Here is a 57,671-nt window from a genome sequence, read left to right as displayed (position 1 = left end):
TGAAGCACTTTCAAAAATTGCAGATGCGAATCCAGATATCGTATTTGTCGATATTATGATGCCACGTCTTGATGGCTATCAAACTTGTGCCCTGATTAAAAACTCTCAAAATTATCAAAATATTCCTGTGATTATGCTTTCAAGTAAAGACGGTTTATTTGATCAGGCGAAGGGTCGTGTTGTGGGTTCGGATGAATACTTAACGAAGCCATTCAGTAAAGATGAATTGCTGAATGCAATCCGTAATCACGTTACAGCTTAATTAGATTTTTTATTTTTTGGGGAAAAAGCATGGCACGTATCCTAATCGTTGATGATTCACCAACAGAAACATTCCGTTTTAAAGAAATTTTAGGTAAACACGGATTTGAAGTGATTGAAGCTTCAAATGGGGCAGATGGGGTGACGATGGCTCAAGCTGAGTTACCTGATTTGGTCTTGATGGATGTGGTAATGCCGGGTGTGAATGGATTCCAAGCAACACGTCAAATTGCACGTGGTGCGACCACCAAACATATTCCGATTGTCATTGTAAGTACCAAAGATCAGGCAACTGACCGTGTTTGGGGTAAACGCCAAGGTGCTTCTGATTATCTAACTAAACCTGTAGACGAAAAACAATTAATTGATGTGATTAAGCAACACCTCAATGCAGGATAAAGCTCTATGGCAGCAAATGGATTTATCGAATTACTTCGAATCGCAAAACGAGGAAACAAAAACTACGTTTCCACTGAAAATGAAGTAAACCGATGGTCAGGCATTGCTTTTGAGATGATGGGGCAATATTACGTTGCTCCTTTAGGTGAAGTAGCTGAAGTGATCTACCCACCAAAATATACGCCAGTTCCCAACACCCAACCTTGGGTGATGGGATTAGCCAATATTCGGGGACGCTTACTTTCTTTGTCTGACCTAGCACAATATATAACCGGTCATCGAAGTAGTTTTTCACCCACTCAAAAAGTTTTATGTATTAGTCATAATGACCATTATGTCGGTTTGGTAGTCGATCAAGTTTTGGGTATTCAACACTTTAATAAGAAAAGTTATTTTTCTAAACATAATGAGTTGGATCGAAATTTACAGGAATATTGTCAGGGGTATTTCCACCAGCATAACCAGCAGTGGAATGTATTTCTCTTCAGTCGTTTACTGCAAAATCCCAAATACATGAACGCATCTATAAAATTTATAAATTAATTGTCGCGCACGAACGAAAGAAGGCGTAATCGGGGAGAAGCTGAATGGGCTTTAAACTTAAAAAGAAAAATACGGGTGAAAGCACCAGTGGTCGTAAAGGCGGTAATGCTTTTCTGGCAAAACTGCAATCACAGACAGATCAATTATCTCGAGTTTTTGGTGATAGTGAAAAATCCAAACCATTTATTTATGGTGCGATTGGTTCATTAGTACTGGCAACGATCATTTTATTATACCTATTCTATAGCGTTCCTCGCGGTAACCAATTAACGCAAAGTTTGGGTGAACTCCGTCTTCTTTCGCAAACAATTTCGCGTCAAGCAACTGAGGCAACTGCTTCAGGTACTGAAGATGCAATGAAAAAATTAATTGCTTCTCAAGATTCGTTCAAAGAAAACTTAGAAACTGTAAAAGATATTCATGCAAATACCGATGCGCTGAAATCTGTAGATACGCAGTGGGCTGAAGTTTCAAAAAGTATTGACTTGATTACTTCGCAGCAAAAAATCATTAACAAGTTATATGACACGAACATCGCGATTGGTGAAACCATTCCGGGGATTCAGGCGGAATATAACTTGATGGTCGACCAAATGGCACGTCAAGACATGCCTTCGAACCAGGTGGTGATTGCGAAAAACCAAGTATTCATTGCAGAACGTATTTTACGTTCGATCAGTTCGGTGCTTTCAGGTTCTGACAGTTCACGTGAGTCTGCAGATGACTTCAGTGCCGATACTGAAACCTTTGGTTTGTACTTAAATGCCCAATTGGATGGTAGTACAGAGCTTGGTGTACAACGTATTGAAAGCCCTGAATTACGTGAGTCACTTGAAGGTATTAAAGCTGAATATGATGACGTATTGAAATCAGCGGCTGCGACGATTTTGAAAAACTCAACGCAAATTGTGAACGTACGTAAAGCATCTTCACAAATTTTTGCTGAGTCAGACAAATTATTGGGTAACCTAAATCAATTGTCTTCTAGCACAGGTTTAAAAACTATTTTACCTGCGGTACTGTTGATTCTTGCATTAACTGCCTTCTTGATCTGTGTATTCAAACTTCTTTCTTTACGTGGTCAATCGGATAAATTCCGTGTAACCCGTCTTCAAGAAGAATATGACCGTAACCAGAACGCGATTTTACGTTTACTCGATGAAATTGCCGATCTTGCAGACGGTGACTTACGTTCGTATGCGACGGTATCTGAAGACTTTACGGGTGCGATTGCCGACTCGATTAACTTCGCAATCGACCAATTACGTGATCTTGTATCGCGTATTACAGAAACTTCTCAAGAAGTTGCGCAATATACCGCGAATACGCAGGGTATTACCAACCAGCTTGCAGAAGCATCTGAACATCAGGCGCAAGAGATTGCTGGTGCATCTGCTGCGATTAACGAAATGGCAATGTCGATTGACCAAGTATCGTCGAACGCTGAAGAATCAGCTGTCGTAGCTGAACGTTCTGTACAAATTGCTGCAAACGGTGCAGATGTCGTAAACCGTTCAATTGAAGGTATGGACACGATTCGTGAACAGATTCAGGAAACTTCAAAACGTATTAAACGTTTGGGTGAGTCTTCTCAAGAGATTGGTAACATTGTCGCACTGATTAACGATATTGCCGACCAAACGAACATCTTGGCATTAAACGCAGCAATTCAGGCGTCGATGGCGGGTGAAGCAGGTCGTGGTTTCGCCGTGGTAGCGGATGAGGTACAGCGTCTTGCGGAACGTTCAGCATCTGCAACCAAACAGATTGAAGGCTTGGTAAAAACCATTCAAACGGATACCAACGAAGCCGTAATTTCGATGGAACAAACGACTTCGGAAGTAGTACGTGGTGCGAACTTATCTAAAGATGCCGGCGTAGCACTGGATGAAATTCAGTCTGTATCGGGTAACTTGGCGAAACTGATTGCAAACATTTCGGATGCTGCAAAACTTCAGTCTGCTTCTGCAGGTCATATTGCGACAACGATGAACGTTGTACAAGAAATTACCTCGCAAACCACCAGTGCAACATTTGATACTGCGCGTTCGGTATCTGAATTGGCGAACATGGCTGAATCATTACGTGAATCTGTATCTGACTTTAAACTCCCAGAGTAAGTCAGGCGCAAACCTGCAGTACCTTAGCTACGGCTAGGGTACTGCACCGATTACAGATAACACATCGATAAGATGAACTTAACGTCACAGTTAAGTCTTAGGTGATGGTTACAATTAAGTTTGAGCAACCTTCTTGGTGGCAAAACATAAGAAGCCTTAGCTATGAAAGAAATATTAAAAAATTTAGTTGAAACAACTACGCTTCCTGAAGATAGTTATCTTGATCAAGATGCAGAAATTTTAGAGATTTTTGTTGAAGAAATAGAAGAAATCTTTGAAGAACTGGCGGGTTTATTTACAACTTGGTTGGAAAATCCACAAGATAAAGACACTTTAACGACGATTCGTCGTCATTTCCATACACTGAAAGGTTCAGGTCGTATGGTTGGGGCAAAATCGGCGGGTGAAACTGCATGGGCAGTTGAAGATACGCTGAACCGTGTCATTGCGGGTTCAGTACAGTTAACGCCGACCGTTCAAAAGTTTGCACAAACAGTTTTAAATGTTTATCAATATAAGCTCTATCCACGGTTTAAAAATGTTGCCGAATTGGATGTTGACTTACGTCCATTGGTTTTAATGGGGCAACAATTACAACAAAATATTAGCCTTGAGCCTGCACTCGAAGAATTATTAAAACTGGCAGATCAATTAAAATCTGAAGATGGTGTCACTGGTTTAGAACTGACTGATGTTGAAGCTACAGCGTCTGTAGAAGTGCTTGAAAGCACAATTGATGCGGTTGTTGAATCAGAACCTGCTCCTGAACAAGTGGATGCAGATGCATCACTGGTCGAAGAGACAGTGAGCATTTTTATTGAAGAAGCTGAAGAACATCTACAAACGATTGATCAGTTCCTCCAATCTGATGACAGTAAATCACAAGATTATAATGGCTTGATTCGCGCGCTACACACCTTGCGTGGTAGTTCGTCGATGGCGCAAATCGAAGAGATTTTTGAAGCCAGTTCAAAAGTTGAAAACTTATTCAAAACCTTATTACAAGACGAAATCGTATCGAGCTCGAAAGAAACTGCTTTATTGATTCAATATGCTGAATTTGTTCGTGATTATTTGCACGTGCTGCGTTCAGGGGATAAGGCAAATCTTACATCTATTTATGAAACCTTCAAAGCTGCTTGGGATGATTATGGTTTTGCTAGCCAAGATCAATTGGCGCCTGAAGATAATCCGCAAGGTTTGGTTTCTAAACTAATCGAATTAAATATTGATCAGTTATTAGATGCTGAATTTGAGTTTGATAAACGTGCCCTTGCTGAATTCCCAGACTATATTCAACAGCTTAGTCAACAAGCTTTAGAGTTGATTGAACATACGGATAATCGTGCGTCTGTTGGAATCCATGATTTCACAACTCAACTGCGTGCAGCATATCAGTCTTTAGTTGAAAAGCCTGAATTACTCCATGCTGATTATGGCTATGAGTTATTTGCGCAAGCACATCAGGAGTTTATTCACTTATTTGACACTTTAGCTGCGGGTCAGCGTGTGGTGTTAAGTGAAGATGTTCAACGTTTCTTAAATGAGCTGACTGCATTTGTTCAACAAGACATTGAAGCAGTTGCAGCGACGACAACACCAGAAGCCCATGTAGTTGCTGAACCTGTTGCCACTGTAGAAGATAAAGCCGCTGTTCCAAATACAACAGCAGTAGACTTTGCACAATTAAGTCAGCGTATTCAACTTGATCATCAACAGATGCAAGCGGTGGATGCGAATAATGACTTTGATGAAGATCTTTTAGGGATCTTTATTGAAGAGGCAGAAGAATTATTGGTGGGGATTGATCAAGACCTCAGTACTTGGACACGTGATCAGACCAATACTTCAGCTTTGAATAATTTAATGCGTTATTTGCATACCCTAAAAGGTGGTGCAAATATGATTGCCGCATCTCATGTGGGTTTAATTTCGCATGAATTAGAATCGATTTATGAGCGCATTATTCGTCAGCAAATTTCGATTACGCCTGCGTTAATTCAAATTATTCGTTTAGTGCAGGATGATATTTCAGATCGTATTCAAACCATTCGTGACCAAGGGATCGACTACCCAGCGAATAATGTGATCGATATTCTCAAGAATATTCAGTCAATTGTGGCAGGAGAGCGTTCAGAAGCTGTTGCATTGGCTTCGGCCCCTATTTCTGCTGAAACTGAACAAACAGCAGTAGAACCAGATGTATCGGTGTCAGAGCCGATGGATGTTGCTGAAGACACTGCAGAAGCAGTGGTTGAAGCTCAAACGACTGCTCACACTGAGTCTGCTGTTGAACATCTTGAACATGCGGTTGCTGAACATGTTGAGCATCCAGATGACGATCTACGTTCTGTCATGGAAGAAACCTTCCTTGAAGAGTCTGAGGAAATTCTTGAACAAGCCGTTCAATTATTAAATCAATGGACTGAACAACGTAGTGACCGTAACGTATTGCTTCAATTACAACGTGCTGCCCACAGTATTAAGGGTGGTGCGCGTATGGTTGAAAATGAACCTGTTGCCGCAATTGCGTATCAACTTGAGACGACGTTTGAGCATTTCGCGGTTCATCATTTCAACTCAAATGCATATGACGGCTTACTCAAAACGACGTTGGCATGGTTAAAAGAAGCGATCTTCAACCACGACTATAGTAATTTTGATAGCATCAAATTGAGCCTAGAATCCATTCAGTATGTGGATGTTACGGTTCAATTGCCAAACCGTGTTGCAGAATTAGAACAAGGTATTGTCAGTAAAGGCTTTGAATTTATTCAAGGTGATGGTGTTGAACCTCCATCTATGTTGGGTGAATGGTCTGAAGCTAATTCTTCTGATAACAGTAATGAGATGATTCGTATCTCGGCTGATCTCGTCGAGAAGATGATTGACTTATCAGGCGAAAACTCGATTAACCGTTCACGTATTGAGATGGACTTAGGTCAGCTAGGCAATACCTTGAATGAAATGGAGTTAGCAATTAAGCGACTTGCTGACCAGTTACGTCGAATGGATGGTGAGCTTGAGTCACAAATTATTGCCAAACATGGTTCTGAAAATTCACGCTATGCGGATTTCGACCCATTGGAGATGGACCAATATTCATCGATTAACCAATTGTCAAAATCTCTAGCCGAATCTGCGTCGGATTTGGTTGACTTCAAGAGTACTTTGGCAGAAAAAATCCGTGATGCGGAAGGTTTGTTATTACAACAATCACGTATTCAGTCAGAAATTCAAGAAAGTCTGATGCGTACCCGTTTGGTGCCATTTGATCGTTTGTTACCACGTTTACAACGTATTGTGCGTCAAACCTCTTCGACCTTGAACCGTCCTGCAGAATTGATTGTTCAAAATACAGAAGGTGAATTGGACCGTACGATCTTAGAGCGTTTGGTGACACCATTTGAACATATGCTGCGTAATGCGGTCGACCATGGTTTAGAAGATCCTGCTGACCGTTTGGCTTTGAAAAAGCCAGAAGTGGGTAGCATTGTCTTGAATATTAGTCGTCAGGGTACCGATGTGCTGGTGTCTTTCAGTGATGATGGTAAAGGGATTGATGAAGCCAAGATTAAAGACAAAGCCTTAAAACTTGGTTTAATCAAAGCAGATCAGTTCCTCGATAAACAAGAAATCTTGCAATTGATCTTCCATCCAGGTTTCTCAACGGCACAAGCGGTAACGCAAATTTCGGGTCGTGGTGTTGGTCTGGATGTGGTGCAAAGTGAAATTAAAGCCTTGGGTGGTCATGTTTCCGTTGAGTCTGAGTTAGGTAAAGGGACGACCTTTACCATTCGTGTACCAACGACGGTAGCCGTCAGCGATGCCTTGATGGTGAAAGCCGGCGATCAACAATACGCAATTTCGTTAGCGCAAATTGAACGTATTGTCCGTATTGCACCGACGGCACTCGAAACTTACTTCAATAGTAAGGATGACGTGTTTAAAATTGACAACACCAATTACAAACTACGTTATCTATCAGAGTTTGTGGGTAATCAGCCAATTCCACGTTTAAATAATGTCGGTCATTCATTGCCTGTATTGCTAATAAAAGGCAACAGTGGTCAAACCATTGCTTTATTGGTCGATCAGTTGGTGGGTTCACGTTCTCAAATCGTGGTGAAACCAATTGGTCAACAATTTACCAGTGTGGCCGCGATTGCAGGTGCCACGATTCTAGGTGATGGTCATGTATGTTTGATTTTGGATGGGCAAAATATTGCACGTCAAATTCAAACTACGCAGCGTGTTAAACATTCAGCTGAACAGCGTGATTTGGGCCGTCAATCCAATGCACGTCGTTTAGTGATGATTGTCGATGACTCGGTGACAGTACGTAAGGTGACTTCACGCTTACTTGAACGTCAAGGTTATGACATCGTGACCGCGAAAGATGGTGTAGATGCAATTGAGCAGCTTGAAAATGTCCGTCCAGACTTGATGCTACTCGATATTGAAATGCCACGTATGGATGGTTTCGAAGTGACAAACTTAGTCCGTCACCACGACATTCACCGTGACTTGCCAATCATTATGATTACATCGCGTACAGGTGAAAAACATCGTGAGCGTGCATTTAGCTTAGGTGTGACTCACTATATGGGTAAACCATTCCAAGAAGCTGAATTGCTTGCCAATATTGAAGCTTTAATTGCAGAAAAGCAGGGGTAATCTATGAGCCAAAATACTGTTTCTCAGGTTGTCAGCGATAAAGTTGATCAGCAGGAACTGCAACATCTCATTACGGTTTCTACCGGTTTTATCGATGCTTATATCATTGATTGTCATGGTAAAGAGCCAATGTTGTTACCACAAAATATTGTTCTTTCAGCGCTCGATAGTGCAACCAATGTTCCTTTTGTTGAATGGCATGAATTGAAATTGCCTGTTTTCTCAGTCAATGATCCTGCAAAAAATCAGGGTGTGGCTTTGGTCATTGAAGGGGATGATGTTGGACAGCGTTTTGCACTGATGTGTAATGAGATGCCGAAAACCATTCGTTTGCGTATTTCTGAAGTGGTTGATGAAGAAAAAGCCGTGAAAGACGCCAATATTTTCCAATATGTACGCATGGCCGATCAGGTATTTCATATTCCAAATTTAGCCAATATTCAAAACAGCATTGGGCTTCAAGCGGCTTAATATTTGCAAAAACGAGATATAAAAAAAGGAACTCAATGGAGTTCCTTTTTTTGACTATGTGGGGAATATTTAAGCCAACAGGTTTTCTAAAATCTTTTCGTAAATTTCAGAAAGTGGCTCCAATTCTTCCACATTGACGTGTTCGTTGATTTGGTGAATCGTGGCATTTAAAACACCCAGTTCAAGCACCTGCGCACCTGTAGGCGCAATGAATCGACCATCAGAAGTACCACCACTGGTCGAAAGTTCAGTTTCTGTCCCAGTAACATCTCGAATGGCATCACGTGCGGCATTCACTAACTCACCGACTGGGGTTAGGAATGGAAGACCAGATAACGTCCAAGAGATGTCATATTCAACACCATGACGATCTAAAATTTCCAAGGTACGTGCTTTGAGTTCATCTGCCGTTACTTCTGTTGAATAACGGAAATTAAACAGTAAATTCATCGTGCCCGGAACAACGTTGGTTGCGCCTGTACCGGCATTGATATTGGAAATTTGAAAAGATGTTGCGGGGAAGTATTCGTTGCCATTATCCCACACGGTATCGCAAAGTTCAGCCAGTGCCTTTGATGCTGTATGGATTGGATTGACCGCTAGATGTGGGTAAGCAACGTGCCCTTGTTTACCCTTAACCGTTAAATTGGCATTTAGCGAACCACGACGACCATTTTTAACAATATCGCCAAGTGTGTTGGTGCTAGATGGTTCACCCACCAAACACCAAGTCATTTTTTCATTACGCGCTTCTAAAGTTTCAACAACTTTGACAGTCCCGTTGATCGAAGGACCCTCTTCGTCAGAGGTAATAAGAAATGCAATCGAACCTTTATGATTTGGATGCTTCGAAACAAAACGTTCTGAAGCAACAACCATAGCTGCCAACGCGGTTTTCATATCTGCGCTGCCACGACCATACAGTTTACCGTCGCGAATTTCAGGAAGAAATGGGTCAGAACCCCATGCATCCAAGTTACCCGTAGGTACTACATCCGTATGACCTGCAAAGCAAAATACTGGTGCTTCAGTCCCTTTACGTGCCCAAAGATTATCTACATCATCAAAACGCATATTTTCAATGTTAAAGCCAATTTTGGCTAAACGATCCGCCATAATGTTCTGGCAGGTATGGTCAATCGGTGTCACCGACGGTTGGCGAAGTAGTTCTAGGCTGAGATCAAGAGTTGCTGTTGAGGTCATGCTAAATACAGAAGTCAAAAATGTCGCAATATAATAGGCGAATCAACAAGCGAAGGGAAATTTAGACGTAAAAAACCCTATTAAAAAAATAGGGCTCTTTTATAAAATCTTGGGAAATAAATTAATTGCGGCGAATTTCTTCTGAAGTTTTCTCTGCAGTATTGGTTACCGCATCTCCAGCTTTAGATACGTCTTGACCCATACCCTTTACTGTATTACAACCTGTCAGTATAAAAGCGACCATAAGTGATGCAGCTAGAATTTTTTTCATTGACTGTATTCTCCATTATGAAAGAATAATTTTTAGAGGAATAAATTATTCTGATGTGAGATTTAGATTAAAAAATGGCCGTATTAAACAGTAGGTGGTTTTTATGGTGATTAAGTAAATTAATGTAATTTCTACTAAACTACAAATTTCGTCTTCCGTTATTTTAAGTGATTTGCGGTAAAACCAAGCGTGGTTGTCTATACATATAATAGCTTTCATCACTGCTTTTTTTATACAGGCCATCTGTCCACCAATGAGCGGTTTCACTTGTGGGTTGCTGCTGCACGCAGATCCATTCATGTCGTTGTAAGCGATAATAGCCTTGACTTGTGGATGGAATAGCGTGTCCCCATTGACCTATTCTGCGCGCAGGATTGACCCAGTTTGGCAATGTGTTGGTACGCTGAATAGGTAAATATAATTGACCTTTTAAAACACAATAGCGCTGTTGAATTTGCTGCCCAAGTGCTTCATCAAATTGGAATTGTTTTTGGGTGAAATGATTGAGCTTTCGAGCCAAAGTATCACTACGATTTAAGCCATACCAATAGGGTAATTGAAAATCACGCTCTGCTAGATAGTATTTTAAAGCCACTTCCCAATGTTCAACTTCATCACTTTCGGTATTTTTTAAAACAAAATCGAGTTCACCTACTGTACGAGGGCCATCAATTTTTTGAATGCTATGTCCGAGTAACTGGTATGGATGGTATGGGTGATCGAGAAGCCAAAACCATATAAACATTTCGAAACGTAAACCAAGGCGAGTACTTTTTAATTTTTGTAAAAATTCTACTAATTCACTTGGGTGTTGTTCGAGTTGTTTTAAACGGGGAAGGTAGGCTTCAAAATATTTATGCCAAAGCTCGTTTGGATGAAAATGAAAGGGATAGCGGATTTCGAGTTCATTGGGAATTTGCTGCAGAATATTTGGGCTAGCAATACAGAAAGCCAATTGGCGAACTAAGGGCTGTTTAAATTGCAACCATGGCTCAAAATAAGACGACGTTGTCGGGGTTACAGCCATATTGAAACCTTTCGAATAATGCAGAATAACAACGGATAATTGTTAAAAACATCTTATACTACCTGAATTGAAAGTTCAGGGTAGCGGTATGAAGACGTTGTTTTGGCGAAGCTTAGTGGTTGTCTTTGTCATTTTAGGCTTTATAGGGGCTTTATTGCCGGGAATGCCCACGACAGTCTTCTTAATATTAGCTGCATGGGCGGCTTCAAAAGGTTGGCCTCAAATGGATGCTTGGTTGTTGAATCATCCTAAATATGGGTCAACCTTACGCGCTTGGCGCGAAAATGGCACAGTCCCACGCAAAGCAAAATGGTTTGCATCGATCATGATGTTTGTGAGTGGTCTGATTATGCTTTTTACATCAGCACCGATTGCCGTCAAGATTTTCACTGACTTAACCATGTTGATCGTTGGTATTTGGTTATGGACACGACCAGAGCCAAATCAGATGCGGACTATTGAAACATCGCCGCAGACACAACCACAAGATAAAGATAAGCAGAAAGAGCAAGAGCATGTCTGAATATACCCAAGATCAAGCAGATATCCTGATTAACTTGAAAGATCAAACTTTAACTTTGCCGAAGCTAAATAAGTTTTACCTCATTTCATCGGGTAAAAATGGCATTGGTGAGCAGGAAAATAGTGGCAAGACGCCACGAGGCTGGCATCAAGTGGCTGAAAAGTTTGGTGGAAAACAACCTCAAAATGCAGTTTTTAAAGCACGTCAGTGGACCGGAGAGGTTTACGACGAGCAACTTGCTGCATCACACCCTGATCGGGATTGGATATTATCTCGAATATTATGGCTTAGTGGTTTAGAACCCGGCTTTAATGCAGGTGAGGGCTGTGATACTTATAAACGTTATATTTATATTCATGGCACACCAGATCGCGAGCCTATGGGTATACCGATGTCACATGGTTGTATTCGCATGCGAAACAGCGATGTTGTAGAACTTTATCAATTGATTCCATTAAATGCGCTGGTTTACATCACTGAACATTGAACACGTCGTTAAAAGCACAAGCCATGAAAAACGAAGTTCATGGCATCAAAACAAAGATTTGAAAAATTAAAGTGAGTTTGAAAGGCGTTTTTTTGTCAGGACTTTTGTCAGGACTAATGCTCGCAAACTAACAGAAAATCGTGTTTGAATGTATTTTGTACACTAGGGTGTTTTAGAATGCAGTGTGTGGTGAATTAATCGTCGGTTCGCTGAATGATTAGCTATGAGTCCACGCGAAAAACTGTTTTTTATGTGAATGATGCAGAATATAAGTCATATTTTTAGTAATAAATTTACAGGTTTATAGCTAAAAAATGTTCAAAAATACTGATTTTTCCGCAATATAACTTATTTTTTAATCACTCAAACAGAAAAAGTGGAAAAGAGTTAGAAAAGCGTTTGACAGACCGTGAGGATTCTCTATAATGCACCTCATCAAACGATGAACATGTTTTGAAAAGGGCGCTTAGCTCAGTTGGTAGAGCGTCTGCCTTACAAGCAGAATGTCGGCGGTTCGATCCCGTCAGCGCCCACCAAACCTTTTCAGCGTTAAGATATTTAGAGTGCAGCGGTAGTTCAGTTGGTTAGAATACCGGTCTGTCACGCCGGGGGTCGCGGGTTCGAGTCCCGTCCGCTGCGCCACTTTAAATCTTAATTCGTTTGAACCACAATAGCGACATTGTGTAAGTGCAGCGGTAGTTCAGTTGGTTAGAATACCGGCCTGTCACGCCGGGGGTCGCGGGTTCGAGTCCCGTCCGCTGCGCCATTTATACGATAGACCTTTTGAGGGCGCTTAGCTCAGTTGGTAGAGCGTCTGCCTTACAAGCAGAATGTCGGCGGTTCGATCCCGTCAGCGCCCACCATATTTTTTTGCGATGCAGCGGTAGTTCAGTTGGTTAGAATACCGGCCTGTCACGCCGGGGGTCGCGGGTTCGAGTCCCGTCCGCTGCGCCATTTCAAAGAATATAATTGTTGTACCCTTTAAGGGCGCTTAGCTCAGTTGGTAGAGCGTCTGCCTTACAAGCAGAATGTCGGCGGTTCGATCCCGTCAGCGCCCACCATATCTTTTAAGATATAGGTTGTGTTTCGAAAGAAACTACGTGATGCAGCGGTAGTTCAGTTGGTTAGAATACCGGCCTGTCACGCCGGGGGTCGCGGGTTCGAGTCCCGTCCGCTGCGCCATTTATCTTAAAAATCTCTGTTCAAGAGAATGCCTTTAGAAAAATCTTGGATTTTTCTCTTGCGCTCAGACAAGGCTTCGCTTTGTTACTCTTCGCTCAGGGCGCTTAGCTCAGTTGGTAGAGCGTCTGCCTTACAAGCAGAATGTCGGCGGTTCGATCCCGTCAGCGCCCACCATATTCTTCTATAGAAACTTCTTTATCCAAAAGCTTGCCTAAATTTTCTGATTTACATAAAATCCGCTCTATAATAATTTTAATATTGTATGTGATCTATGAGAAATCCATATCAGCGCAAGGCAGCGTCTAAAACTCAAACTACAAATTACAATCCTCAAGAAACCTATAAACAATTTATTGAAAATATGGTCGCTCAAGGTGGCGTGATTGCGTTATATCAAGATGGTTGGGCACTTTGTGCGACACCTACAGGTCAGCGTTCCTTCGCCATTTGGCAAAATCGTGGTTTGGCACGTTTATTAATTAAAGACAATTGGTCCAATTATGAAATTCAGGAAATTTCATTAAAAGACTTTATCGAAAAAGTCATTCCGTTTTTACGCAGCGAGAGCACTACGGTATCTTTAGATTTAACCCCAGAAGGGCAAAATATTTTGGTTGCGCCAGAAAAGATGCTATTAGATATTAAAAATTATTTATATCAAGTCTATCAACAGCGCCCAGAAATTTTTGAAAACCTTAAAATTCCTTTGCCACGTAGTATTCGTTTAAATTAATGGTTTATTTACAGCATAAAAAAGCCCTTGTTTACTGATCAAACAAGGGCTTTTTTTAATATTCGTTAAGTACAAAACCGCTCAAAAAAGCAAAATATTCACGTAGCCAAGAGTTGTAGCGGATGTACAGCGGTGTAGGCGCTGCAATGGTATACACCTGTGTATAGCCTAACTTTCGTGCAATTGCTTTTGCACGTGGAAGGTGAAAGTCACTACTGGCAATTGCAATGGGGGCATCAAGAGAAATCTGATGTCGTTTTAAAATTATTTTACTGTTGATCAGATTGAGTTCTGTGCTGGTACTTCTGCTTTCTTCATATATGCGTGCGGCTGAAATGTCATAGTGTTGAAGTAAATAGCGCTTCATGACAGAAGATTCGGTCATTTTTTCATTAAAGCCTAAACCACCCGTCATGATCATAATAGTATTGGGCTGTTTCAAGGCATACGGTGCTGCGGCATCGAGACGCGCCTTTAAGGTCGGAGAGGGTTGACCATTTTCAATACCGCTACCCAAAACGATGATGGCTTGGACGGAAGTAAATGGCTTGGATTGCTGGCTATTGAAGTGTAAATACGCAAAAAACAGTAAAAGGCTCAATAGCCAAAGCCAAAACAACCACCATGCCGCACACCAGAGCCTTTTGAGTTTAGGGTATTGATCTAAAATATTGTGGATTTGGGTTGAAAATAGTCCGGATAAAATAAAAATACACCCAATGACTAAGGGTAAAAGGATGCCTAAATGAATTTTATCTAATGTAAGTAACCAAATGGCATCTACGCAGAGCAGCAAGCCTACACAAAGCAGTAGTATTCTTTTCATGCAAAAAATTAAAGCAGTATTCGTATTTGGCCTAAGTATAGCGTGAAAAAAAACCAGACACGAGGTCTGGTTTTTAGTTGGGACTATTTATGAGTAAACATCTTATTAGTAAACATCACGACGGTAACGCCCAGCTTGACGCAGTTCAGCCACGACATCTTCACCTAGTATATCAATCAGTGCGTGGTCAACGTCCGTTGCCATACCGTTGATACTACCGCAAACGTAGATCACGGCACCTTGTTCTACCCATGATTTTAATAAGGTCGCATGGTCACGTAGCTCATGATGCACATAGCGTTTCTCCGCTTGATCACGAGAGAAGGTGAGGTCTATGCGTTGAACTAAGCCTGTGTTTTGCCATGCTTCAATGATGTCTTGATAGAAGAAATCATGTGCGCGTTGACGCTCACCAAAAATCAGCCAGTTTTGCGTATAGTCTTGACGAACTCGTGCATGTAACAGGCTGAGTAAACCAGCAATACCGGTACCGTTACCAATACATATCACAGGACGATTATCTGCAATCAAATGGAATGATTCATTGGTACGAATACGCATTTGTAGTGTGCTATTGATCGCAGCATGTTGTGTTAACCAACCAGAGCCTAAACCAAGCTCACCATCCGCATTGGACTGCTGACGTACCACTAAGCGTAATACTTGCTGACTTGGAATACTGGCAATCGAGTATTCACGAGTTGGAAGCGGTGGAAGCTGTTCGAGCAAATGATCAAGATTGGCAAATGGTTCAACATCCGTATTTAGGTTACGATCCCATAATGCATCTTCAATGCGTTGCTGAGTAGAATCAACCACTTGCTGACTTTGAATTTGGTACTTTTGCATGAAGTTTGCAATACGTTCAGCACTATTACCTGGTTGAATCTCTGCAATATCACCCGCTTGCCAATTGGCTTCATGTTGCGGTTTTAACTCAATATTAAATGCAGGTGCACCTAAACTGTTCGGGTTGAGTAAATCACGTTTGGTCAATGTCCATGCATCAAAAGTTTTTTCAATTTGCATGTGCTGAAGTTCAAGTTTAGTCGCTTTGGCTAAAGCGCTATTCCATGCTTGAATGGCTTGGGTGTCGCCATTATTGACTTCAATCGTGTTAAACAGGGGCTTCGCAGCATTACTCTGCATCCAACGATGAATCGCATGACCAAAGCTACAGAAAGTATCAGGATATTCTTTAGAACCTAAAGCTAATACGGCAAACTGAACATGACTCAAATCGAGGCCTTGTGCCATCAGTTTACGTTCAAAGCTTGAAGCAAGGTCAGGTGCTTCCCCAGTGCCATAGGTACTTGCAACAAATAAAACCTGAGCGGCTTGCGTTAAGTCATCTGCTGAAAGTTGCTGAACAGCTTTCACTGTGACAGGCTGACGAGCCTCTTGTAAGCTTGTTGCTGTACGCCATGCCAATTGTTCAGACTGACCTGTTTGTGATGCATAGCAAATTAACCAAGGCTGTGCATTTGGGTCGATGGTAACTGGTGCTAAGCTTTGACGGGCTTGCTGTGTCAGTTTTTTCTGTTTACGACGTTTGAGATAGAGCATCCATCCTGTGACAAAGAACAGCGGCATCATGAGGGATGCAATAACCACAAAGAACTGATAAATCGGTCCGAAGAAACTACCGCGATGTACAGGCAACATGCTGGTCATGATTTTTTCATTTAGCTTTTTATCTTCGTATAACTCGGTATCGGTAAGTGCATCCGTTTTGTAGTTATAAGTCGCTTTGTTGCGAGCACGCTCATGTTGAGGGACGGCATCCACAAAGTTAATTTCTAATTCACCATTGGCTTTTTTCGGAATATTAAAAGTGACACTTGAGTATTCACGACCAATATTTTGATTAAAGCCGTTCCAACTTTGCGTAAGGGCAATATTCACTTGTTCTGGTTTTAGACCACGTTTTTCTCCGCGACCTTCAGCACCATGTTTATTTTCTTGAGCGCCGTGTTCAGAGGGACTCGACGTTGCAGGGTTTCTTTCAGAACGTGCTTGGTGTTCGCCATGAGTTTGTTTTGCCTCAGTGGCTTGTTTTTCACCACCTTGCTTTGCACCCGCCTGTTCAGCAGATTGCCCATTCGGTTTTGGACCTTCTTGTAACTGGGGCTGTGGACGTTCAACGCCCATGACTTTAAACATGCCATTACGCCACCAGTCATAAGACCAATACAAACCTGTACATGCCAAAATGAGATAGAAAATAATCACCCATGTGCCGACGACAGCATGTAGATCCCACAGGAAATTACGTCCTTTGAGCTTTGGTTTAACTGCAAGCCATTGTTTTACAGAATGTCTTTTTGGCCAGCGCAGATATAAACCACTCAATACAAAATAAATCAGCATGAGTGTACATGCGCCCGTAATTTGTTTACCTACAGGGCCAACGGTTAAATTACGGTGTAGTTGCTGTACAAACTGGAAGAATTTTTGACCTTTGATTTCAGGTAAAACTTCGGCTGTATAGGGGTTAACCATCATGTTATAGCCACGACGAGCACCTTCTTTGACAATATTCACGGTACTTGAGGCGGTAGCATCTGAGGCAATAGAGATGCTGTTAATTTTCATGTCAGGATCAGACTGACTAAAGTGCTGATAAAGCTCAGCAGGGGTTAGTTTGGGCTGCTGTTGAGCCTGAACCACATAGCTGTCCTGATTGATTGCTTTAAGTATTTGCTGTTCATAGGAATAAATGGCACCTGTAACCCCCATGAGCGAGAGTATTAAGCCGGCACTAATCCCCAAGAACCAGTGAATCTGGAAAAGGGTTTTCTTAAACATGATGGATTTAATATTGATAAAAGGTTGCTGAATTGCGACGAATTATAAACGATGATGTAGTAGAGAATGTGGAAAAAGTAAGTAATATTCATTCTCATTATTGTAATTATCAATAATTATTCAAAAATTAAACACATAAAAAAACCTCCAAAGAGAGGAGGTTTTTTATACATAAATGTCTGTTAGGCTTAAATTGGTTTAGCAGGGCCTACAGTTTCATTTAAATGTTTACGAATGGTCGAAAATGGAAACTTCTTGCTATCCATACGTTTAGGCAAGATGTATGCGCCGTCTTGACCCTTTACTTTAAAGTTTAAAAGGATGAAGTCTTTAGTGTCATACCATTCATGAATGTCTTTCCAACCGACAGTCATCGTCCCCATGTTTGCGCCCATACGTTGCTGCATAGAGATCCCATGCGGCTGAACACCCATACGGATGCCTTTAATTTCTTGAACAGGAACTTCGTTCAGTTTGCGTTTCGCATACCATTCGATTCCGAATTTACGCACAAGGAAGTAAATCACGACACAGACAATAGCTACCCAGCAAAATACTGTTGAATAGTTCTTAATAAAGATGAGGCCCAAGAGTGCCAGTGCAAGAATTGCACCCATAATTAGCCATGCTTTTTTGCCAATTTTGAAGTTACTGCGAGACAGAACAAGTTGAGCATAACGTTGTTCTGCTTCAGAAATTTCATAAGCCACTGGCTCTAGCGTGTAGGCATATAAATTTTTTGCGGTCATAGTGAAAGTAACAGATTTAAAACTGTAAAAAGTTTAGCATTATTTATACCAATTCAGTGAGTATATTGTTCCAAAATCATCCAAATTATAGCGAAGCCAGTTCAGTCGATGCCTGATCATGCTCATGACTTAGATTTTGTTTCAATTGGCTAAATTGGTTCAACACATTAAACATCAAGGAAAGCTGTTGTAGCACGATCAAGGATTTTTGATCTTCCTCACTGTTTTGTGACAAACGCTGACGGATTTCTTGCAACATATTTTGCGCCGTTAAGTCCGGTACTTCGTCACGTAGTAATGCACCTTGAATGTCATCCGTAGCTTTATCCAATAAGGTTAAGACTTGTTGATCTTGAATTTTTTCACGATGCGCACCTAAGGCTGCGATATAACTAATAAAGGTATGATTGAGACACAAAAACTCAAAGGCCAAAGCTTTTTGAGTCGGATCGGTATCGGGTTCGGTGGCTAAAGTGGAAATCAGTGAAGCCACTTCTGCATCGGTATTATGGGCTGCACGACGGACCACACGATAATTCAACCCGTTATTACGACCAGATTTGTATTGTTCAACCACTTCGGCCAAATAATCACACTGCGCTTGAATCGAACGGCTGATGGTTCGAGGCAGGCGACGGAATTTCCAATCTGGGAAAATGAAACTCACACCAAACCATGCCAAGGCACAACCAATGAGCGTGTCAATCATACGCGGCATAGCTGCGGCAAAACCCATGCCATCTAAGTTAAAGTTGATCAGCGCCAAAATCGTAATAAACGCAGTGGCTTGTGCATATTGCTTACTACGTAATTCAAAAAACAGCACGCCACTTAAAATGAGCAGTAATAACTGACCTTCGACAGAAGGGACAAAATATAAAATCGCATAACCTAGAATAATCCCGACCAATGTGCCAATGATACGTAAATAGAGGCGGCGCTTGGTGGCGTTAAAGTTCGGCTGGCTGACAAACAGGGCGGTCAATAAAATCCAATAGCCATAACTGATATTGGTGACTTGGACAAAAATATATCCAATAAATAACACGGTCGACAAACGTACAGCATGACGGAACAGCACGGACTCTGGGCTCAAATGTTGTTTGAATCGAATGACGATGTCGTCCCAACCTTTTAAATCATCATCTTTTAAACGATTTTCAATCAGGGCTTGTCGGTCAATATAACGCTCGGTTTCGACGTTACGTAATTGCGCATCTATGCCTTTTAGGTTTTGGTATAAAGCAAATAAAGAGTTGATCCAAACTTCATCATATTTTTGCTCTTCACGCAGCTTTTCGAGTGACAGTTTTAGATTGTGGAATGCATGTTTAAAGCGTTGATTATGATGATAAGGTTTTCGCTGTAAGATGCTGATACTCAAATCTTTACAGGCTTTTCCTTGAATCGAGAGCACGCGTTGAAAGCGAAATAAAATATCACTATGTTCAAAAATACGGGTCAATTTTTGATAATCAATATGTGCGGAATCGGCACGTTCATGAATGTCTTGCGCGACAAAATAATATTGCAGGCTACGACGCGTATCTTTTTGTCCACGGTCGCCTTTTAAACGCGTTAATAAGGCCGTTTTCATATCGTTGAAAATGCCAATTAATTTGCCATTTTCTAGCGATAGCTCAATCAAACTTTGCTGATAACTTTCCGGCGTCATATCGACATCGAACAAGTTAGATTTTGCAAATAAGAAGTCACCAAGGGACGAATAGCTTTGCGCCAATTTGTCCTGAACTTGACGTACAGGAAACAGTAGAAAGCTCAAAGTCGAAAGCAGTCCATACCACATCGCACCGATGACCAATAAACCTGCTTGTGTATACCAATTTTCAAAAAGTTCGACCCCTAGCATGGAATACACGGAGATCACCAGACAGCCATAAGAAATAGTGGCATAGCGACGACCCAATGAACCCAAAAGAATCCAACCAATACAAGAAACGATCAGCCCCAATGCAAATAAAATCGGATGCGGGAACAACAGATAAATGGATACCGCAGTAACAAAGAACCCAATATAAGTATAAATTTGATTGAGCACGCGGACTGAAAAGCGGTCATCGATATCACTTAGACCTGCGGCAACCACACCCAAGGTGAGGGGAATGGTCATCAATTGCTGATCTAAAAAATATGGGACAAAGGCTGTTCCTGCGAAGGCAATGACCATGCGCAAGTTATACATAAAGGTCGTGTTATAGGTTGCTTGTTTCAGTCGTGCGAGCCAGGCGTTCAAAATTTTTCCTTTGCTAAAGCGATGGGGCAGTAAGCAATGTGTATCGTGTGAATTTTCACATTGAAGCCAAGAAATAATACTATGTGCAGTGTAAACTTGTCTGCAAAACTTGCTTGCGATAAATGAATTATTCTTATGAAAAGCGTCGAATCACAAAAGGAATTTTCTCAACGCTGGATCGTCTTATTGGCGTTACTGACTGCTTTGGGGCCACTTTCAATCGATATGTATTTGCCTGCTTTGCCTCAAATGGCTGACGATTTTGGTGTCACGACACAACAAGTGGCCAATAGTCTTCCAGCGTATTTCTTGGGTTTGGCGATTGGGCAGTTAATTTATGGGCCAGTCAGCGACCGTATTGGGCGTAAAACACCGCTATATTTCGGTTTGGTTTTATATATTTGTGCCAGTTTTCTGTGTGTCTTTGCCAATAGTGAATGGAGCTTGATCGCTGCTCGTGTTTTGCAAGCCTTGGGGGGGTGTGTCGGTGTGGTGATTGCTCGTGCTGCAATTCGTGATCGCTTAAGTATGCAAGCTTCAGCTCAGGCCTTTGCGAGTATGATGATCGTGACAACAATTGCACCAATCATTGCACCTACTTTAGGCGCATGGGTTTTGCAGGTGTTTGAATGGCAATACATATTTGCGGTATTGGTACTTGTCGGTATTTTTTGTCTTTTCTGTGTACATTTTTTCTTTCAAGAAACCCTACCCGTCGAGCGACGTTTAAACTTAAGTTTAAAGCAAGTCTTAGGTTTATATGGTGCGATTTTACAGGACGAAACTTTCCGTAAACCGATGCTCACAGGCTGTTTTTCTGGCGCAATTTTATTTTGTTATATCAGTGGCTCATCTGCCATTTTAATGGATGGTTATGGTCTGAGCCAACAGCAATTTGCTTATGTATTTGGGGCGAATGCTTTAGGGATTATGGTGTTTTCAACCCTCAATAAGAAACTTGCAAATCGACTGGATGTTCGCCATCGTTTGCAATTGGGTAATGCACTTCAATTGTGTGGTGTGCTGATCTTATTGGCGGCAGGATTATATAATCTTTCCTCTATCATTGTTGTAATGTTTGGCATGTTCTTATGTGTTGCTTCAATCGGCTTCACTGGTCCAAATGCGATGGCATTGGCGATGTCTGAACAAGGCTCACGAGCTGGCACAGCCAGTGCAATCATGGGAAGTATGCAATTTGCCTGTGGTCTATTGGCCGGAGTGTTTTTGAACTTTTTAGTATGGTCAGCGCTAATCAATATGGCTCTGATTATGCTGCTATTTGTGGTTGTTGCAATGTTCACCATGCGTAGTTTAAAAGCTTCAGCCATGGGTTGAACTAAATGCAGGTGATGACGTTTAGCAGGTCTGACTTAAACGTCGGTCATCAACGTACGTGTATTATTGATCAAATATCCGCGTCACTCATTATAAATGTTCATCATTCATAACTTTCAATGAGGGCGCTATTTATCGCACCTTGAGCTCAATTGCTGTTTGCTCGAAATTTATCTCTAAACCATCATCCACTTGAAAATAAAAAGTGAAACGGTGGATCGCTGTTGTCCCACTCGAATGAAATAGAGCAACTGATAAATAAGTATTATTTGCATTAAACACAGTGCTTTATGCTGAATCAATATCTATCGAATGCCTCTATCGGTAATGTGTCGGATTTTATCGTTTTTATGACATACCTATAGAGTATGGATTTTTACCTTTAAGGTATGGGTGTTGAGCTTTTTTGCCATCTGAATCGGCTAAGTCTGAATTTTAACTAAATATTTCAGTCTATTTTCAGTGATGGATTCAGCGTTTTTGCTTTTTGCTTTCAAGTATTTCGTTATTAAGGGCTGCAAGTTGGGACTTTAATGCGACTAAAGCACGGATATGCAGCTTGAAATTTGTCCGCTCAAATAGGCGAATAACAAAGCGCCCAGAGTTAGGGCATACAACAATGACAGGACAATAGAGAGCTTAGGATGAAAACTCAAACTGTATTCCACCCAATGAAAACCCTTGTTGTTGCCATGAGTTTGGCAACGGTCTCAATGGCTCATGCAGGCAGCAATACTTCTGAAATTGAACAATTACGTGCAGAAGTTGCAGAACTGAAAAGTTTGATTAAAGCGCAGCAGCAAGTTCAACAACAGCAACAAACAGAGATTCAGCAAGTTAAAGCGCGTCCTGTTGCACCACCACCGCCACCAGCTACTCCAGCTGTAAGCTTAAAATCTAAAACAGGTGCAGATGTAAGCCTTTACGGTTTTGTTCGTGGTGATGCGAACTACATCATCGAAGGTGCGGATAACGACTTCAACAACGTACATACGTCTAAAGAAGAAGCACGAGATAAACTTCGCGCAACTGCAAAAACCACACGTTTTGGTTTAGATTTTACAGCACCTGTCGGTGGTGATAATAAAGTGGGCGGTAAAATTGAAGTCGACTTTGCAGATGCAAGTGGTTCAAATGATGGACTTCGCTTACGTCACGGTTACTTAACCTTTAACAACTGGTTATTTGGTCAAACGACATCTAACTTCTTATCTAGTCATGCACCAGAAATGATCGATTTCAATACAAACTTGGGTGGTGGTACTACACGTATTCCTCAAGTTCGTTATAACTACAAATTAGCTCCAGATACTCAATTATTTGTTTCTGCGGAAGAAGGGGATAGTAAAGGGACTGTTGCTGCAGATCCGACATATCGCCTTCCAAACTTAACTGCCAAAGTGACTCAAGGTTTTGCAGCAGGTAAAGGCACAGCTTCAGCTCGTGCATTGGTTGAAAACTACAAATCTAAAGCTGCGGATGATACTGAAACAGCTTGGGGTGTAGCAGCGGGTGCATCTTATGCAGTGACTGATCAATTGAAATTGAATGGTGATGTTTCGTATACAGAAGGCAACAGTAACTATTTATATGGTTCTAACTCGGCTTACTCTGTAGTCGATGGCAACATCGAGCAAAACAAATTCACTGCTGTACAAGTGGGTGCAACTTATAAGTTTAATGAAAAACTACGTTCGACTTTAGCTTACGGCGCGCTATTTGCGGATGATGGCAGCGCGTATGCGAAAGATGCATCTAACTCAAATGCGAACGAAGAAGCACAGCAAGCTTGGATTAACTTTATTTACGCACCTGTAAAACCAGTTGAACTTGGCTTGGAATATGTAAACGGTAAACGCAAAAATTTTGCGGGTGAATCTTATAACGATGACCGCGTTGGCTTAATGGCTAAATATAGCTTCTAAGTTCAACTAACGACTCTAATCGATCAAAAAAGCCTGACTCAGTTCAGGCTTTTTTTGTTAAAACAGAGGACGTTTAACGCAAATTAACCCACAGCACTAAGCAGATGGATTCACTAAATCGCCTGAGTAATGATGTTCTGCTAGTTAAAGAGGTTGTTGAACCACGTCCTATATGAGCATCATGTTCAAATCTTTAATATTTTATATAGATAAAAAATACGAATGCATTTAAATAAAAACAATTGGATATAACTTTAAATTATAGAAAAATTAACTTTTTGTAATAAAAAGTACTGAAATTTTATTATTCAGGCTGCATAATGTGCGACTTTTCAGAAATAGTGCGAAACAGTACAGACATACACAATGTTCTGTCATTGAATTTGCTTCATTTGAGGCTGTTTCTCAATTTAAAACTTTTAGCGATTTGTTAGTCATTTTGAGTTGATTTTTAAAACTCAGACTTACTTATTTGAATCAGATGATGAATATTTTTCAAACTCTTTAGCTTGAGTCGTTGAATTGCATTATTGATTTGAAATTACAAAATGTAGTTGTATTTCAGACCATAAAGGCAGCTAATGCTGATAGAAGAGCTTTAAAAATATTCAAATAATTTTGGACAAATTATATGGAATTTAGTTTTAACGCGTTTTATACCTTAATCGCAGCGGTAATTGTGCTTTTGTTGGGACGGTTTCTTGTTAATCGTATTGGTTTTTTAGGCCGATATAACATTCCAGAGCCTGTTGCCGGTGGTTTAGTTGCAGCGATTATTTCTTTAGTAGTGCACAGTCTTTGGGGCTATAGCATTACAACGAGTAGTGAATTACAAACGAGTTTCATGCTGATTTTCTTTGCATCCATTGGTTTAAGCGCAAACTTTGCCAAATTAAAAGAGGGAGGAATCGGCTTGGTCATCTTTATAGTCGCTGTTGCTTCATTCATCATGGTGCAGAACCTCGTAGGTATCAGTCTTGCGACTTTATTGGGTATTGATCCACTGATTGGTTTGATTGCAGGTTCAATTACGTTGACAGGTGGTCATGGTACAGCTGGTGCATGGGGTGAAATTTTAGAAGTTCAGCATGGCATTCAAGGTGCGTTAGCCTTAGGTATGGCAAGTGCGACATTTGGTTTGATTATTGGCGGTATTATCGGTGGTCCACTGGCTAAGCTATTAATTAACCGCTATCAACTTGCAACGCCACGTACTCATGAACAAATTGAAAAAAGTGATAACACGCCTTTAGCAGATATTAATTCAACAGAATATGTACCGTTTGAATATCCGCATCGAGTTCGTCTTATTACAGCAGATAATGCAATTACCACATTAGGTTTATTTGCAGGGTGTTTAGCATTTGCGGACTTCATGACAGGTTTTAGTAAAGGTACTGTATTTGAATTACCGACATTTGTTTGGGCACTGGCTGGCGGCGTAATTTTACGAAATGTACTGGAAGGTATTTTCCGTGTACAAATTTTCGACCGCGCTATCGATGTATTTGGTAATGCATCTCTATCTTTGTATTTGGCGATGGCATTGTTGTCATTAAAGTTATGGCAATTATCCGATCTCGCTGGCCCACTTGTAGTCATTTTGGGTGCACAAACGCTGACGATGGCTTTGTATGCTGCTTTTGTGACTTTCCGTGTCATGGGTAAAAACTATGATGCTGCTGTTTTATCAGCAGGTCACTGTGGTTTTGGTATGGGTGCAACGCCGACGGCTGTGGCAAATATGCAAGCGATTACAAATATGTATGGCCCTTCACATAAGGCATTTTTAATTGTACCGCTATGTGGTGCATTCTTTGTTGACTTAATTAATGCGACGGTTATTCAATTAATTCTCAAATTTTTCGCTTAATTCTACAAAGGCTCTAATTTAGAGCCTTTGTTTTTGTATTCGCATTTTAGGTATTGATTATGGATGAACAATTAAATGCAACTCTCATGGGCTGGGTCAAAGTTTTTAATGATCCGCTTTGGGATTTCTTAGTCGTATTCTTAGTGGCGGTTGGTATTTTCTATACCTTAATCACTGGCGCAGTTCAGATTCGTCTATTTTTTCATAGTATTAAAGTGATGAAATCTAGCCGTAAAGAAGGCGATGATGAACATGGGATTACACCATTCCAAGCCTTTGTGACGGGACTGGCCAGTCGTGTCGGCGTAGGTAATGTCGCAGGTGTTGCAATTGCGATTGCGATTGGTGGGCCGGGTGCGGTGTTTTGGATGTGGTTTACCGCATTTTTAGGCATGAGTTCAGCATTTGTGGAGTCTTCACTTGCACAGCTCTTTAAAGTGCGTGATACGCAAAATCAGCAATTCCGTGGTGGCCCAGCGTATTACATTACACAAGGTTTAAAGCAAAAGTGGTTGGGTGTGGTTTTTGCCATCGCGCTGATTTCAACCTATGGTTTTGTCTTTAATGCAGTACAAGCCAATGCCATTACGGGTGCAACTTCACATGCTTGGGGTTGGGATAAAGCCAATCTAGTATTGAGTTTGGGCAGTTTTAGTTTTGAAATTTCATGGGTAGGGTTATTCCTTGTCTTTATAACAGCGCTGATTATTTTTGGCGGGATTAAACGAATCGCCAAAGTTGCAGAAAGATTTGTACCCTTTATGGCGTTGCTTTATCTCGCAGTTGCTTTCTATGTTGCATTTGCTAACTTTGCGATTCTCCCAGATATTTTCCAGTTAATTTTCAGTAAAGCCTTTGAATTTGATGCTGCGGCAGGTGGTTTTTTCGGTGCTATGGTTTCTATGGCAATGATGCAGGGGATTAAACGTGGATTATTCTCAAACGAAGCGGGTATGGGCTCTGCACCCAATGCTGCGGCAGCATCAGATGTTAAACACCCGGTCCATCAAGGCCTAGTTCAGATGCTCGGTGTCTTTGTCGATACATTTGTGGTGTGTACCTGTACGGCGATCATTATTTTGGCATCTGGCTTGTATGAAAATGCAGGCTTTGAGGGTGTTGCTTTGACGCAAATGGCGCTTGAAAGCCAGATTGGCGCATGGGGAGATGACTTCCTTGCCATAATCTTGTTCTTATTCGCTTATTCTTCAGTAATCGGTAACTATGCTTATGCTGAAGGTAATGTGCAGTTTATCAATAACAATCCTAAGGTCATGTTTATATTCCGCGTAGTCGTCCTCATGATGGTGTACTTTGGCTCAATCATGAGTGTTCCACTGATTTGGAACTTAGCGGATCTCTTCATGGGCGTAATGGCGAGTATTAACCTCTTTGCGATTTTATTGCTGACGCCATTCTTATTGATGCTGATGAAAGACTACACCTCACAGTTAAAACGGGGTGTAAAAGAGCCAGTATTTAAAATGGATGAACATCCAAAATATAAGGATCGCGTTAATTCCGATATTTGGTAAAGTCAAAAATTAACTTTAAAAAGCTCCGTTATCGGGGCTTTTTTTGCTAGATAAGGGCTTGAATCCTGATGTGGAAATTCTGCTAGACATTGAAATTTTGACAGCCAATGAATTTCTAGGTTGTATGTCAATATAATGTGCATCGGTCAGAGGCATTAACGAATAATAACAGTGACGTGAATGTGGACTGATTAGACTACTTTTTCTCTTCAAATATCGAGTTGCATTTGGAATATCTCTCAATGAAAAGCATAACTGTTTTGATGACTGCATTCGCAATCAGCCTTGTAGGTTGTCAAAGTGTGGGCTCAAAAAAGGTCAGCGCTGAAACAACATCACAAATTCGAACTTATACAGCAGCACCTGCTCAAGTGGCGAATAACCGCATTGACTTTAAAAAAGTGAAAAAGCAGGAAAAGCGTCCGATTGTTGCTTTGGTTTTAGGGAGTGGTGGGGCACGTGGTTATGCACACATTGGCGCCATTCAAATACTTGAACAGCAGGGAATACACCCAGATTTTATTGTTGGAACCAGTGCGGGTAGCATTGTGGGTTCAATCTATGCTTCAGGTAAAAGTGCCAATGAGTTAAGAGATATCGCCTTAAATATGAAAGCCAATGATGTTCGAGAAATACGCTTGGACAAAAAAGGCTTTTTTGATGGTAAAAAAGTTGAAGATTATATTAATGAGCAAGTTGATGACGTGCCTTTAGAGTTGCTAAAAACCCCAATGTATGTGGTGGCAACCGAGTTAAAGGATGGCAAAAAAGTCGTGTTCAACTATGGTAATACGGGACAGGCCGTTCGTGCTTCGGTGTCGATTCCGAGCATGTTTATTCCAACGATTATTGAAGACACTGAATATGTTGATGGTGGCTTGGTCAGTCCAGTTCCTGTGGACGTTGCACGCGATTTAGGGGCAGATATTATTATTGCGGTGGATATTTTGGCACGACCGATTCATACCGAAACGTCGAATGTATGGGGCTTGTTTAACCAAAATATCAATATTATGCAAAATCGTTTAGCTCAAGAAGAGCTCAAGCGAGCAGACATTGTGATTCAACCTGATTTACGTGAAAAAGCACATATATTTGATGTGAAAGGGCGTGAAGCCACGATGCTTGCAGGTGAAGAGGCGACCTTAGAAAAACTTGGAGAGATTTCTCGGGTTTATGCTGAACATCAATACAGCAAGGGGCATCATATTCCTTATTTAGCAGCCAAAGATTAGGCAGGTACGATCAGCAAATTGATATGCATCCTGTTCACCTCTCAGGGTGCATTTTTATTTCAGCAAAGCATTTTAATTTTTGCTCTCAGCTTTTCCCATGCTCAATAGTATCCAGTAATCATTAATATATTGGATGTTGATTGGTTTTAGGTCTTAATCACAAGATTTGCCAAATATAAAAATCGTAATGATAAGAAAATATACAGTTAATTATTTGAAATTAATTAAGAAAATCATATTAATTGGTTTTACGTAGATTTTAAGAGTATATACCTATATTAGCGTTTTTATTCATGTGCTTACGTTTACCAATACTGTTGAAGTGTTTAGAATATCATCAGGTTATTAATACTTAAAACCAATAAATATTTTAAAGGTGGCTGTAGATGAAAACGCTTGATGTAGGACAAAAAGTAAAGCTTGCGATGATGGAAGATAACGTATTTATTGTCACTCATGTACATGTAGATAATTCTTACACGCTAGAAAGTACCAATGATGGTGGACAAAAAACCAGCTATGACAACGTATCTTTCGAGATGTTAAAAGTCTTAGAAGATTAAGTTTAATGCCGTGCTATGTTGAATCGATGAACAACGCGTTTTAATGAATATGTTTTAAATATAAAACACAGCATAGCTTGGATTAAAAAAAAACTGATAGATAGCGCGATAAATACTTGTTTATCGGGTGTATATCGTTATCGATATATATTTTACTAAATGATGGTATGATCACTATAAATAATAATGATGGTTTTTTTGCCGATTTGAACATTTAATTTTGATTAAAATCTATATAATAATCACATTAATCATTGTTATATCACGAGTCTAGAGAAACAAGATGTCCCCATTAGATCAAATTGCGAATGCACTAGACGACCAGTCAGAATTATCGATGTCAGTTTTAATGACTCCTGACATGGCGAATTTTTCGGGTAATGTGCATGGTGGAACGATTCTAAAATTGTTAGACCAAGTCGCGTATGCTTGTGCAAGTCGCTATTCTGGTAGCTACGTGGTGACACTATCAGTCGATAAAGTAAATTTTAAAGAACCGATTCACGTGGGTGAGTTAGTGACTTTCCTTGCAAGTGTGAACCATGTAGGTCGTACTTCTATGGAAATTGGTATTCGTGTTGAAGCGCAGAACATTCAAAAACGTACAGTGCGTCATACCAATAGTTGCTATTTCACAATGGTCGCTGTTGATGATCAAGGTAAACCAAAACAAATTCCGGCATTAAATCTAGATAATGACTGGAAACGTTGTCGCTTCGAAGCTGCGGAACATCGTAAAGTGGCGCGTTTACAGGAAAATCATCATCCTTCTTGCAGTATTTATAAAAAGTCGACACAAAGCTAATCGCTTTGGTGGCTGAATATTTGAAAAGATCGCTTAGGCGATCTTTTTTTTAATCTGAAATTTGTTTGGATAGTGCAGTAAGGATTTTAATTCCGAGTGTGCGACTAAAGTTTATTCTTCAAAGCTCAGTTAAAGATAGTCATTCAGTCCAATACTGTTTAATATAAAACGATACGTATCGTTTCGTTTTTTAAATTATGAGTGAAACTGAAAAAACTTCTCGGCGTAAGCAATGTATCTTACAAGCGGTCACAGATGCTTTGGCGGAAAGTGATTATCGAAGCATGACCATTGAAGATATTGCGGCTCGCGCAGGCGTGGGAAAATCGACGATTTACCGTTGGTGGAAGCATAAGTCCGATCTGGTTTTCGATGCTTTTAAAGCGCACACCGCGTCGGTGTTTGAGCTCGATTTATCACAAAGTTTAGAGTTCAATCTAAATCAACAATTGCTCAAACTATCACGGGCTTTAAATCAGCATGTGGGTCGAGCATTGCTGGTCGTTTTGGCGGAGCATCGTGAAGCAGCGGGTGAGTTTTTTAAACAGTATTTGTTACCTCGACGCGAAGCGACACGTGAGCTGATTCAATTGGCCATTCAACGTGGAGAAATTCGAGCGGATTATCCTTTTGAGCTGATGTTAGATATGTTGTATGGCCCGATTCATTATCAGATCATTTTCTTTAATACTCAGCCAGATGAAGACTATATCAAGCGACTGGTGCAGTTGGCGCTTAAGCCGATTCTGATTGAATCAGAAGCCACACATGGTGGTGAGGCAAGGACATCATGATCCATCAAAATCATGCATCACTATGGAACAAGTCTTTTGTTTTTTGTTTGTGTAATAACTTGTTTTTATTTAGCTATTACTTTGCGCTGCTGACCATATTGCCCATTTATATTATGAAAGAATTGGGTGGTACGATTCAGCAAGCGGGTATGGCTTTGACCTTATTTTTAGTGTCATCCATTGCGATTCGTCCCTTTTCCGGCATGATTGTTGAGCGTTTTGGTAAAGCCAATTCTGTGCGTATTTCAGGCTTTATTTTTGTCGTTTTTGCGCTGAGTTATTTGTGGATTGACAGCATGTGGTCGTTGTTGGTCATTCGTTTTTTACATGGTTTTTGGTTCAGTATATTAACCACGGTCAATGTTCCCATCGTAAATGATTACATCCCAGATCACCGAAAAGGCGAAGGCATGGGTTACTTTGTCATGTCGACCAACTTAGGCGTGGTGATCGGGCCATTTTTAGCGCTGAGTATGATTCAATTCAGCAGTTTTAGTACCTTATTTGCAGTATTAGCCTTCTTGGTTGCAGTGGGCTATATTTTTACGTGGTTAGTTCAAATACAAGAACACGTACAGCTTAAATCAAGTGATCAAGCGAGCCAATCCGCAGCCATCCAATGGCGTGATGTGATCGAAACACGGGTACTTGCCATCAGTTTTGTGGCATTGCTGACCGCATTTGCATATTCGAGTGTGATGAGTTTTATCACTGCTTATGCTGAACTGAAGCATTTACTTGCTTATACCACTATCTTTTTTATTGTCTTTGCCGTATCGATGTTGATCGTCCGTCCTTGGGTTGGCAAAGTTTATGATCGTAAAGGCCCGAGCGCAGTCATCTATCCATCCTTTATTTGCTTTGCCCTTGGTTTGGTGATTGTTAGTTTTCTCACGAATCAATGGCTGCTTTGGATATCGGCAGTTTTTATGGGCATCGGCTACGGTTCAGTGTTCCCATGCCTGCAAACGGTCGCGATTCAAACGGTAGAAAAAGCCCGAATGGGACATGCAATATCCACCTTTTTTGCCTTGTTTGATATTGGCCTTGCTGTCGGTTCGGTCATTATGGGTGTGCTGATTGCATACTTTGGATTTCAGGCAACCTATTTATTTTGTGCAGTGATGGTGCTGTTCACTTTGTGGATGTATCGTCTATTCGTGGCAAACCAATTTAAACGCAGTGCTTTAGGAGCTGAATAATGGAATTACGACATCTACGATATTTTGTTGCGGTTGCCGAAGAGCTAAATTTTACCAAGGCTGCGCAGCGAATGTGTACTGTGCAACCTTCTTTAAGTCAGCAAATTAAAGACTTAGAACAGGAAGTTGGGGTGCAATTATTGATGCGAACCAACCGAAAAGTTGAGTTGACTGCAGAAGGTCAGGCCTTTTTAAAAGAAGCGCGTTTGAGTTTAGAACATGCTGAAAAAGCCATGATAGATGCGCGTCAAATTGCGCAGCTCAGTAAAGAACAACTGAATATCGGCTTTGTTCCTGTGGCTGAAATGAAGGTCTTTCCTTATATCATGCCGAATATCCGTGCTCAGTTTCCTGAGTTAAAAATTCATTTTCATAGTTTAATGGATGTCGATCAGATCAGTGCAGTGCGTAAAGGGGAAATTGATATTGCCTTTACCCGTTATGTCGAAGAAAGCCCTGATATAGAATCTGTTCAGATTTTTACTGAGCCTTTGGCGCTGATTGTACCGAAAAATTCGCCTGTGGCAGAACAGCGGCACATTAGCATTAAAAACATGAATAATCAGGATTTTATTATTAGTGATGAACATTCATCACCTGAGCTATACCGAATTATTCAAGATTTCTTTAAGCAAAATAAACTGAATGTGAACTTGGTACAGCATTCGACCAATATTTTGTTAAATGTCAATTTGGTCGGTATGGGCGTGGGGTGGAGTTTGGTACCGTCTTATGTCATTCCATTGCTCGGTGATAAAATATTGGTTAAAAGTACGGTTGAACCTTTGCCGACCATTGGTTTGTATGCGAGCTATCGAAAAGATCGTAAAAATGATGCAATCGAATTGATTTTAAAAGTCTTAAAAGAGCAGTTCTATATGGGCTTTTTCTAAGCTTTTACATATTGCCGTAAGATCTAAATAACTGATGTTACGCAATAACATCAGAAGCGCAATTTGATTCAAATATAAAGTACGATACGCGGTAAGGTCATCCGCAAGTGTTTGAGGCAGGACAACTTCTAATCAAAAAAGTTTTTGCGATACTCTGAATAATTTGACGGTAGTGAACGAGTTTTGCGGTGAGGAGCATTGCTCCGCAAGATGGTTTCCTTGCGAAGCTTCGCTTCTCATTTTGCCGAAACAAAAGTACCTCTAGCCGAAGGCTAATCCCTTTATTCAATCCCTAGATATAAGACTCCGTCGAATAGACTTAAAAAGCATATTAAAAATGCGAAATTACTTTTACGTGTGTAACATCAGTTAAATAAAAAATCCCGAATTAAGCGCTTCGGGATTTTTTTATTTATCGTATTTTTAATCAAAGACTCAATGATACATAGCCTTTGTCACTCTGATTTATTTAAACCATTTTTGTAAATAGGGTTTCATCACGCGGTAGGCAATCAAACCGATGAGTATAATCAGATAGAGTGGCCAAATCGTAATGAGAATAACCAGTAGGTTCAACACAAATTGCCAACCTTTTTGAATACCATACCACGCTCTTTGCCAGAAACTATCGCCATTTAACTGCGCAACAGCATCAAGGTTAATATCGATATGTTCACGGACAGTGGCAGGTTGAGTAAAGCCAATCACAATCGTGCTATAGCGGACACGATCTTGAACTTCTAAGCGAGTCAGGCGTGAGATTTCATTGACTTGCGCTGCTGCTACATGGTCTGGCACGACCGTTGTTTGCGACATTTTTTCTTCGAGTAGTTTTAGCTCATAGCGTTTTGCCGAATATTGCTGACGGTTCAAAAAATGCATAAGGGGCAACAGTTGATTAACGAAATGTGCAGCTTTTTCACTTGGCACACGAATGATCATTTCCGCTTGCGGATTTATTTTTTCAAAGATTTTAATTTTGCCGTCAGCAATCGGGTAGGATTGACTCTCTTGCACCATAAAGTCGATATTTTTCTGTTCAATAAAGCCGCCTAAACTTAGCGTCAGTTTTTCAATTTCTAAGGCCGTTTTAACCACATCTTTCGACTCAAAACTGACATTGGCTTCTCGAACCATTTTACGAGAGGCTTCGGCTGGGTTGACCTGCTCATTTAAAATAGTTTCAGGTTTTTGTGTTGTTGCAGGCGTGGTAGACGGCTCATTGGAAGTGCTTTCCGCTGCTTGATCTTGCTGTGTACTGACTTGAGCAGGTTGTGCATCTGCGCTGGCTTCAGTTGCCATTTCTTCGGTTTTCTTGGAACAGCCTGAAATTAAAATCACCGTAAACATGGCAATTAAATATTTATTTTTCATCGATGTAGAGCTCAATTGTTTGATTATCAGAAAGTCGGAGTAAATACTTTTTGCTTTAAATATAAATTCAAATTTAGCGTAATTATTAGTCGGGCGTATTGTATCGGAAAGTGTTTAAAGCACGGATGAACGCAACATAATTCTACATAAAGCCGCGTATAGTAATAGACAGAACAACAAGGATGAAAATAAGGATATCTACAATGAACCCAGCAATGAAACTCTACAGCAATCCACGCTCACGCAGTAATACCATTCTGCCTTTATTAAAAGAATTAGACATCGAGTCAGAAGTTGACATTATTGAAGTGCCATATGAAGAGATGCATCAAGCGGCATATCTCAAGATTAATCCCATGGGCAAAGTTCCCTGCTTGGTCGATGGTACTGCTGTGATCAGTGAAACTGCAGCCATCTTTAGCTATTTAGCCGATAAATTCAGTGACAAAGGTTTAGCACCCGCATTGGATGATCCAAAACGGGGTGAATATTTGAAATGGATGTTTTTTTGTCATGGTCCGCTGACTGAATATATGGACATGAAAAATGTCGGCATTAGTACTGAGTTGATGGATGAAAAACGTGGCAGTTTGAGTTTTGGTAATGAAAAAATACTTTTAGATTTTATTAAAACAGGGCTTGCGCAGGCACAGCCATATCTGTTGGGGGATAAAATTAGCGCAGCAGATTTGTATTTAGCTTATTGGATGGTGTATGCAATTTCATTCAAAATATTGCCATATTTAGATGAATTTAAACCTTTTATTCAGCAGATTCAGCAACGTGAATCGGTAAAAAATGTGCATTGGTTTCAGTCGGTTTAACTTGGATGCTTATTTGATTGTTGGCTGAACGTGGCGTTGCTATATGTCTAATCATGTAACTCTTTCTTTGGAACTACAAAGAAAGAGTTTTAAATATCAATCACTAAGATGGTAAAGCGATTTTAATTATTGCCTAGATAATGTATGGCAAATGTTGAGCTAAATTAAATAGACTCAATCATTGTTGGTTCTATTTAAAAAATCATGGGCTTCATCATCAGATAGAGGTGGGCCTAAATCTCTTTCAAGTTTGGCATATATTTCAAGCAGTCTTTTTTGATGTGGATCCATATCTAAGGCACGATGCTGCTGATATGTTAATTGATCATCAATCCAATCATAATCTTGAACCGCAGCCCCTGCGAAACTGGTTTTCAAATGGAGTTTGTAATAACCAGAAAAGTTATGTTTCTTGGTATCTAGACAGAGATACGCGAAGGTAGACCAACCACTTTCGGGAAATTTAAGGCGAGTTCGGCAGGGCTTCTTTTCTAGTGTAAATGTGGGTGAATAGACTTGGCCTTTTAGAATGATATTTTTATCTTGACCAAAATATTGAGTTTGTAATGCAAATAAAGCAAGAATCACTGTGGTGAGAAAAAAGCTGGCAATAACTGCATAAAAAAATGAAATGTATAAATGGAAGGACAAAAAATTAGATTCTTCGTTTTTGTTCACATCTTTTTCTAAGCCTAATAAATAGCAATTCAAAGAAATAAGAAAACAGAGGCAAAAAACGAAAATAGGTAACCAACTATTGGCATGAAAATGATGTATCTCTACGAAAATGAGTGAACAGATAAAAATAAAACCTAACAAACTATAAATGAATAATTTCTGAAATCTTTTTTGCATTTTGCGAAGCTTATAATTATGTATTGAACGATTATAGCATCTGATGTTTATAGTGATTATAGAAAAAAATCACCATGCTTTATGCATGGTGATTTTTAATTCTTGCAGATCTATTTGGATTATTAAGCATGCAATTTTGCAAACAATTGTTGGCTCACGCTGTCTAAAGTTTGTGGAATTGCAATCGCTGCAACAAAACGGTCTGGGCGAAGAATCGTAACAGATTCAGTGGTTTTACCAAACCAACCACGAATATCGGTACCAATATCACCAATCGTAATCACATTGTCGTACTTGGTGCGATTTTCATTGCTAAGCTGAACAGCAGGCAATACTTGGATAAATTTAACGCCCAATTTTTGCCATTTTTTCATGGTCGCATCTGACAGGCCCCATTTCGGATCGACGCCCCAAGCAATGATTGCAAAGTCGTTACCGATGACTTCATCGAGTAGGACTTTCTCACCAGATTCAAGTTGAACATATGGTTGAATGAACATTTTACCCACAGGTGAATCTTTAACACCGTTATTGATCAATGCACCACCGTTGTACTTCGGCATTGGCTTGAAGCGCATTTCCAATAGATATTGTTTGATCGGTTTGATGTAATTGAGCGCATACGCGATACCATCACGCACGAAACCTTGCCATTTTTTTGGTGGCGCAAGGACATGACCCGCCATTACAGAAAGATCAATCATTGCTTTTGCATGATCTTTACGTTCAACTTGGTACGTATCTAAAAGCGCAAGGCCAGCTTTGCCTTGTACAACCATTGCAACTTTCCACGCAAGGTTGAACGCATCACGCATACCACTGTTATAGCCTTGACCTTGCCAAACTGGCATGATGTGCGCAGCATCGCCTGCAAGTAAAATACGGTCTACACGGAATTTATCTGCAATACGGGCATTGTGGGTATAAACACGCTGACGAATCACTTCAATACCGTCGGTCGTTGGAAGTACTTTCGACAATAGTTTGGCAATGTTTTCAGGTTTGCTTAATTCTTCTTGAGTTTCACCAGGCATCACCATAAATTCGAAACGACGAATACCGTGTGGAAGAGCAGCAGATACATAAGGACGCACAGGGTCACAGCATAGGTAAATGTGTGGCGTTGCAAGTGGGTCATTATTGATGTCGATCACGATCCATTGGTTCGGTGCAGTTTTACCATCGAAGCCGATGTTGAGGGTACGACGGACCACTGAGTTGCCACCATCACAAGCAATCAAATACTGCGCTTGAATTTTTTCAGCTTCACCGTCTTTATTTTGAATATTTAGCGTTACACCATTGGCATCTTGGCTAAAATCAGACAATTGACGAGAGAATAAAACATTTGTGGTTTCGTACTGTTTTAAACCTTGTAGTAGTACATTATCGACTTGCGGTTGAATAAAGGCATTACGACGTGAGAAACCAAATTCACGAGTGAGCGGTTGAATGTCAGCGAAACAACGACCTTTAGGGGTTAAGAAACGCATCGCGTGGTTCGGTGTTGTATGTGGTAATACTTGATCCACTAAACCTAATGATTGGATGGTACGTAATGATTCATCATCAATACCAATCGCACGTGGGTAGTCAATCAGGCTGTCCAGTTGTTCAATCACAGTGACTTTGACACCTTGCTTACTTAAGTAGTTTGCAATGGTTAAGCCGACAGGACCTGCGCCCAGAATGGCAACTTCCGTTGTGTAATTTGCTTTATTGCTCATGCGTAAACATCCAATCACTTCACATATGCCACTATTAAGTTCTAAAGCAAGGCTTTCAACAAGCTAGGCATAAGTCGAAACGATGAATCGAATTGTCGTGTTTTTTGCAGGGTTTTATTTTAAGTAAATGATATATATTTATTTATATGAAAATCATCAATCATTTTGAATGATTTATCGATCATTAAAATCTATCAATTAGTAGCTTTGAGCATAAAAAAGCCGAACCATTTTTCAATGATCCGGCGACTTTAATTCATTTAGCACAACATTCTATTAGTGAGGGATAAATGTTGAGCAGCAGACTAAATGAATTTAGCGTGTGGAGTACGCTATCCGTCTATTACTGAGCAGGTTGAGCTGGTGCAGAACCTTCAGCATTGGCTTCTGAAGCAGGTTGAGCAGCAGTACCTTCAGCAGCAGTTGTTTCAGTCGCTGGCTGTTCTTGAGTGCTAACCACTACTTTTTCCTGTTCAGGTGCTTCTTGTTTATCTTTGCTTGCAGCAAAACTTGTTGCAGCTGCAGCAGCTAGAGTAGAAGCAAGTAAAATTTGAGTTAATTTCATTTTGAGCATCCTTATATATTTTAGTAAGTCCTGAAAAGATCATCACGTCCATCAGGAGAGAACTCATGCTAAATTGAGAAAACCGAGTGATCAATGCGAGCAACAAAGTGAAACAGACTGGTTAACTGGATGAATACATAACCGTCCATCCTGTGTTTTAAATGTAAAAAAATATCGGAATCTTCATTTAACTTTGCAAGAAAAAATGACCAAATCGACTTCATGATTCATTCATTGTTTACATGATGATTACATTGAAGTCGTAATTAAGCTGAATCCAGAATTTTCACTAAAATCCAAATGTAAGGATTCTTTTCGATATGGCTATTTTTTTAAATATAAGAGTTAACTTTGCCAATAAAATGTGACCAGATATGTCATGCATTCATGCAAATGGAATAAATAGGCTGTTTAACAGCCAGATCATCATTCAATGCCTCGGATACTAGGCTGATCTATGCTTTAGGAAAATGAAGACGGAGAAATGAAGACTAGGCTTGCAGCATTTTTTTGAAATCATTATGGTAAAGGCCATCAATCATTGGCTATTTATTTGAGTGACTCACTTTTGAAATTAGTTTCTACCCACGGTGCGATTCCGGTTCATATTATTTCTGGCTTTTTAGGTGCGGGTAAAACCACAGTTTTACAGCAGTTATTAAAGCAAAAGCCAGCGGGCGAAACTTGGGCCGTACTGATGAATGAGTTTGGGCAAATCGGGGTCGATCAACAGATGTTGCCGCAAGATCAGGGCTTTGCGGTGAAGGAATTATTGGGTGGATGTCTATGTTGTAGCAGCCAACTGCCGATGCAAATTGCGTTGTCACGGTTATTGTCAGAGGTGAAACCCGACCGACTGTTTATTGAGCCGACAGGTTTGGGGCATCCGGGACAACTTTTGGAGCAATTGACTGAGCCACATTGGCATCCGCATTTAGCTATGCGAGCATTGGTGACCGTGGTCGATGGCTCACGCTTACATGATCAAGAGTGGACTTCGCAAAACCTGTATGCCGATCAACTCAAAGTGGCACAAATCGTTGTGGTGTCTCATGTTGATTGTATGAGTGATGCCGATCAAGCTGGTTTAGAACGACTGAAACTAGCGTATTTACCGTATCAGCAGCAATGGATCAATGTTGTCAAAGGTGATTTAAAACTGACAAATATTGATCTTGCCTATGTGGGAAGTCCGCGTAAAATTCAGCCTTTATTGGCGATGCAAAAGCAAACGGTGGTCGATGTACCCACAGAAATTAAACAGTTGCCTTATCATTATGTTGAATCCGCTCAGGGCTATAGTGTCGCAGGTTGGAAACTCCCAAAACGATGGATTTTCGACTTTTTTGAGCTGTTAGATTTACTCTGTGAGCAGCAAGATTGGCTACGGATCAAAGGTATTTTTCAGACAGACCAAGGTTGGAAAACCTTTAACTTTAATCCTGATCAGTTTAATTATCAGTCGAGCGAGGAAAGTATCGATAATCGTGTCGAAATTATTTACCAAACTGAACGTGAATGGCTCGAATTTGAAGATCGATTAATGCAGTGCCGGATTGATGCCGATAAAGCGGAGAAATAAGTAAATCAGCGCAGCAAAAGCTTGCTAAATCTTATATGCTAGGCGCCAAATTTGAGGACTTTCACATGGCGCTAAAAGCTACAATTTATAAAGCAGATTTGAACATTGCCAATATGGATGTACACCAATATGGTGATTATCAATTGACGATGGCTTTGCATCCTTCTGAAACGATTGAACGTTTGATGGTACGTGTCTTGGCATATGCACGCTATGCTGACGAAGCATTAGAATTTACCAAAGATCTTTTCGAAACAGATGAACCAGCGCTGTGGGAAAAAGATTTAACAGGCCAATTGGTGAAATGGATTGAAGTTGGCTGTCCTGACGAAGACAAAGTCAAAAAAGCCAGTGCACGTTGCCCAAACGTTGCTGTGATTACTTATGGTTCATCAGTAGATGAATGGTATAAACGCAACAGCAAATTGAAAACACTGAAGAATGTTGAGATTTGGCAATTATCTGAAGCGAGTACAGCTGCCATTCAAGAGTTATCCGAACGAACCATGTCTTTACAATTAAACGTAATGGACGGCGAATGGACTTTGATAGGTGATAAAGCTCAAGCTGTTATTGAATGGACACAATTGCAATAAGTTTATCATTTGATTTAACTCTTCATGATGGGTGTGAGTTTAGGCTTGCATCCTTATATATAACAATTTTTTAGTGAATACTATTCTGTTGATTTAAAAGTTGATTTGAAACTCAGTCGATCTAAAACCATCATAAAAATCTAATTTGGGGAAAATTTCCAGGCCTCAATTTATGTAATGCTCATGGATGAATCCTCTTTATTATCATTGTAAATAGCGTTGTTTTTACCGCATAAACGTCTTCATTCAATGAACGTTCAAACTTTTAGAGCGCTTTAAATTTTTTATTCGTTTCTTACCAATGCATCTTAGTGATAACGGAATACTCCTAAATGTTTCAAGACATGTGAGCTTTACTAGTAAATGTTTATTTGCATGCTGATCTAAATCATTGTGTTCTCAACTTTGAATCGGTAAGTTCTAACGCATTCAAGGGCATCATGTTCAGACTGATTCTGTTTATAATAGGGTTTTATTTTGATTGCGGCATTTGAGGTTGAGAGCATGAGCAAAGAATTAGAAATTATTGACTTAGTGGTAGGCGAAGGTAAAGAAGCGGTTAAAGGCGCTTTGATTACAACACACTATACAGGCTGGTTAGAAGACGGCACTAAATTCGATTCATCACTGGATCGTGGTAATTATTTTGAAACGGTAATTGGTACAGGCCGTGTGATTAAAGGTTGGGATCAGGGCATCATGGGGATGAAAGTCGGTGGTAAACGTAAGTTAATCGTGCCATCACATTTGGCTTATGGTGAGCGTAAAATGGGCAATGTGATTCCTGCCAATTCAAATCTTATTTTTGAGATTGAATTGTATGATGTAAAAACGCGCGATTAATACAGCGACTGTTTTAGATCAGTGACATGGAAGTTATTGATCAATTGGATAAAATAGTAGTTGTTATTTTTGTCTTTTACCGTAGATTAGAATAATTGCTCAAGTATAAACGCAGGAATCAAAGCCGTTGTCTTTACAGTTGCCTTGCACCAGATTGTTCTGGGTTCTTACCTTTATTATTTTTACATTGGCACTCACTGTATCGACTGCTCAAGCACAGTATGAAACTGCTCCTAAATCGTTTTATTTAAAACATCAAAACGAAGTTAACCAAATCTACTTCACGGAAGACACCAGTAGCCTCTTACAAGGCAAATGGTTGTTTTATCCAAATCAATTTTTAACGTCTCCGAGTTCGGTTCTAGTCGGTCAAACGGTCTATCTGCCTGCTTCATTTAAAGATATTACAGGGGACAGTAAAGGTTTTGGGACATTTACTGGACATTTCCAAATTCCCAAACAATTTATTGGCCGACGTATCGCGGTCTTGATTCCAAATCAGTACGGTGCGTATCGGGTATTTTTAAATGGTGATGTGATCGTTCGTTTGGGCGAGGTGGGGCGTACTGAAGCAGAACAAAAAACGGAGAATGCACCGCGAATTGCCTATTTTGTGGCACAAGATGAATATTTCACTTTAACCATTCAGGCTTCAAGTTTTAACAGTATGCATGGCGGGTTTGAAAACCCAATGCGTATTGGTATCGCCAAGACAGTAAACCGCCAATTCCAACAACAAATGATGAGTATTGGGATGGTGTCGGGCGCCGTCTTGGGTGTGGGACTATTTACGATCCTATTTTCTGTTTTCCGAGGTTTACGCGGTCGCAATAGCCGAAGTAACTTGGTGTTTGGCTTATTTATTGTCTTTTTAGCACTCCATAATTTATTTTCAGCACCTTATGCCTATACCACTTTTACCGATATCAATTGGTTGTGGGGCACGCGATTAGAATACTTATTTACCTATTTGGCATCGATTTTCTTTTTAAGTTATATCCACTTGCTCAGTCGTCGCTATTTATTTACCTTAAATTATCAGATCGCGATTTTGCTGTTGTCGTTGAATATTTCAGTGACTTTTGTTTCGACGCCTGAAATTTTTCAACCTTTGGCAACTTACAGTTTTGCCTATGTGATCGTTGTTCTAAGTAATTTTGCTTATGGTTTTTACGTAACACTGAAAAAGAAAGAACCGTATTCAAAATTAAATTTAATCGCGGTTATTTTCCTGTGCATTACCTTTTTAAACGACTTTTTGCTGATGATGAATTTGATTGATTCAGTCAATTTATCGTTCATTTCAACCAGTTTGTATGCCTTGTTGATCATGTTTCAGCAATCGCACCATTATGCACAGCAGTCGATGCATACGGAACAGTTGAATAATAGTTTGCTTGAGCTAAACAGTTCACTCGATCAGAAAGTCAAAGAGCGCACCTTACAGCTCCATGAGCTGAATAAAAAATTAGAGCTACAAATTCGTATTGATGCCTTAACGGGGGCATTCAACCGCCGTGCACTGAATGCTGAAATTCAACGCTTATATTCGGAGGTCCGTTTTCATAGCCATCGAACATTGGTCTTTGCCATGTTAGATGTCGATTATTTTAAAAATTATAATGACCACTATGGACATCTCAAAGGCGATGAGGTGTTACAGCAGATCGTGAAAACCATGCAAAACACTCTGCCAAGTTCAGCCTATGTGGCTCGCTACGGGGGAGAGGAGTTTGCCATATTGATGCATGATGTTCCGTATGCGATTGCCCAAGAGCAATTACAATTGGTACTCGAAGCCATGCGTAATGAACAGCTTGAACATGTTAATCGGGGTGATGAAAAAAATTACGTCACACTGAGTTTGGGCATGGCATGGATGGATAAGCAAAATGACTTCGAAAGTATCGAAGCTTTAATGAAGCATGCAGACTATTATTTATATATGGCCAAACAGGCAGGACGCGATCAACTTAAGCCTTGATACCATGAATTGTATAGGTTTAAAAACTCTGAGGTGATATCGCTAGTATTCTTTGCCAATCCTTATTTAGATTCATTTATCTTTAAATTCATCTATACAATCATCTTATTTGAAAATCTATCCCTCTACGAACTTTATCTCTCTACTAGCAGAGTTGTTTGACCAATTTAAGCGGAACATCAGCAGGCTCAAAATCCTGATGTGCGACAAAGCCATATTTTTGGTAAAAGGCGAGTGCCGTATGGGTACTTTCTAGACTGATCTCGGTAATATTCTTTTTCCGGACGCAGTGCATCATGTTTAATAATAACGCCTTACCAATGCCTTGGTACTGACGTTCAGGGCAAATATAGTTCAGTAAAATTTGTCCCTGATCACTGACTAAAATAAAGCCGACCACTCGATTGTCACTGACGTAGACCCAACTATCGTTGTAAAGCATCCACATTAAGATATTTGATTGATTTGCCTCCTCAAGCCAAGTTTGAATCACACTTTCATTACGTTGATGGTCCTGGATACATGAACGAATGCTGTTGTGAATCACGTTAATAATTTCGGGTATGTCCTGGATTTGTGCTTCGCGTATCATAATTTTTTCTTTTTATAAAAAAACTCCAACAGCCTGCCATTTCAGAAGATATCGCCCTGTGCTTAAAGAGGCTTATTGTTGCGTTTTATGTTTTTTTGCTGCCATTGCGCCGTTGGGTTGGGTTTTTATTTCAAAATTGTTGCAAAATTTACAAATGTATATTTATAAATTAATCATTAAATATGGATAAATAACCACATAAATGCATCTAACTATACTGTTTTTAAAGTAATAATAGATCTTTTAGAAAAGTATACATACTCAATGATTTCAGCAGGTGTAATAGTTTGAAATAAATTAGCAAAGAAAATAGGCCAAATTTCAGCTTTAAAATAATTTTGTATGAATTTTAAACGTTATTGTGCGTTATATTAGTCCATAAAAATATTCGATGATTCAAGATGTGCATGCGCGTCATCGGCAGTAGGTTGTTATTATGGTTAATTTTCTCATTGTGATGTGTATTCTGATTGCGTTGTCTGCAGCAGGAATCGTGGTCAAAAAAATAATAAAAACAGAAAAATATCGTCAAAAATATACGCGTTACCAAGCACCAAAAAAATCGAACAGTATCTCTTTAGCATCGAATGATGATGCTATACGCCAAGTTGATCAGGTCATTGAAGTAGATGAATATGAACAGCAACTTTTTGATGATATTGCGGAAATTTTCTTTCAACAACAATACAAATTAGATTCGCTACAGGCAGCCGAACAGTTACAAGAAGTTTTTTTACGTCGCATGCCAGTCAATTGTAAAACTCAAATTCGCCAATTAGATCTGAATGAATGGTCGATTTATTGGAGTTTTTATAATCAATCGCTCGAGTATTATTTAGGCCGATACGGTGAGTTTTATACACATGTCGACCGTTTTGGCGAAGAACACAAAATTGAATATCGCTATCAATACTCCGCAAGTTGAAGCAAAATGCGATCTTGGACTAAATCGAGATAACTCAAATCATCGGTTATTCGGGCCATTAAAATCGCGCCTTCATAATCCGCCAAGCTGACTTTGGCAAGTTGAGCGGCATGTTCGATGCTCATGCATCGCTGAAAAAACACTTCAAAGGCAAGTTGCCACTCGTGAAAGATGGATTGTAATTTTGCAAAAATCTCGGTAGGCAAATGTTGCCGTTCCATACTTAAAATCCCGACCAAACAACCTAATCCACCTTGGCTAAAAAACTGGATGGCCTGTTGATGGATGTGCGAGAAAGCCTGTTGAGGGGATTTAGTAGTTTGCTGTAATTGCTGAAAAATACTGTGTTGTAACTTTATATGCGTCAGGTTTAAAATTTCCATCAGTAAAGCGTCTTTATTCGGATAGTCATAATAAAACGCAGCTTTTGAGAGTCCACAGGCTTCAGCCAATTTCCCCATGCTGCAGCCCATATAGCCATAGCGTTTAAAGGCGTGTGCTGACTGTAGCAATAGATATTCTGAGGTGTTTTTCCGTGGACGCATGTATCTCTCTATATGAATAAATCAATGTGATGTGTATGGAGTAAATTGCTCTAGGCGATTAATAGTTCATCAAACCTTCCTATCACTTCCTGCCATAAGGGTTCAGCACCTTTGCGGAAATATCCCATATGACCAATCTGTTTTAGGCCGTAATCTTCCGCTTCAATATTGATATAGTGCATTGACGCTTGCGCATAATGTTGCATAAAAGCATGTCGTGAATTGGGTAATGCCCAGTCATCATCAAGTGCAGCGACCGCATAAATCGGCGTTTGAACTGCAGCATATTGTTGAGATAGCTCACTCAGCTCAGGGTCGGCAAAGAAATAGGTTGGGTTTTTACACCAACGGCGCCATTGTTTATAGACATCGACAGGAAGGTCAGCGCCCATATTGAGTTTGCTCCAAGGCAAATACCCTTTGATGGCAACCATCGGCGGAAAAACGATATTCCACATAACATGAACTTTCATTTTTTCTTTAAAGGGCATATAGCCATGCCAACCTGCGCCAGTGCCAAAACAATACATGGCACGTATCTGATCGTGATTTGAGGTAAGTCCTAGTGCTTGACCGCCATAGGAGTGTCCCACTAGAAAAGTTTCCTGACTGTGTTGTTGCATATAAGCTATGGCACCAGAAAGGTCATAACGTCCCCAGTCGAGGTAGGACATTTTAAAGCCTTTGAGTTTTGGAGGAGCAGAACGTCCAATACCACGATAATCAAAAGTTAATACTTGATAACCGAGTCCTGCGGCATACTCGGCAAAACGACGGTAAAATTGTTGAGGTACACCTGTAGCACTTGAAATAATAATATTGGCCTTAGCGGCAGTATTAGGCCGATATTCAACGCCTGAAAGCGTATAACCATCGGTTGCAGGGAAACTCACGGGTGTACTATGTATTTCTTGCGCTGCTGGTTCTAAATCCGTTGACATAATTTTTCTCTTGATAGGCAGGACGTAAAGGGTTTACTCACTTTAAATAAAGGGTTATTTGCCCTGAAAATTGGCTGCGCGACGTTGTAGCATGGCCATCACACCTTCTTGTACATCTTGTGTTTTTAGTAGTGGTTGTAAGTGCTGATCCAATTGAGCAAAGGCAGCATCGGCTCCCAAATGCACCCCTTGCTGTACTGCAGCGAGTGTTGCCTGAACCGCCAGTGGTGCAGCCTGTGCAATTTGTTCTGCAAGTTCTATTGCACGAGATAAGGGCGCTTGGTCGGTGATTTCAGTCACCAAGTTCATGTCATATGCCGTTTGCGCATTGAAACGTTCACCTGTGAGTAAATAGCGCATGGCTTTATTCCAACCCGCTGCTTGCACAAAGCGAACTGTTGCGCCACCAAAGGGAAGAATGCCACGTTGCACTTCCATTTGAGCAAACTCCGTGTGACGCTGTGCGATCACGATATCGGCATTCAGCATGAGTTCAATACCCGCTGTAAAACAGAACCCTTGTACCGCGACCACAACTGGTTTTTTTCGTTGTCGTGAGTTGGTTCCCCACGGATTAATTTGCTGATCATGAAAATTAAACAGCCCGCTGCCAAGTTTGGGTTGTAGTTCGACCAGATCTAGACCCGCAGTAAAATGATCGCCATGAGCAAAAATCACCGCACAGCGTAAATTTGGATCATCTTCATATTCAGTGAGCGCCAGTGAAAGGTCATGAATTAAATGACTGTCAAACGCATTTCGTTTATCTGCACGGTCCAAACCGATTAAATAAAGATGACCACGAATTTCTCGACTTACACGACCTTGTTGTTCTGACATTTGGATGATTCCTTCTGATTATTCTTTAGGCATAACTAAGTTTTTAAACGATTGTTAGAAAACTGTCAAAACTGATGCGTTCAAAACATCAAAATCAAAGTAAGTTGGCTGAATGGTTTGATTTAAAATTTACAGAGTTGATATGAAATAGTGCAGGATATAGCTTGCCTTTGGGCCGATTTTTTCCATAATAGCTGCAGCTTTTTTAAGGCCCAATCAACCATGTCGAACTTAGAAATATTTGCAGTCATAATTAGCTTAATCGGGGTGACTTTAACCATAAAGCGAAATATGTGGTGTTGGTGGTTTAACTTTGCAGCTTTTTTGCTGTATGCCTACCTGTTTTATACCTACAAACTTTATGGCGAAACCATTTTGCAGTTTTTCTTTGTGGTGGTGAACTTCTATGGTTTCTATCATTGGTTGAAGGGCAAACAACAAGATCATGACATTCGTATTGAACCGATTGCGACCAAAATTGTGATCTTTCAAATGCTTTTAGCTGCGGTGGGCGGTTTGATTTTTGGTTTAAGCCTGCACTATTTTACCGATGCAGCCGTACCAATTTTGGATGCACAATTGGCCGCGTTTAGCTTACTCGCAACATATTGGACCAGCCGGAAACATATTGCTACTTGGGTGCTTTGGGTATTTGTCGATATTATCTATGTGGGTATGTTTATATACAAAGACCTGTATCTCACTGCGGCGTTGTATGCTGGTTTTGTGGGCTTGGCGGCATTTGGTTGGTGGCAATGGACACAAGTCAAAAATAAACAGCAGCAACAGGCGATGAAAGCTTTATCCATTTAGCCCACAGATGTTTTTTTCATTCCCAATTTGACAATTTATAAAAATATATTTACTTTGTAACCATAAAGGGCATTTCATAATCGGGCTTCACCCCGATGAGAAGTGCCTTTTTTATGCCTTAAGAAATGTGGCTGTGTTCATTTGAGTCTAAAACATGTCATAAAATCCTCTGTGAATTTATAAGCAAAATTGGGTGTCTGCGAAGCTTGATTTTAATAGCCGATTCCGAACCCGATGAATAAGTAAAGAGCGTGCAGAGTCATGATTATCGACTTTCAACTTGAGCAGCAACTGCGTTTTGACCGACAAGCTACGGTTCTACTGCAGCAAAAGGCGAGCTTTTTTCAGTTTGAGCAAATAGCAGATGTGTATAACGCTGAATGGCTCAAGGCATTTCCACAAGGGACGCAATGTAGCATCAGCGGTTTGGATGATGGTGCAGATGAATACGGCATCCAAATCAGTTATAAACACCAAAGCATCTTGATCGATTATTCACAACCGATCAAATTGGTACACCGTGATCGGAATGGTGTGGTGCATAGCATGCTGTTAAATTAAAAAAAATTTTAAATCAGTACCACAAAGATTCGTTTTATAAAGATAAAAAAAGTAAAAAAGAGATGAAAAGATATGGGAAGCTATTAAAGCAATGACGCAACTTGATCCCAAAGATTCAACATTTGAAATTTTTAATCAGCTATGTATTGAACTTTTTCATCATTATGGCTCGCACTGCACGTCTTATGAACCCAGCGCTTTGATACATGCAAAACCAATACAACAGCTTCCTGAACAAGCCAGCTTTGATATTTTTAGCCTCGACTTTGGTCATTGGTACGCAAAGTTGTCCTATGCAGGGATGTATTTAAAAATTGATGCGGGCTGGGAATTTCAGCTCGAGTTTAAAGATCAGCATGGGCAAATCTTTCAAAAAAGCCTTTAAGTCAAAGCCCGATTGACTTGAAGTATGGCAATTCTGTTTTTCTAGCTTGGTTTCAGGTCAATGACAGCCACAGCGCTTTCCGATTTAATCCAAAGCACAGTTTTAGCAACTGTAGACTAGGCGACATAAAACAATAAAACCAATATTGACCTGAAGGATTACGAGAATGGCACATCAATTTACCGTCAATGCCACAATTCATGGCGTTTCACTTGAAGATTTTAAACGATTAGCCGCAGATATCAGCTTGCATGAAGCGGTGTGCAAACGCATACCGGGTGAAAATCTAGAAATTTTAGAATCAAAAAAAACAGGTGATATGTATACCTTAAAACGTGCCTATAACTTGGATGTAAATATTCCAGATATTGCCAAGAAGTTTTTAAAAGATGCGTTTCGCTTAAAACGTACGGATATTAGTAATTTGGCGGCATTAACCTCTGACGTCAAACTAGATCCGAACCTACCGCTCGAAGCCAGTTGTAAACGAAGTGTCAGTGGTGATGCAACACAAGTGAGTTTCAATTTGGACTGGACGGTGAAAGTCAAAGTTCCACTGATTGGTGGATTACTTGAAAAACATGCAGAAGGTGAAATTCGTCGTTTTAGTCAGCTTGAGATTGAAATTGTAGAAGATGAATTACGTAAAAATTTAAAAGCCTGAATTGATTTGAAAGTGATTTAAAAAAAGCGGTCATTGACCGCTTTTTTATTTTTAGTGCGAAGTTTTTTCAAAACGTTGACGATAGAGCATCGCAGTAAAGAAGGTCACCAAACAGATGCTCCATATATAATACATGGCGCCAATGTTGCTGTATAAACTCAACCATTGAACCAATGGCAAAGTGATACCACCCGCGATGGCATAGGCCAAATTGTATGAAAATGAAATGCCCGAGAAACGAATCTGTGCAGGGAACATTTTCACCATACTATAAGACACCATACCAACTGTGCCTGATGCCAAACCGAGCAGCATATAGAGCGCAAACACGGTCGATGCTGCCACATGGCCCAAGCTATTATAGAACACGCCCGCAATTATCGCAACAAGGAGGGAACCGAATAGCATCACTTTACCCGCACCGAAGCGATCTGCCAAAAGACCTGCCAAGATACAACCGACCATTTGCATCACAATAGCGGCACTTTGCATTTTAAAGGCATCGGCCCGTTCAAAACCAAAGGCGCCTGTGAGTAAATTTGGCATCGCTAAAATCAGCACAACAACACAGCCGGTTAAGAACCATGTAAACAGCATACCAATCACAACGCCTGTTTTGTGCTGTTGCAGTACTTGTTTCACTGGAAGCTCTTTAGCCAATTGTTTCTTTTCTTGCATGGCTTTAAATACAGGCGTTTCTTTTAAATAACTGCGGAGATAGAGCGCAACAAAACCAAAGATTCCGCCTAGAATGAATGGAATCCTCCATGCCCAATCATGGATTTCTGACTCTGTAAATTGTAATGAAATAAACAAAGACATCAGTGCACCCAATAAGATACCCAAAGATAAGCCAGCAGTGAGTAGGCCATTGGCGATACCAATTTTTTGCTCAGGCACATGCTCTGAAACAAAAGTCCATGCAGCAGGGATTTCACCACCAATCGCGATGCCTTGAATCACGCGCATCAGTAAGAGCAGAAGCGGTGCTGCATAGCCAATACTTTCAAAAGTTGGCATCACACCGATCATCAGCGTAGGCAAAGCCATGAGTAAAATAGACAAACTAAATAAACGCTTACGACCAATCAAATCGCCAAAATGCGCCATCACCACACCACCCAATGGGCGGAAAAAATATCCTGCGGCAAAAATACCGTAGGTATTTAGCATCGCCCAAAATGGACTGAGTCCAGTGGGGAAAAACAGTTCCGAAATAATTTTGGCGTAGAACACATAAATGACAAAGTCATAAAACTCAAGTGCGCCACCGAGGGATGACAGTCCGAGGGTGCGTTTATCTTGACGAGTCAGGCGTGGCTGAGCTTCCATGCAAATATTTTCCAGCAGCAAATAGCATTTGACGATTTTAGTGATTCAAATTTTTATTGAATAATCAAACTTTGTTGCCTTATTAAAAACTTATAGTTATGAAAATATTATTAATTAAGAACAAAATAATATAGATAAAGTCGCATTAACTAAAAGAATGATTGGTATAGATAATAGTGTACCTTGATATATAAATGATAAATATCAATGGTATAGGGCAGTATGATCTACTATTTTACTTTGTACTCTATATAAACCACAAAAGATTCAAAGCCATAGCACGCTGTTGTTTTATACTCAGAACCAATAATAATGCATATTGCATGGTTGTTTTTTTTAAATAACTGATGTTACGCAGTAACGTTATCCGCAAGTGTTTGAGATAGGACTCCTTCTAATCAAAAATGTTTTTGTGATACTTTGAATAATTTGATACTAGTGAACGAGTTTTGCGGTGAGGAGCATTGCTCCGCAAGATGGTTTCCTTGCGAAGCTTCGCATCTCATTTTGCCTAATGAGAAACATCGTTTCGTAAGAGTACCTCCAGCCGAAGGCTAATCTCTTTATTTAAATCCTAGATGTAAGACTCCGTCGAATAAACTTAAATATCATTTTAAAAATGCGTAATTACTTTTACGTGCGTAATATCAGTTAAATAATTTAAGCCCGCTAGACTTAAAAGGATAAAAACATGAGTTATGTTGCTGCTGTTGCACAACGTGGTGAAGCAATTTTGACGCTCACTGCCGCAGAGATACAAGCATCTGAAATAGGTTCTGCATGGTTAACTGCACTAAGTGAAACACTGCATGCCACTATGCTTGAGCGTCAAGGCGTAGGCATTGCCGCGCCGCAAATTTATGTTTCAAAGCGGGTGATTATCGTGGCTTCACGTGCAAATTTACGCTATCCCGACGCGCCTGAAATGGAGGCGATCGTGATGGTGAATCCAGTGATTACATCTCGATCTACGACCACGGTTTTGGGTGAAGAAGGCTGCTTAAGTGTGCCGAATGCACGAGGACAAGTCCCGAGAGCCGAGCAAATTCACGTGCGATATTTGACCCTTCAAGGTGAAGTCAAAGAGAAAACCCTGAATGGCTTTCCTGCACGGATCGTACAACATGAGGTCGATCATCTGAACGGGATCTTATTCACCGAGCGTTTAGAATAATAAACTGTACTATTTCAAAAAGATAAAAGTGACCAATTGAGCTAAAAAAATAGCGGAAAAGTAATTTGAATAGTGGTGTAAGTGAAGTTTAAAGGCTTCAAAGGTTGCACTTTTAACTGTGAAAATAGGCTTTCTTTTTGAAGTTAAAACCTTGTATAACTAGCGAAATAATAAAATAAAAAAGAAGATTAATGGGGAAAAATTGGGGCAATGCTGTCTGTACGAAATGGGGCGTACAATGGCGTAAATTGAAGCATCTTTTGTTTGAGTCAGACTATCTCATCATCAATTGGTCTGACTACGATAAAGGGCGTTTACTTCTCATCTTTGGCATGCTGAGTCAAGTTAGCGTGTTGAAGTGGTGCATCATGAATTTTTATTATTCGACCAATCGGATTTGGTTTAATCCGAGTGCACTCAAATTTAGGATCATGGTCGCTTGTATAGTCCTACTCAGTTATGGCGTATTGGCTGTACTCAGTCTTTATTTCAAAAAATATTTAAATTTTAGACTGTTTTTTAGCTATTTTGCGCCCGTCCTGTTTGGGATCGGCATGATCTATGGTGGCTATATGATCGGGATCTATAGTCCTGCCACCATGGCGGGGACGGTCAATCTGCTGATGGTCGGTTTGGTTTTTTATCGTCCTGCGATTATGCTCAGTATTACATTTCCGATCACACTGTTTATTGGCTACATTTGCTATCAAACTTCGATTGACCATCTAGAATATGCACCGATTTTCAGCCCAGCTTTAAAACAGAGTGAGTTTTACGACAACGCCTTTTGGCTCATGAGTATGGCGGAGTTGTATTTGCCCATATTGATCGTCAGTGCAGTATTTTTTCAGATTTTGCTTTTACAGTGGCGACACCGTGAACAAAAGATGGAAGTCCTCAGCCGTGTTGATGGCCTGACCAATGTGTTTAACCGTCGTTATGTCAGTCATGAACTTAATACGCTCAGCAAACAGACACGGCCTGAATTTGCAGTGGTTTTGCTTGATCTCGACCATTTTAAATTGATCAATGACCAATATGGACATGATGCAGGAGATGCCGTTTTACAACGTGTTGCTCAAATTTTAAATGACAATACTCGTGTACAAGATGTGGTTGGGCGTTATGGCGGTGAAGAATTCATTTTAATTCTAAAAAATCAGAGTTTAGAGCAGGCGATAGAGGTCGCTGAACGTTGTCGATTGGCCATTTCTGACGCTGAAACCATGATAGCCAACCAACATATGTTGAAGATTAGTGCAAGTTTTGGTGTAGCAACTGCGATCGAGGGGACACCGTCTGCTGTGGTCACGCGTATGGCCGATCAAGCGCTGTATATGGCAAAGCAACAAGGTCGTAACCAAGTGCGTAGCTTTCGTGAGTTAAACTTGGCAGAAGATTAAAAACTTAAAAGATAGCGATGCAGCAATTACAATTTCAGCTCGGATTAGCGCAGCTCGACTTTCAGACCGAGCAACAGAATATTCATTTTGATCATGGCTTAGCGGCATTAGTACAAAAATGTGTCCGACATCAGCGTTGCGATGCTTTGGCAATTGAATATTTGATCTATGAAATTGAAGAAATTTTAGAACTATTACAGCTCGATTATCAGACGCAGCGCTATGCTCAGTCGAATGATGCGATGCTGCATCTATTGGCGCAGAGCTTTTTTGAACATGCGACCCACATTGACCGACAAAGCCTTGAACATGGCTTTAATGAAATGATTGAACATACGGAATATTATCAAAATCTATTTGGTGAGCAGGCAATCATTCAACTCAGTTATTTCGTCTTTATTCGAGAAATGATGCACCATTTAAACCTACAGCACATACAGGTTTTAGCTTAGAACACATCTTCACCATAAGGACTTATACAGATGCAGCTCAATTTGTTATAAATAAAAAAGCACACAACAAAAAATAGCCCTTATGAAAACGCCTGTTCCAGACTATTTACAGCATGTCCTTAATGCCTGCGATGCCAATCAACACGGAGCTTTGGCAGATTATATTCCTGAGTTAGCCCATGCCAATCCGAATAGACTGGCTTTGGCACTGTCTACCGTAGATGGCACGATTTATTCTACAGGTGATGACGAAGTCGAGTTCACTATACAGTCTATGTCTAAACCTTTTGCTTATGCTTTAGCGATTCGACATCTTGGTTTAGACAGCGTTTTACAAAAAGTCGGTGTCGAGCCATCGGGAGAGACATTCAATCAAATTGCGCTCGATCCACAGAGCAATACCCCGAAAAATCCGATGATCAATTCGGGGGCAATCACCACACATTCACTTTTACCGCATGACGAACACAGCACCCGAGCTGAAAAACTCCGCGAATTTTTAAGTGAACTGGCAGGGCGTGAGCTGAGTTTTGATGAAACTGTTTACCAGTCTGAAGTGAAGACGGCTTTTCGAAATTTGTCGATCGGTTACATGCTGCGCACAGTCGGTGTACTTGAAGAAGACCCTGAAGATGTGGTGAACGGCTATATTCGTCAGTGTGCAATATTAGTGACGGTTAAAGATTTGGCAAAAATGGCCAGTGTGCTTGCCAATGGTGGTGTGCAAGCAGCCACAGGTAAACGGTTGCTGTCACGTTCGGTGGTGCGCCAAGTGTTGAGTGTGATGATGACTTGCGGCATGTATGATGCTGCGGGTGATTGGCTGACAACGGTCGGTATTCCTGCCAAAAGCGGTGTGGCCGGTGGCATTATGGGGGCTTTGCCGGGGCAGGTTGGGCTAGCGGTCTTTAGTCCGAAACTTGATACACATGGGAATAGTGTTCGAGGCGTCGAAATATTTGAACGACTGTCTAAGGACATGGGACTGCATGTGATGGAGGGAACACCTTCAGCGCAAACGATCGTCCAAAGTCGCTATACCTGCGGGATAGATCATTCGGTGGTGGTGTATGAACTGCACGGCGTATTGCAATTTACGAAGTCTGAAATGTTATTGCGCATACTGCAAAATGAAGCTGTCGAACCGACTCAAATTGTCCTTGATCTCACTAATATTTCTTTGATCCATGATGTCGGTGAACGTATGTTATTTGAATGTGTAGATCGTTTAATTGCGGATGGTCATCGCGTGGTAGTGATCGACTCAGAGCATCTCTTGGAACAAAGTCGAAGTCATGCAGGGCATGAGGTGGTGGTTCGAGAAGAGTTGAGTCAATATTTACAACGGTTTGATGGTTAATTGATAAAAATCCATTGTTGATTTAGGCAAAGGGCCCATAAGTTTAATGCTTAGATCGGCTATAATTTTCTTTTTGCGTTAAATTTGCTTATGTCTTTTGAGTTAAAAGTCAGTTTACTCCCGAGTGTTGAAGCTTTATCGCCACAGCATAAAAAGCTGAATAAACTGATTGAGCAAATCGAACAGCAAAAGCTGGATTTAGATCTTTGGCAAAATGCCAAAAGTGAGATTCAGAGTTATATTCAGTTAAAACTTGTACCGATCTATCGTGATTTGCATGCGGTGTACTACCGTCAACTAACTCAGCTTTGGCAACATCTACAGCAAGAAGACTTAGCCAAAGCAGATTTAGCACAGCTGGATGCAAAATTGACGAAACTGTCTAAGCAGCTTAAAAAATCCAACTACTTAAATACTGCCGAACTTGAAAAGGTTGCAGAGGTTGATGTTTTTTATCAGCATCAGCATCAGCATGCACATAACCAAAAGCTAAATAAAAAGACCAAGTCAGACCAAACTGAACAATGCAAAGCCGAACGCCATGTTGATATTGATCAAGAAAATACAGAAGAACATGAGTCTTATGAAGAATGGGACACTGAGCAATATCAACGTGAGAAAGAAGAGCATCAGCGTAAACGCTTAGCGCAAAAACGGGAACAAGCTGAAAAGTTAGTGAATCAATCACTGAAAACAGTGTATTTAAAAATCACTGCTATGATTCACCCAGACCGTGAACCTGATGAAACTAAAAAGGCAGAAAAAACTGAATTGCTGCAAGTGGTAAACCAAGCCTATGAAGTGCAGGATTTGTTTTATTTATTAAAGCTGCAATTACAGCTAGAAACCAATAAGGGCAAAAGCCCTAAAGCCTTAACTGATGAACATTTAAAGTTTTATAAAATGGCTTTAGAGGCTCAAAGCCAACGCCTAGCCAGTCAGATTGATGACATCACAGATAGCTTTCACTGGAGTGAAAAACCAAAGCCGAAAAATATGCAGGTGAAAGATGTGTATAAGGTGATTGATGGCGATGTTTCAGTGCTGAAAGAGCAAGTGAAGTGGGAAAAAGAACGGCTGAAATATATGGAGAAGGTGAAGGGGTTAGAAGTGTTGTTGGATAATGGGGTGCTTTAGATTTTGCTTTTCTCCCTCTCCCTTTGGGAGAGGGTCGGGGTGAGGGTTGAAGTTATAATGAAAAATATTTAAAAGTACCTGTCCTTTACGCAGCAGTGCTGCTCATCTCCTAGGAGGAGAGGGAACTTCTTTGCGTATCGTATAATTACAATAAAATTAAGAGAAAAATAAAAAAATGAAAATAGACCCACAATTATTAGAATTCGCCAAATCCATGCGCCACACCGCCACCGATGCAGAACATCTGATGTGGCAACTTCTCCGTGCCAAGCGTTTTATGAATCTTAAATTCCGTCGTCAGCATGTGATTCAACCTTATATTGTGGATTTTTACTGTCATGAAATTGGTTTGGTCATTGAGTTGGATGGTAGTCAGCATGGAACAGATGATGTTGTGGAATATGATGCTGAACGGACAAAGTTTTTGGAGGCTTTGGGTTTAACCGTTGTGCGGTATTGGAATCATGATGTGTTGGGGCGGATGGAGGTGGTGTTGGAGGATTTGTGGCTGAAGTGTGGTGAATTAAAAAATACCTCTCCCTTGCGCAGCAGTGCTGCTCATCTCCTAAAAGGAGAGGGAACTCCATTGTGAAATTCACATAAGCTATTAAATCAAATGATGCTCCCTCTCCCTATGGGAGAGGGCGGGGGTGAGAGTTACTGATTTAAAATCTCTGATAAGAATGGATCATTTCTGACATATGTTTTCCAAAATGCTGAAAATGGGTAATTAGGTTGAAGCATATTGGTAATATCTTCCATAAGATCAGCTTTCTGTTGCCTTCTTAAACGGTTCCATCCATTTTTTAGTTGAAAACGTAAGTTTTGCAAATAAGCATGCTCTTCAAGAATTTTTTCTTTCAAATATTGATGGCTTATTTGTTGATTACCACTGTTTGCATTGTTATAGCATTGCTCTAATAAAGCTATGGTTTTATTTGTGAGTTCAAACAAATCAGAATCATTAGTTAATGTATTGGTTAAGATAATTTTTCCATTTGGAACACTTGGAGCTTCCAAAGAAATAACAGTATCTACATTATGACTTTCTTCACAACAGTCGAGTAATTCCTTATGTCTTGAGCCTTTAATACCATTACAGTGAGAGCAAGCATAATAAAGATTATTCCAATCCGTTCTTAACTCTTCACTTTTATTAAGATGTGGTACAAAGTGTTCTACATTAACATTACCGAAATCCGCTTGTTCGCATAAATAACATTTAGACAAAAAATCTTTTTTCAATTGTTTAACTACAACTGGATCTGTGTAATCAGAATTTGTCCAATCTTCAGGTTTATCTGATCGTTTAATTTTAAACATCAAGATCACCTAATTCTTGATTATCTAATAAATGATTTAGTGCTTTAAAGGGCTTTGTTGCACAAACCTATCGTTAAGGGCTTATTCCACAATATAATTTTCAAATGAATAAGCCCACACCTAAAATTTACCGTACTCTCAATTGGTCTACATACAACCGCGCACTTATTAATCGTG

Annotated in this window: 52 protein-coding genes and 8 tRNA genes (1 of these 60 running past the window's edge); 43 read left to right on the top strand and 17 right to left on the bottom strand. The window is 40.3% G+C overall.

The features are described 5' to 3' along the window. The 6 genes from pilG to FTU38_RS07655 form a co-directional block, all read left to right on the top strand. On the top strand, positions 1 to 262 hold the 3' portion of the coding sequence (gene pilG / locus FTU38_RS07680; RefSeq protein WP_078191060.1) for a twitching motility response regulator PilG. The gene continues 122 nt to the left of window position 1, outside the view; only the last 262 of its 384 coding nucleotides appear in the window; its start codon lies beyond the left edge, outside the window; the stop codon is at positions 260 to 262. Between the two features lie 29 nt (positions 263 to 291). After that, positions 292 to 660, top strand: coding sequence for a response regulator (locus tag FTU38_RS07675; protein WP_078191059.1), 369 nt, complete (start codon positions 292 to 294; stop codon positions 658 to 660). Positions 661 to 666: 6 nt separating this feature from the next. Then, positions 667 to 1,203 carry a chemotaxis protein CheW gene (locus tag FTU38_RS07670; RefSeq protein WP_078191058.1) on the top strand — a complete coding sequence of 179 codons (537 nt, stop codon included), beginning with the start codon at positions 667 to 669 and terminating at the stop codon, positions 1,201 to 1,203. Between the two features lie 44 nt (positions 1,204 to 1,247). Further along, positions 1,248 to 3,323: a methyl-accepting chemotaxis protein gene (locus FTU38_RS07665; protein WP_078191057.1), complete on the top strand. Its 2,076-nt coding sequence runs from the start codon at positions 1,248 to 1,250 to the stop codon at positions 3,321 to 3,323. A gap of 162 nt (positions 3,324 to 3,485) precedes the next feature. Continuing rightward, positions 3,486 to 8,000, top strand: coding sequence for an Hpt domain-containing protein (locus FTU38_RS07660; protein WP_180110914.1), 4,515 nt, complete (start codon positions 3,486 to 3,488; stop codon positions 7,998 to 8,000). 3 nt (positions 8,001 to 8,003) lie between these two features. Next, entirely contained in the window at positions 8,004 to 8,471 is a 468-nt protein-coding gene (locus FTU38_RS07655) for a hypothetical protein (protein WP_180063259.1), read from the top strand. A gap of 69 nt (positions 8,472 to 8,540) precedes the next feature. Here the strand turns inward: FTU38_RS07655 and dapE are convergent, their stop codons facing one another. The 3 genes from dapE to FTU38_RS07640 all read right to left on the bottom strand — a co-directional run bounded on the left by dapE (position 8,541) and on the right by FTU38_RS07640 (position 10,972). Beyond that, positions 8,541 to 9,674, bottom strand: coding sequence for a succinyl-diaminopimelate desuccinylase (gene dapE, locus FTU38_RS07650; RefSeq protein WP_180110913.1), 1,134 nt, complete (start codon positions 9,672 to 9,674; stop codon positions 8,541 to 8,543). 121 nt (positions 9,675 to 9,795) lie between these two features. Continuing rightward, positions 9,796 to 9,945, bottom strand: coding sequence for an entericidin A/B family lipoprotein (locus FTU38_RS07645; protein WP_180004989.1), 150 nt, complete (start codon positions 9,943 to 9,945; stop codon positions 9,796 to 9,798). Positions 9,946 to 10,108: 163 nt separating this feature from the next. Then, on the bottom strand, positions 10,109 to 10,972 hold the full coding sequence (locus FTU38_RS07640; protein WP_180110912.1) for a DUF1853 family protein: 864 nt from the start codon (positions 10,970 to 10,972) through the stop codon (positions 10,109 to 10,111). 88 nt (positions 10,973 to 11,060) lie between these two features. Here FTU38_RS07640 and FTU38_RS07635 point away from each other — a divergent pair, with 88 nt between their 5' ends. The 11 genes from FTU38_RS07635 to FTU38_RS07585 all read left to right on the top strand — a co-directional run bounded on the left by FTU38_RS07635 (position 11,061) and on the right by FTU38_RS07585 (position 13,897). Continuing rightward, positions 11,061 to 11,495 (top strand): YbaN family protein, encoded by a 435-nt coding sequence (locus FTU38_RS07635; RefSeq protein ID WP_180106826.1) that lies wholly within the window; start codon positions 11,061 to 11,063, stop codon positions 11,493 to 11,495. Further along, positions 11,488 to 11,982 carry a cell wall-recycling L,D-carboxypeptidase ElsL gene (gene elsL, locus FTU38_RS07630; protein WP_180106828.1) on the top strand — a complete coding sequence of 165 codons (495 nt, stop codon included), beginning with the start codon at positions 11,488 to 11,490 and terminating at the stop codon, positions 11,980 to 11,982. Before FTU38_RS07635 ends, elsL begins: the two co-directional genes overlap by 8 nt. Before the next feature lie 460 nt (positions 11,983 to 12,442). Beyond that, positions 12,443 to 12,518: transfer RNA gene (locus FTU38_RS07625), tRNA-Val, on the top strand. 29 nt (positions 12,519 to 12,547) lie between these two features. After that, positions 12,548 to 12,624, top strand: a tRNA-Asp gene (locus FTU38_RS07620). Between the two features lie 47 nt (positions 12,625 to 12,671). Further along, a tRNA-Asp gene (locus FTU38_RS07615) sits at positions 12,672 to 12,748 on the top strand. Positions 12,749 to 12,769: 21 nt separating this feature from the next. Continuing rightward, positions 12,770 to 12,845 (top strand) — tRNA-Val (locus tag FTU38_RS07610). A gap of 14 nt (positions 12,846 to 12,859) precedes the next feature. Next, positions 12,860 to 12,936 (top strand) — tRNA-Asp (locus FTU38_RS07605). Between the two features lie 31 nt (positions 12,937 to 12,967). Beyond that, positions 12,968 to 13,043 (top strand) — tRNA-Val (locus FTU38_RS07600). Between the two features lie 44 nt (positions 13,044 to 13,087). Next, positions 13,088 to 13,164 (top strand) — tRNA-Asp (locus FTU38_RS07595). 98 nt (positions 13,165 to 13,262) lie between these two features. Further along, positions 13,263 to 13,338: transfer RNA gene (locus FTU38_RS07590), tRNA-Val, on the top strand. A 97-nt stretch (positions 13,339 to 13,435) separates the two neighbouring features. After that, a complete protein-coding gene (locus tag FTU38_RS07585) occupies positions 13,436 to 13,897 on the top strand; it encodes a DUF2750 domain-containing protein (RefSeq protein ID WP_078191441.1) in 462 nt (153 codons plus the stop codon). 55 nt (positions 13,898 to 13,952) lie between these two features. Here the strand turns inward: FTU38_RS07585 and FTU38_RS07580 are convergent, their stop codons facing one another. The 4 genes from FTU38_RS07580 to yccS all read right to left on the bottom strand — a co-directional run bounded on the left by FTU38_RS07580 (position 13,953) and on the right by yccS (position 20,534). Beyond that, positions 13,953 to 14,723, bottom strand: a complete 771-nt coding sequence (locus FTU38_RS07580) for a YdcF family protein (protein WP_180106572.1) — start codon at positions 14,721 to 14,723, stop codon at positions 13,953 to 13,955. 105 nt (positions 14,724 to 14,828) lie between these two features. Then, positions 14,829 to 17,531, bottom strand: a complete 2,703-nt coding sequence (locus FTU38_RS07575) for a sulfite reductase flavoprotein subunit alpha (RefSeq protein ID WP_180110911.1) — start codon at positions 17,529 to 17,531, stop codon at positions 14,829 to 14,831. A gap of 188 nt (positions 17,532 to 17,719) precedes the next feature. Further along, positions 17,720 to 18,280 carry a YcxB family protein gene (locus FTU38_RS07570; protein ID WP_180110910.1) on the bottom strand — a complete coding sequence of 187 codons (561 nt, stop codon included), beginning with the start codon at positions 18,278 to 18,280 and terminating at the stop codon, positions 17,720 to 17,722. A gap of 85 nt (positions 18,281 to 18,365) precedes the next feature. Then, entirely contained in the window at positions 18,366 to 20,534 is a 2,169-nt protein-coding gene (yccS, locus tag FTU38_RS07565) for a YccS family putative transporter (protein ID WP_078191437.1), read from the bottom strand. Between the two features lie 135 nt (positions 20,535 to 20,669). On the opposite strand from yccS, the gene FTU38_RS07560 reads away from it, so the two are divergent. From FTU38_RS07560 to FTU38_RS07515, 10 genes are all read left to right on the top strand, one after another. Further along, positions 20,670 to 21,872 (top strand): multidrug effflux MFS transporter, encoded by a 1,203-nt coding sequence (locus FTU38_RS07560; RefSeq protein WP_180110909.1) that lies wholly within the window; start codon positions 20,670 to 20,672, stop codon positions 21,870 to 21,872. A gap of 644 nt (positions 21,873 to 22,516) precedes the next feature. Further along, positions 22,517 to 23,797, top strand: a complete 1,281-nt coding sequence (locus FTU38_RS07555) for a DcaP family trimeric outer membrane transporter (protein WP_180109084.1) — start codon at positions 22,517 to 22,519, stop codon at positions 23,795 to 23,797. Between the two features lie 631 nt (positions 23,798 to 24,428). Next, complete coding sequence (gene gltS / locus FTU38_RS07550) at positions 24,429 to 25,670, top strand: sodium/glutamate symporter (RefSeq protein WP_180109083.1); 1,242 nt, start codon at positions 24,429 to 24,431, stop codon at positions 25,668 to 25,670. Between the two features lie 59 nt (positions 25,671 to 25,729). Next, positions 25,730 to 27,205: a sodium:alanine symporter family protein gene (locus FTU38_RS07545; protein ID WP_180063250.1), complete on the top strand. Its 1,476-nt coding sequence runs from the start codon at positions 25,730 to 25,732 to the stop codon at positions 27,203 to 27,205. Between the two features lie 242 nt (positions 27,206 to 27,447). Next, positions 27,448 to 28,440, top strand: a complete 993-nt coding sequence (locus FTU38_RS07540; protein WP_180009823.1) for a patatin-like phospholipase family protein — start codon at positions 27,448 to 27,450, stop codon at positions 28,438 to 28,440. Between the two features lie 386 nt (positions 28,441 to 28,826). Beyond that, positions 28,827 to 29,003, top strand: coding sequence for a hypothetical protein (locus tag FTU38_RS07535; protein ID WP_171263721.1), 177 nt, complete (start codon positions 28,827 to 28,829; stop codon positions 29,001 to 29,003). Positions 29,004 to 29,286: 283 nt separating this feature from the next. Beyond that, entirely contained in the window at positions 29,287 to 29,808 is a 522-nt protein-coding gene (locus FTU38_RS07530) for an acyl-CoA thioesterase (RefSeq protein ID WP_078191431.1), read from the top strand. 197 nt (positions 29,809 to 30,005) lie between these two features. Next, a complete protein-coding gene (locus FTU38_RS07525; protein WP_180063249.1) occupies positions 30,006 to 30,602 on the top strand; it encodes a TetR/AcrR family transcriptional regulator in 597 nt (198 codons plus the stop codon). Next, a complete protein-coding gene (locus FTU38_RS07520) occupies positions 30,599 to 31,804 on the top strand; it encodes an MFS transporter (protein WP_180110908.1) in 1,206 nt (401 codons plus the stop codon). Before FTU38_RS07525 ends, FTU38_RS07520 begins: the two co-directional genes overlap by 4 nt. Further along, complete coding sequence (locus FTU38_RS07515) at positions 31,804 to 32,697, top strand: LysR substrate-binding domain-containing protein (protein ID WP_078191428.1); 894 nt, start codon at positions 31,804 to 31,806, stop codon at positions 32,695 to 32,697. Before FTU38_RS07520 ends, FTU38_RS07515 begins: the two co-directional genes overlap by 1 nt. Before the next feature lie 465 nt (positions 32,698 to 33,162). Here the strand turns inward: FTU38_RS07515 and FTU38_RS07510 are convergent, their stop codons facing one another. Continuing rightward, positions 33,163 to 34,071 (bottom strand): DUF4349 domain-containing protein, encoded by a 909-nt coding sequence (locus FTU38_RS07510; protein ID WP_180110907.1) that lies wholly within the window; start codon positions 34,069 to 34,071, stop codon positions 33,163 to 33,165. Positions 34,072 to 34,286: 215 nt separating this feature from the next. On the opposite strand from FTU38_RS07510, the gene FTU38_RS07505 reads away from it, so the two are divergent. After that, entirely contained in the window at positions 34,287 to 34,895 is a 609-nt protein-coding gene (locus FTU38_RS07505; protein ID WP_180074127.1) for a glutathione S-transferase family protein, read from the top strand. A 174-nt stretch (positions 34,896 to 35,069) separates the two neighbouring features. On the opposite strand, the gene FTU38_RS07500 is transcribed toward FTU38_RS07505, so the two are convergent. The 3 genes from FTU38_RS07500 to FTU38_RS07490 form a co-directional block, all read right to left on the bottom strand. Beyond that, positions 35,070 to 35,573 (bottom strand): hypothetical protein, encoded by a 504-nt coding sequence (locus FTU38_RS07500; RefSeq protein ID WP_180110906.1) that lies wholly within the window; start codon positions 35,571 to 35,573, stop codon positions 35,070 to 35,072. A 299-nt stretch (positions 35,574 to 35,872) separates the two neighbouring features. Continuing rightward, positions 35,873 to 37,477: a bifunctional 3-(3-hydroxy-phenyl)propionate/3-hydroxycinnamic acid hydroxylase gene (locus tag FTU38_RS07495; protein ID WP_180110905.1), complete on the bottom strand. Its 1,605-nt coding sequence runs from the start codon at positions 37,475 to 37,477 to the stop codon at positions 35,873 to 35,875. 343 nt (positions 37,478 to 37,820) lie between these two features. After that, positions 37,821 to 38,042 (bottom strand): hypothetical protein, encoded by a 222-nt coding sequence (locus FTU38_RS07490; protein ID WP_078191424.1) that lies wholly within the window; start codon positions 38,040 to 38,042, stop codon positions 37,821 to 37,823. 568 nt (positions 38,043 to 38,610) lie between these two features. Here FTU38_RS07490 and FTU38_RS07485 point away from each other — a divergent pair. The 4 genes from FTU38_RS07485 to FTU38_RS07470 all read left to right on the top strand — a co-directional run bounded on the left by FTU38_RS07485 (position 38,611) and on the right by FTU38_RS07470 (position 43,047). Beyond that, the gene (locus FTU38_RS07485; protein WP_180110904.1) at positions 38,611 to 39,624 is read left to right on the top strand and encodes a GTP-binding protein; all 1,014 of its coding nucleotides are present in this window, start codon (positions 38,611 to 38,613) and stop codon (positions 39,622 to 39,624) included. 65 nt (positions 39,625 to 39,689) lie between these two features. Then, positions 39,690 to 40,220, top strand: coding sequence for a YaeQ family protein (locus tag FTU38_RS07480; RefSeq protein WP_180041946.1), 531 nt, complete (start codon positions 39,690 to 39,692; stop codon positions 40,218 to 40,220). A gap of 504 nt (positions 40,221 to 40,724) precedes the next feature. Then, the gene (locus tag FTU38_RS07475; protein WP_180005310.1) at positions 40,725 to 41,063 is read left to right on the top strand and encodes an FKBP-type peptidyl-prolyl cis-trans isomerase; all 339 of its coding nucleotides are present in this window, start codon (positions 40,725 to 40,727) and stop codon (positions 41,061 to 41,063) included. 187 nt (positions 41,064 to 41,250) lie between these two features. Further along, entirely contained in the window at positions 41,251 to 43,047 is a 1,797-nt protein-coding gene (locus FTU38_RS07470; protein ID WP_180110922.1) for a diguanylate cyclase domain-containing protein, read from the top strand. A gap of 145 nt (positions 43,048 to 43,192) precedes the next feature. On the opposite strand, the gene FTU38_RS07465 is transcribed toward FTU38_RS07470, so the two are convergent. Continuing rightward, positions 43,193 to 43,639: a GNAT family N-acetyltransferase gene (locus tag FTU38_RS07465; RefSeq protein ID WP_180005311.1), complete on the bottom strand. Its 447-nt coding sequence runs from the start codon at positions 43,637 to 43,639 to the stop codon at positions 43,193 to 43,195. Positions 43,640 to 44,075: 436 nt separating this feature from the next. Between FTU38_RS07465 and FTU38_RS07460 the strand changes: the two genes are divergently transcribed. Continuing rightward, positions 44,076 to 44,564 carry a hypothetical protein gene (locus FTU38_RS07460; protein ID WP_180110903.1) on the top strand — a complete coding sequence of 163 codons (489 nt, stop codon included), beginning with the start codon at positions 44,076 to 44,078 and terminating at the stop codon, positions 44,562 to 44,564. Here FTU38_RS07460 and FTU38_RS07455 read toward each other — a convergent pair. Genes FTU38_RS07455 through FTU38_RS07445 form a run of 3 tightly spaced genes read right to left on the bottom strand, consistent with a single transcriptional unit; the run spans position 44,546 to position 46,890 of the window. Beyond that, positions 44,546 to 45,109: a TetR/AcrR family transcriptional regulator gene (locus tag FTU38_RS07455; protein WP_180110902.1), complete on the bottom strand. Its 564-nt coding sequence runs from the start codon at positions 45,107 to 45,109 to the stop codon at positions 44,546 to 44,548. The genes FTU38_RS07460 and FTU38_RS07455 overlap by 19 nt on opposite strands. 50 nt (positions 45,110 to 45,159) lie before the next feature. Beyond that, positions 45,160 to 46,050 carry an alpha/beta fold hydrolase gene (locus FTU38_RS07450; protein WP_180110901.1) on the bottom strand — a complete coding sequence of 297 codons (891 nt, stop codon included), beginning with the start codon at positions 46,048 to 46,050 and terminating at the stop codon, positions 45,160 to 45,162. A gap of 54 nt (positions 46,051 to 46,104) precedes the next feature. Beyond that, complete coding sequence (locus FTU38_RS07445) at positions 46,105 to 46,890, bottom strand: crotonase/enoyl-CoA hydratase family protein (protein WP_180110900.1); 786 nt, start codon at positions 46,888 to 46,890, stop codon at positions 46,105 to 46,107. Positions 46,891 to 47,112: 222 nt separating this feature from the next. On the opposite strand from FTU38_RS07445, the gene pnuC reads away from it, so the two are divergent. From pnuC to FTU38_RS07425, 4 genes are all read left to right on the top strand, one after another. Beyond that, the gene (gene pnuC / locus FTU38_RS07440) at positions 47,113 to 47,703 is read left to right on the top strand and encodes a nicotinamide riboside transporter PnuC (RefSeq protein WP_111885562.1); all 591 of its coding nucleotides are present in this window, start codon (positions 47,113 to 47,115) and stop codon (positions 47,701 to 47,703) included. 261 nt (positions 47,704 to 47,964) lie between these two features. Next, positions 47,965 to 48,264 carry a hypothetical protein gene (locus tag FTU38_RS07435; protein ID WP_180110899.1) on the top strand — a complete coding sequence of 100 codons (300 nt, stop codon included), beginning with the start codon at positions 47,965 to 47,967 and terminating at the stop codon, positions 48,262 to 48,264. Positions 48,265 to 48,355: 91 nt separating this feature from the next. After that, a complete protein-coding gene (locus FTU38_RS07430) occupies positions 48,356 to 48,649 on the top strand; it encodes a hypothetical protein (RefSeq protein WP_180110898.1) in 294 nt (97 codons plus the stop codon). Positions 48,650 to 48,815: 166 nt separating this feature from the next. Beyond that, entirely contained in the window at positions 48,816 to 49,313 is a 498-nt protein-coding gene (locus tag FTU38_RS07425) for a DUF2505 family protein (protein ID WP_078192225.1), read from the top strand. 51 nt (positions 49,314 to 49,364) lie between these two features. On the opposite strand, the gene FTU38_RS07420 is transcribed toward FTU38_RS07425, so the two are convergent. Continuing rightward, positions 49,365 to 50,645 carry an MFS transporter gene (locus FTU38_RS07420; protein WP_180110897.1) on the bottom strand — a complete coding sequence of 427 codons (1,281 nt, stop codon included), beginning with the start codon at positions 50,643 to 50,645 and terminating at the stop codon, positions 49,365 to 49,367. A gap of 691 nt (positions 50,646 to 51,336) precedes the next feature. On the opposite strand from FTU38_RS07420, the gene def reads away from it, so the two are divergent. The 6 genes from def to FTU38_RS07390 all read left to right on the top strand — a co-directional run bounded on the left by def (position 51,337) and on the right by FTU38_RS07390 (position 56,763). Next, entirely contained in the window at positions 51,337 to 51,819 is a 483-nt protein-coding gene (gene def / locus FTU38_RS07415; protein ID WP_180110896.1) for a peptide deformylase, read from the top strand. A 191-nt stretch (positions 51,820 to 52,010) separates the two neighbouring features. Beyond that, positions 52,011 to 53,222 carry a GGDEF domain-containing protein gene (locus FTU38_RS07410; protein ID WP_180110895.1) on the top strand — a complete coding sequence of 404 codons (1,212 nt, stop codon included), beginning with the start codon at positions 52,011 to 52,013 and terminating at the stop codon, positions 53,220 to 53,222. 17 nt (positions 53,223 to 53,239) lie between these two features. Further along, the gene (locus FTU38_RS07405) at positions 53,240 to 53,674 is read left to right on the top strand and encodes a hypothetical protein (RefSeq protein WP_180110894.1); all 435 of its coding nucleotides are present in this window, start codon (positions 53,240 to 53,242) and stop codon (positions 53,672 to 53,674) included. An 82-nt stretch (positions 53,675 to 53,756) separates the two neighbouring features. Then, positions 53,757 to 55,034 (top strand): glutaminase, encoded by a 1,278-nt coding sequence (locus FTU38_RS07400; RefSeq protein ID WP_180110893.1) that lies wholly within the window; start codon positions 53,757 to 53,759, stop codon positions 55,032 to 55,034. Positions 55,035 to 55,124: 90 nt separating this feature from the next. Beyond that, positions 55,125 to 56,171, top strand: coding sequence for a molecular chaperone DnaJ (locus FTU38_RS07395; RefSeq protein ID WP_180110892.1), 1,047 nt, complete (start codon positions 55,125 to 55,127; stop codon positions 56,169 to 56,171). 175 nt (positions 56,172 to 56,346) lie between these two features. Further along, entirely contained in the window at positions 56,347 to 56,763 is a 417-nt protein-coding gene (locus FTU38_RS07390) for an endonuclease domain-containing protein (protein WP_180110891.1), read from the top strand. A 65-nt stretch (positions 56,764 to 56,828) separates the two neighbouring features. Here FTU38_RS07390 and FTU38_RS07385 read toward each other — a convergent pair whose 3' ends face one another. Beyond that, positions 56,829 to 57,494 (bottom strand): HNH endonuclease, encoded by a 666-nt coding sequence (locus tag FTU38_RS07385; protein WP_168379261.1) that lies wholly within the window; start codon positions 57,492 to 57,494, stop codon positions 56,829 to 56,831. Positions 57,495 to 57,671: the final 177 nt, after the last annotated feature.

Origin of the sequence: Acinetobacter sp. YH12098 (assembly GCF_013419235.1) — a bacterium.
In the GTDB taxonomy this organism is placed as follows: Bacteria; Pseudomonadota; Gammaproteobacteria; order Pseudomonadales; family Moraxellaceae; genus Acinetobacter; species Acinetobacter amyesii.
This window is presented reverse-complemented; position numbering and strand designations above follow the sequence as displayed.

Coding starts and splice junctions, on each gene's coding strand:
- FTU38_RS07490 (WP_078191424.1), bottom strand. CDS start 38,042: ATGAAATTAACTCAAATTTTACTTGCTTCTACTCTAGCTGCTGCAGCT.
- FTU38_RS07585 (WP_078191441.1), top strand. CDS start 13,436: ATGAGAAATCCATATCAGCGCAAGGCAGCGTCTAAAACTCAAACTACA.
- FTU38_RS07430 (WP_180110898.1), top strand. CDS start 48,356: ATGACGCAACTTGATCCCAAAGATTCAACATTTGAAATTTTTAATCAG.
- FTU38_RS07515 (WP_078191428.1), top strand. CDS start 31,804: ATGGAATTACGACATCTACGATATTTTGTTGCGGTTGCCGAAGAGCTA.
- FTU38_RS07635 (WP_180106826.1), top strand. CDS start 11,061: ATGAAGACGTTGTTTTGGCGAAGCTTAGTGGTTGTCTTTGTCATTTTA.
- def (WP_180110896.1), top strand. CDS start 51,337: ATGAGTTATGTTGCTGCTGTTGCACAACGTGGTGAAGCAATTTTGACG.
- FTU38_RS07540 (WP_180009823.1), top strand. CDS start 27,448: ATGAAAAGCATAACTGTTTTGATGACTGCATTCGCAATCAGCCTTGTA.
- FTU38_RS07530 (WP_078191431.1), top strand. CDS start 29,287: ATGTCCCCATTAGATCAAATTGCGAATGCACTAGACGACCAGTCAGAA.
- FTU38_RS07665 (WP_078191057.1), top strand. CDS start 1,248: ATGGGCTTTAAACTTAAAAAGAAAAATACGGGTGAAAGCACCAGTGGT.
- FTU38_RS07560 (WP_180110909.1), top strand. CDS start 20,670: ATGAAAAGCGTCGAATCACAAAAGGAATTTTCTCAACGCTGGATCGTC.
- FTU38_RS07505 (WP_180074127.1), top strand. CDS start 34,287: ATGAAACTCTACAGCAATCCACGCTCACGCAGTAATACCATTCTGCCT.
- FTU38_RS07570 (WP_180110910.1), bottom strand. CDS start 18,280: ATGACCGCAAAAAATTTATATGCCTACACGCTAGAGCCAGTGGCTTAT.
- FTU38_RS07660 (WP_180110914.1), top strand. CDS start 3,486: ATGAAAGAAATATTAAAAAATTTAGTTGAAACAACTACGCTTCCTGAA.
- gltS (WP_180109083.1), top strand. CDS start 24,429: ATGGAATTTAGTTTTAACGCGTTTTATACCTTAATCGCAGCGGTAATT.
- FTU38_RS07385 (WP_168379261.1), bottom strand. CDS start 57,494: ATGTTTAAAATTAAACGATCAGATAAACCTGAAGATTGGACAAATTCT.
- FTU38_RS07580 (WP_180106572.1), bottom strand. CDS start 14,723: ATGAAAAGAATACTACTGCTTTGTGTAGGCTTGCTGCTCTGCGTAGAT.
- FTU38_RS07510 (WP_180110907.1), bottom strand. CDS start 34,071: ATGAAAAATAAATATTTAATTGCCATGTTTACGGTGATTTTAATTTCA.
- FTU38_RS07535 (WP_171263721.1), top strand. CDS start 28,827: ATGAAAACGCTTGATGTAGGACAAAAAGTAAAGCTTGCGATGATGGAA.
- FTU38_RS07670 (WP_078191058.1), top strand. CDS start 667: ATGGCAGCAAATGGATTTATCGAATTACTTCGAATCGCAAAACGAGGA.
- FTU38_RS07675 (WP_078191059.1), top strand. CDS start 292: ATGGCACGTATCCTAATCGTTGATGATTCACCAACAGAAACATTCCGT.
- FTU38_RS07575 (WP_180110911.1), bottom strand. CDS start 17,531: ATGTTTAAGAAAACCCTTTTCCAGATTCACTGGTTCTTGGGGATTAGT.
- FTU38_RS07495 (WP_180110905.1), bottom strand. CDS start 37,477: ATGAGCAATAAAGCAAATTACACAACGGAAGTTGCCATTCTGGGCGCA.
- FTU38_RS07390 (WP_180110891.1), top strand. CDS start 56,347: ATGAAAATAGACCCACAATTATTAGAATTCGCCAAATCCATGCGCCAC.
- FTU38_RS07475 (WP_180005310.1), top strand. CDS start 40,725: ATGAGCAAAGAATTAGAAATTATTGACTTAGTGGTAGGCGAAGGTAAA.
- FTU38_RS07405 (WP_180110894.1), top strand. CDS start 53,240: ATGCAGCAATTACAATTTCAGCTCGGATTAGCGCAGCTCGACTTTCAG.
- FTU38_RS07640 (WP_180110912.1), bottom strand. CDS start 10,972: ATGGCTGTAACCCCGACAACGTCGTCTTATTTTGAGCCATGGTTGCAA.
- FTU38_RS07400 (WP_180110893.1), top strand. CDS start 53,757: ATGAAAACGCCTGTTCCAGACTATTTACAGCATGTCCTTAATGCCTGC.
- FTU38_RS07420 (WP_180110897.1), bottom strand. CDS start 50,645: ATGGAAGCTCAGCCACGCCTGACTCGTCAAGATAAACGCACCCTCGGA.
- elsL (WP_180106828.1), top strand. CDS start 11,488: ATGTCTGAATATACCCAAGATCAAGCAGATATCCTGATTAACTTGAAA.
- FTU38_RS07435 (WP_180110899.1), top strand. CDS start 47,965: ATGATTATCGACTTTCAACTTGAGCAGCAACTGCGTTTTGACCGACAA.
- FTU38_RS07520 (WP_180110908.1), top strand. CDS start 30,599: ATGATCCATCAAAATCATGCATCACTATGGAACAAGTCTTTTGTTTTT.
- pnuC (WP_111885562.1), top strand. CDS start 47,113: ATGTCGAACTTAGAAATATTTGCAGTCATAATTAGCTTAATCGGGGTG.
- FTU38_RS07450 (WP_180110901.1), bottom strand. CDS start 46,050: ATGTCAACGGATTTAGAACCAGCAGCGCAAGAAATACATAGTACACCC.
- FTU38_RS07545 (WP_180063250.1), top strand. CDS start 25,730: ATGGATGAACAATTAAATGCAACTCTCATGGGCTGGGTCAAAGTTTTT.
- FTU38_RS07410 (WP_180110895.1), top strand. CDS start 52,011: ATGGGGAAAAATTGGGGCAATGCTGTCTGTACGAAATGGGGCGTACAA.
- FTU38_RS07555 (WP_180109084.1), top strand. CDS start 22,517: ATGAAAACTCAAACTGTATTCCACCCAATGAAAACCCTTGTTGTTGCC.
- FTU38_RS07645 (WP_180004989.1), bottom strand. CDS start 9,945: ATGAAAAAAATTCTAGCTGCATCACTTATGGTCGCTTTTATACTGACA.
- FTU38_RS07455 (WP_180110902.1), bottom strand. CDS start 45,109: ATGCGTCCACGGAAAAACACCTCAGAATATCTATTGCTACAGTCAGCA.
- FTU38_RS07465 (WP_180005311.1), bottom strand. CDS start 43,639: ATGATACGCGAAGCACAAATCCAGGACATACCCGAAATTATTAACGTG.
- FTU38_RS07425 (WP_078192225.1), top strand. CDS start 48,816: ATGGCACATCAATTTACCGTCAATGCCACAATTCATGGCGTTTCACTT.
- FTU38_RS07460 (WP_180110903.1), top strand. CDS start 44,076: ATGGTTAATTTTCTCATTGTGATGTGTATTCTGATTGCGTTGTCTGCA.
- FTU38_RS07445 (WP_180110900.1), bottom strand. CDS start 46,890: ATGTCAGAACAACAAGGTCGTGTAAGTCGAGAAATTCGTGGTCATCTT.
- FTU38_RS07525 (WP_180063249.1), top strand. CDS start 30,006: ATGAGTGAAACTGAAAAAACTTCTCGGCGTAAGCAATGTATCTTACAA.
- FTU38_RS07395 (WP_180110892.1), top strand. CDS start 55,125: ATGTCTTTTGAGTTAAAAGTCAGTTTACTCCCGAGTGTTGAAGCTTTA.
- dapE (WP_180110913.1), bottom strand. CDS start 9,674: ATGACCTCAACAGCAACTCTTGATCTCAGCCTAGAACTACTTCGCCAA.
- FTU38_RS07480 (WP_180041946.1), top strand. CDS start 39,690: ATGGCGCTAAAAGCTACAATTTATAAAGCAGATTTGAACATTGCCAAT.
- FTU38_RS07655 (WP_180063259.1), top strand. CDS start 8,004: ATGAGCCAAAATACTGTTTCTCAGGTTGTCAGCGATAAAGTTGATCAG.